Source organism: Ensifer sp. Root423 (assembly GCF_001426275.1).
Lineage (GTDB): Bacteria > Pseudomonadota > Alphaproteobacteria > Rhizobiales > Rhizobiaceae > Ensifer > Ensifer adhaerens.
Genome location: NZ_LMEG01000012.1, coordinates 224770 through 282440 on the forward strand (window position 1 = coordinate 224770; position 57671 = coordinate 282440).

Genomic DNA, 57671 nt, shown 5'->3' on the forward strand with positions numbered 1-57671 from the left:
CGGAGAAGCTCGACTTGCCGGACGTAAAGACGACGCCCTTGACCGCTGCGTCGGCCGTGGTCTGGTCGACGATGGCGTTGAGCTCTTCCATCACCTCCTGAGTGAAGACGTTCATCGACTTCTCAGGCATGTCCCAGGTGACGAGCGCGATGCCGTCAGCGTCGGTCTCGATCTTGAAATTGGTGTAATTCGTCATGGTTCTCCCCCTCAGTAGAGAATGGGTTCGATCTGCAGCGAGACGTTCGATCCGCCGCTGTAACGTTGCTTGCTGGTGTTGGTGGCGATCAGCCGGCCGTCGCGCTCGACGCGAATGGTGAAGCCCGCGTCGACAGCCTTGTCGAGTTCGGGCTTCGGCACCTGCAGCACGAAGGGCACGCGGGTGGCCTTGCCGTCGCTGACGACCGAAGTCTCGGCGATCAGTTTGGCGGCCACGTCCATCACGCCCTGCTCTTCGAGCCGGATCGTGACGGTGCCGGCCGGAACCGGGCCGCTCGCGACATTGGAGATCGCACCGGTGAGCGTGAAGCTGTCGCCGCCTTCCTCCTCGTCGGAGACGCAGCCCGCGGCTGCAAGCAGCCCCAGGCCCATCACTCCGACAAGGGTGCGGCGCATCACGTCCATGGTCAGACCCTTTCGATGATCGTGGCCGTGCCCATGCCGGCGCCGATGCAGAGCGTGACGAGCGCGGTGTTGAGATCGCGGCGCTCCAGTTCGTCGAGCACGGTGCCGAGGATCATCGCGCCGGTTGCGCCGAGCGGATGGCCCATGGCGATCGCGCCGCCGTTGACGTTGATCTTGTCGTGCGGGATGTCGAAGGCCTGCATGTAGCGCAGCACGACGGCCGCGAAGGCTTCGTTGAGCTCGAAGAGGTCGATGTCCGACAGCTTCATGTCGGCGCGCTTCAGAAGCTTTTCGGTGACGTCGACCGGGCCGGTCAGCATCAGTGCCGGGTCGGAGCCGATGTTGGCGAAGGCGCGGATGCGGGCGCGGGGCTTCAGGCCCATGCTTTCGCCGCCGGCCTTGGAGCCGAGCAACACGGCAGCAGCGCCATCGACGATGCCCGAAGAGTTGCCGGCGTGGTGCACGTAGTTGATCTTCTCAATTTCAGGATGCGCCTGGATGCCGACGGCTTCGAAGCCGCCCATTTCGCCCGGCATCTGGAAGGACGGGTTGAGCGAAGCGAGCGCCTGCATGTCGGTGCCCGGACGCATGTGCTCGTCGCGGTCGAGGATGGTCAGGCCGTTCTGGTCCTTGAAGGGCACGACGGACTTCTTGAAGTAGCCCTGTTCCCAGGCGTGCGCCGCACGCTTCTGGCTTTCGACCGCATAGGCGTCGACGTCGTCGCGGCTAAAACCGTACTTGGTGGCGATCAGGTCGGCCGAAACGCCCTGCGGCATGAAGAAGGCCGGCAAGTTGACCGAGGGGTCCATGAACCAGGCGCCGCCCGACATGCCGAGGCCGACGCGCGACATCGATTCAACGCCGCCGGCAATCACGATGTCGTCGGCGCCTTGGGCGATCTTGGCTGCGCCAAAGTTGACGGCGTCGAGGCCGGAGGCGCAGAAGCGTGAAATCTGCATGCCAGGCGCACGGGTCGAATAACCGGCTTCGAAGGCGGCAGCTTTCGGGATCACCGCGCCTGCGTCCATCACAGGATCGACGCAACCCATGATGATGTCGTCCACGGTCGAGGTGTCGAGGTCGTTGCGGTCACGCACCGCTTCCAGCATCTTGGCTGCCAGGCGAACAGACGGCACTTCGTGCAGCGATCCGTCCTTCTTGCCACGGCCGCGCGGTGTGCGCACGTGGTCGTAAACGAAGACTTTCGTCATGTCTCATCTCCCTTTCGGCAGCACCGTCAGGTGCTGCCCGTCAAAACATTTTAGATCGAACCCGCGGCGGGATTAGAAAGCGGCCGCATCGAGCGCCATCAGCGTGTCGGCGCCGGTTTCGATGCGGGCCTTGCGCAGGGCCGTTTCCGGCAGGATCCTTTCCATGAAGAAGGTCGCGGTGATCAGCTTGTTCTTCAGATAGTCTGCGCGCGCCGTTTCGCCAGAGGCAAGCTTTTCCTCGGCGGTCTTGGCGATCTTCGCCCACATGTAACCAAGGACGACGAGACCGAAGAGGTGCATGTAGTCGGTCGAGCCGGCGCCGGCATTGTCGGGCTTGGCCATCGCGTTCTGCATGAACCACATGGTGGCCGCCTGCAGGTCGTTGAGGCCTTTCTTCAGCGCCTTGGTATAGGCGGCGAGCTTTTCGTTGCTGCGGTTTTCCTCGCAGAAATCGCCGATCTCCTTGAACAGCGCCATGACGGCGCGGCCGCCGTTGAGGCCTAGCTTGCGGCCGACGAGGTCGAGCGCCTGGATGCCGTTGGCGCCTTCATAGATCATCGCTATGCGGGCATCGCGGACATACTGGCTCATGCCGTGTTCTTCGATGTAGCCGTGACCGCCGAACATCTGCTGCGCCATGACGGCATGGTCGAAGCCCTTGTCGGTAAGTACGCCCTTCAGGATCGGCGTCATCAGGCCGAGGACGTCGTCGGCCGTCTGGCGGTCGGCATCATTGTCGGAGCGGTGGGCGATGTCGGACTTGAGCGCGGTCCAGAGCGTGAAGGCGCGGCCGGCTTCGTTGAAGGCCTTGATCGTCATCAGGGTGCGGCGCACGTCCGGATGCACGATGATCGGGTCGGCCTTCTTGTCCGGCGCCTTCGGGCCGGAGAGCGAACGGCCCTGGATGCGGTCGCGCGCATAGTTGGCGGCATTCTGGTAGGCGATTTCAGCAATCGAGAGACCCTGCAGGCCGACGCCGAGGCGCGCCTCGTTCATCATCACGAACATGGCGTTGAGGCCCTTGTTCTCCGTGCCGATGAGATAGCCCTCGGCCTCGTCATAGTTCATGACGCAGGTCGAGTTGCCGTGGATGCCCATCTTGTGTTCGATCGCGCCGCAAGAAACACCGTTGCGTTCGCCCGGCTCGCCGGCGGCATCAAGCTTGAACTTCGGTACGATGAACAGTGAAATGCCCTTCACACCCTCGGGCGCGCCCTCAATGCGGGCGAGCACCAGATGGATGATGTTGTCCGACATGTCGTGTTCGCCGGCAGAGATGAAGATCTTCTGGCCGGAGATCTTGTAGGCGCCGTTGCCGGTGGGCACTGCCTTCGTGCGCAGGAGGCCGAGGTCCGTCCCGCAATGCGGCTCGGTGAGATTCATCGTTCCGGTCCAGGTGCCGGCAACCATCTTCGGCAGGTAGGCCTGCTTCTGCTCGTCCGTGCCATGCACGAGGATCGCGGCGATCGCGCCCTGGGTGAGGCCCGGATACATGGTCAGTGCCATGTTGGCCGACGACATGTATTCGCCGACGGCGGTGTGCAGCGTATAGGGCAGGCCCTGGCCACCGAATTCTTCGGGCACGGCAAGGCCAAGCCAGCCGCCTTCGCGGTAGAGGTCGAAGGCTTCCTTGAAGCCCTTCGGCACGCTGACCGAACCGTCGTCGCGACGCTTGCAGCCTTCCTGGTCGCCGGAAAGGTTGACCGGAAACAGGGCTTCTTCGGCAAGCTTGGCAGCTTCGCCGACGATCGCTTCGATCATGTCGGGCGTCGCATCGGCAAATCCGGGCAGGTTGTTGTAGCGCTCGATGCCGAGCACGTCGTTCAGGATGAAGAGGGTATCGTCGACCGGAGCCTTGTAGATGGGCATTCTTTCCTCGCCTTTGGTGCTTCGGGCTGCCGTCTCTCGTCGTCGACGCCCGGTTGCAGGATGCCGGATGCGCCGCCATCCTCATTGATTCCAGGGCATCGTCTCCCTCCCGTGCTTCCACGGGACAGCGGGATGCTCCAGGGCGGTCTCGCATCGTTGGCCGGATGCTACAAAATTTTGACGTTTGCGTAAACGTCAAAAATTGCGTGTCGTGCAGTTTGGTGGTGTGTCGGGGAGGTCGGCGGCACCGCGGCGCCTCAACTTCGCACGATCCTGCCAAATCGTTAAAAAATCATCCGCAGGTTAACCGCTTGTTTACCACGTTTCGTGAAAGGTGCGTGTTGAGATGGTCAAAGCTGCAACCTGTCCTGGCGTCGCATCGTTGTAGTTTTGCCCGCGTCGGAAGCGCCACAGGGGTGAAGAAAGCAGTTTTCTTCCGTGACGACTTTCGAGATGGCCGACGACAGGGGCGAAGAACAACATGAGCGGATTGCGATCAAATCCTCAGCGCGCAGGCAGCCAGTCCTATAGCGAGCGGCCGTCGCTCGACGCCTTGAACCGCACCATCGAAGGATTGGAGGCGCGGATCGAAGGCCTGATGAGCGGCACGGCCCGCGACCCGGCGCCAAGGCCGCCCGAGCGCCAGCCCGCCCGCGAACCCGTGCGGGAAACGGCCTCGCCCCGCGATGCCGTCGCCGAAATCATGCAGCGCCAGCGCAGCCTCAGCACCTCGCGCGAGCGCCCGACGCTTCGCGACCGGATGCCGCAGCGCGAGCCGGAACGTTATGCCCCCGAACGCCCCGTCTCCGATCGTTACGTCGAAGAGCCGCGCCAGCAACCGCTTCACAGCCAACCTCCGCGGCCCGCCTCCGCGGTCAACGATATCGCCGAAGCGCTTGTCGGTTTGCGCCAGGACCTGAAGCGCGACATCACTGACGGCCTGACGCGCGAGATGAATTCGCTGCGCACCGAAATTCGCGGCATCAAGGCGCAGGCGCAGGATCACAGCTTTGCCGAAGACGTGCGCGGCGACATGCAGCGCCTTGCCGATAGCATCCAGCATCTCGGCCGCCAGGCATCGCCCGCCCAGGCCGATGCGCTGCGCGGCGATTTTGACGACCTGCGCGCGATGATCGACGGTCTCGCGCGCGAAGACAGCATGCGCCGGATGGAAAACCGCTGGAGCGGTGTCGAAGACCGGTTGATCGCCTTTGATCAGAACCGCGACGACGAACTGGTCGCGCTCGCCTATCGCCTGGACGAAATCAAGTTGCAGATCGGCTCGCTCCAGGGAAGCTCCGCCGTCGACGCGCTGGAAGACAAGCTGATCGCCGTCGCCCAGGCGATCGAAATGCTCGGTCGCCAGATCCAGCCGGACGATCGCCGCCTCGTCTCGCAGTTTGCCGATCTCGACAGCCGTCTCGACGAAATCAGCCGCGCCATCGCGGCCAACACTCGCACGACGTCCGGGCTGGATTCCAGCTTTGTCAATCGCCTGGAAAGCCGGCTTGGCGATCTCTCCCGCCAGATCGACAGCCTGTCGCGCCCGAACGACGGTGGGCTCGGTGCGCGCCTCGAAGCCTTGACCGTCCGGGTCGAGGATCTCGCCGGTGAAAAGGCGGCTGCCCGCTTGGAAGAGCGGCTGGACCAGCTGTCGCTGATGATGGAGCGCAGCAGCAGGACCGCGCAGTCAGACCTCAACGATTACCTGTCGGACATTTCCCGCAAGATCGAAGCTCTCGACCAGGGCAGCGTCAACGACGCGCTCGCCGAACGGCTGGACTATCTCGCCCGCCGGATCGACGAGCTTGACACCCATGGCGCCCAGCCCGCTTCCGATCCGCGTTTCGACCGGCTGGAAGATCGCCTGGTCGGTATCGCGCAGCGTCTGGAAGAGACCTACGCCGCGCCGTTCGACGACCGCGCGGCACTTCAGAACCTTGAAGCCCAGATTGCCAACCTGTCGACGCTGGTCAGCCAGCCGCGGGCGGACGTCGCCCAAAGCGCCATGCCCGTCGACTACGAAAGCCGCATGACCGCGCTCGAGGACTATTTCTCGACCAGCGACGAGTACATCGTGGAAGCCGCGCGCCAGGCCGCCGAAGCTGTGATGGAAGCCTATTCCAAGAACGGCCCTTCGCAGGCCTCCGCCGGTGGCGATCTGGCAGCGATCTCGGCGCTTGCCGAAGACTTGAGGACGCTTGAGGACTTGAGCCGCTCCAGCGAAGAGCGGACTGCGCGCACCTTCGAGGCGCTGCACGAAACGCTCGTCCACATTGCCGACAAGCTGGAGCGCATCGAAAACCGCGAGCCGGCAATGGCGGCGCAGCCTGCCATGGCGGTGGTGCGCGAAGCGGCTCAGATGCCGCGCGCCGCACAGCCGGAGTTCCACGACCCCTTCGGTGGCGGCGATCTTGATGATCGCTACGACGACCTGCAGCGCAATGTCCGTGCCCTCCAGGCAGAGGACCAGGCCGTCGCGGTTCAACCCGCCGAACCGGCAACAGCCCTTGCCGACGATGCGCAGATTTCGACCGTCGAGCTCGAAGAAGAGCGCGAGCCGGCTGCCGCCGCCCGCACCGGCCTGCTCGCCGGCCTCACCCGGCGCTTTTCCGGCAAGCGCTCGGAACCGGCGCCGGAACAGGCACGCAAGCTCGTAGAGCCGACCCCGTCGATCGATCCCTCCGAAATGCTCGCGCCGGAAGAAGCGAACCAGCTGCTCGAGCCGGGCTCCGGCGTTCCCGACGTGAAGAAGATCCTGGAACGCGTGCGCGCCGGGCAGATGAACAAGGCAGGCATCCAACCGGCCGATGGCGACAAATCGGACTTCATCGCCGCCGCCCGCCGCGCCGCCCAGCTTGCCGTCGAAGAGACCGACACCCTCAACAAGACCGGCGACAAGGCCGCGACGTCCGGCATCGGCGGCGCCTTCGCCCGCCATCGCCGGCCGATCCTCATGGCCGTCGGCGCCGTTCTTTTGGCGATCATGTCTTACCCGCTGGTCAGCTCGATGCTAAACAAGGACGAGATGCCGGTCGAACCGGTCGCGGTCATCGAGCAGACGGTCACTCCGCAGGCAGCCGAGTTCAAGGCCGCCGACGACCACCTGGTGCAGGGCACGACCGTCGCGGCGCAGGAAGCACCGGTTACCGCGTCTGAGACGGCCGTTGCGACACCGCTCGATTCCGTCGAAACGCCCGTGAAGCCTCCCGAGGCCTCGATCGCGGTGACGGCAACGACCATGCCGACGACCACCTTTGCAACGCCCGAAGACAAGGCGCCGATGCTTGCGCCGGTCGCCGAAACGAAGACGCCGGTCACCGAGTTCCAGCCGGCTCCGGCCGTAGCGACGCCGGTGGCGAACGCTTCGCTCGCCAGCGCGCCGGTCGATGGCGCCGCGATGACCCCGGCGACGACAGCTGCTGCCGCTGTGCCCACCGACGTCGTGTTGCCGGAAGGTTTCGGTCCGGTCGCGCTGGTGACCGCGGCCAAGGGCGGCGACCCGCTCGCCTTCTACGAAATCGCCGTGCGCTTCACCGAGGGCCGTGGTGTTCAGGAAAACATGGCTGAAGCCGCCAAATGGTATCAGCGCGCCGCCGATGCCGGTGTCGTGCCGGCACAGTACCGCCTCGCGACCCTTTACGAGAAGGGCACCGGCGTGACGCGCGACGCGGCGAAGGCGAAGGCGCTTTATATCGCTTCCGCTGGCCAGGGCAACGCCAGCGCCATGCACAACCTCGCGGTGATGCTGGCAAGCGGCCGCGATGGCGCGCCTGACTTCAACGAGGCAACGAAGTGGTTTGCGAAGGCGGCCGAGCTCGGCATCCGCGACAGCCAGTTCAACCTTGCGGTTCTCTATGCCCGTGGCAACGGCGTGCCGCAGGACCTGACGGAATCCTACAAGTGGTTCTCGGCGGCTGCCCGCGAAGGCGATCTCGATGCCGGCGCCAAGCGCGACGAAGTTGCCAAGGCGATGAAGCCGGAGCAGCTCGAAAGCGCCAAGGCCAAGGCGGAAGCCTGGAAGGTTGAACCGGTCGACGCCAAGGCAAACAGCGTCGACGTTCCGGATGCCTGGGTTGGCCCGGCCAACAAGACCGCCAGCGTCGACATGAGCAAGGCGGTCCGCAACATTCAGGCGATCCTCAACAACAACGGCTTTGACGCTGGCAAGGCGGATGGGCAGATGGGCAAGAAGACCGTCGCCGCCATCAAGGCCTTCCAGAAGTCGGTCGGCCAGGAGCCGACGGGCGAAATCACCGAGCAGCTGGTCAAGGAATTGCTGAAACGCAATTCCTGACCCTTGGGTCTTGCGCCGTAATAAAGCCGCAGAGCCGAGCGACACGGGTTGCGGGTGGCGCAGCCATCCGCCATGTGGCTGAAAAGGTTGAAATCTCGGGCTGCTGCATAATTCCTTAATCGGAATCGGGCTAAGGAAGAACCGATGCAGCAATCAAGGTCCGATTCGTGGCCTTGGCACGTCCTGGCGGAAGCGCAACGCTGCAGGAGTGCATGACGGAGGCCGCCTCGCCCTCGGGAGAGGTGCCGGCCCTTCGAATATTCCCTCAATCGTGGTGATTTGATTGCCACACTGACTGGTTCGCCCGCATCGCGGGCCGTTGGCATATCGAGGTCCCGGCGTGTCGATTTATCTGCCCATCGCAGAGTTGTCGGTGAACATACTCATCATTCTCGGTATGGGCGCCGCAGTCGGCTTTCTGTCCGGCATGTTCGGCGTCGGTGGCGGGTTCCTGATCACCCCGCTCCTGATCTTCTACAATATTCCTCCCGTCGTAGCGGTAGCGACCGGTGCCAACCAGGTGGTGGCCTCGTCGATTTCGGGGGCGATCACGCATTTCCGGCGTGGCACGATAGACATCAAGCTCGGCACGGTGCTCTTATGCGGTGGTCTTGCCGGCGCGACCGTCGGCGTCTGGCTGTTCTCGCTGCTGCGTCGCCTCGGCCAGCTCGACCTGGTGATCTCGCTGCTTTACGTCGTGCTGCTCGGCACCGTTGGCGGCCTGATGCTTTGGGAGAGCGTCGTCGCCATGCGCAAGGCGGCCAAGAACCAGCAGACGACCTTGCGTCGCCCTGGCCAGCACAACTGGGTGCATGGCCTGCCCTTGAAGATGCGCTTCAAGAAATCGAAGATCTACCTGAGCGTCATCCCGGTTGTCGCCCTCGGCTTCTGCATCGGCATCCTGACCTCGGTCATGGGTGTCGGCGGCGGCTTCATCATGGTGCCGGCGATGATCTATCTCCTGCGCATCCCGACTAACGTCGTCGTCGGCACGTCGCTGTTCCAGATCATCTTCGTTTCGGCCTACACGGTCATCGTCCAGGCTTCGACCAACTACACCGTCGATATCGTGCTCGCCTTCGTACTGATGATCGCCGGTGTCATCGGTGCCCAATACGGCGTACGCGTCGGCCAGAAGCTGCGCGGCGAACAGCTGCGCGCATTGCTGGCCTTGCTTGTTCTTGCCGTCGGCATCCGTCTGGCAATCGAGCTCATCATTCCGCCGAAGGACGTCTATTCGGTCGTATCCGCGGGGTTCGGTTTCTGATGATCCGCCTCGCCCGCACAGCTCTCGCTCTCCTTGTTCTGGCTTTCGCCGCCCCGGCGCAGGCAGCCATCCAGGACGAGAATGCCGACTTCACCGAGAAGCTGGAGATCGGCATCTCCACCGACGAGATCGCCATCACTTCCGATTTCCGCGGCGCCGACCTGACGATCTTCGGCGCCGTCGACGGCTTCGATCAGGGCCTGCTGGCCCAGGGGCGCTACAACATCGTCGTCAGCCTCGAAGGGCCCAAGGACAACGCGACGGTGCGTAAGAAGGAGCGCGTCTTCGGCATCTGGGTGAACACCAGCTCCATGACCTTCGAGCTAGTGCCTGAATCCTATTCGCTGTCGTCGACGCGCGATATCGAGACGATCGCGCCGCCCGGCGAGATGGGCAACATGGGCATCGGCGTCGACCACATGCGGCTGGTGCCGCTCGGCTTCGTGGGTGACGGCAGCAATCTCGGCGAATTCCGCAACGCCTTCCGCCGCATCCGCGAGACCAGCGGCGTCTACGAGCGCGATCCCGGCGGCGTGCAGTTCATCAGCTCCAGCCTCTTCAAGGCCTCGGTGCGCTTGCCGGCCAACGTGCCGAACGGCGTGCATGTGGTTCGCGCCTATCTCTTCCGTGACGGCGTCTTCGTCGCCGCCAAGGCGCTGCCGCTGCGTGTCGTCAAGACCGGCCTGGAACAGTTCATCACCCAGGCGGCACACCAGCAGCCGCTGCTCTATGGCCTCATGGCCGTGCTGCTCGCCGTCATCACCGGCTGGGGCGCCAGCGTGATCTTCCGCAAGGAATAGTGACGGGCGATCTTCGCCGACGTTTCCTTTTGCGCGCCGGAGCGCTATGGAAAGGCATGCCGAATGCGTTTCATCAGCGCATGCCATGGCAAATAAAAAACAGAGGAAGCTCGATGAAACCGATTTTTGTCCAGTTGCAGTGCGCTCCCGGCAAGACCTACGAGGTTGCCGACGAGATCTACCGCAAGGAGATCGTTTCGGAGATGTATTCGACGAGCGGCGATTACGACCTGATCATCAAGGTCTATATCGAAGAAGGCCAGGACATCGGCAAGTTCATCAACGACAACATTGCCACGGTGCCGGGCATCTCGCGCTCGCTGACGACGCTGACCTTCAACGCCTTCTGATTACCGGCGGATCCCCGGCGCGGGAGAGCCGCGCCGTTTTCCCCGCCCTCTTCAGGCGATGAGATTGGCAAAGCGAACCGAATAGATCCGGTCGCGCCCGAGCATATGGGCGACAAGCTTGCTGCGGTCGAAGAGGCCGGTCATCGCCCGGTGCCTGAGATCGAGCCCGCCAGTGGTGACCCCGAAAGCCGGCATCAGCATGCGCGTGCCATCGGTCGCAAAGCAAGCGCGGCGCACCGCTCTTTCCCGTCTTACCACCGTTGCAGCCGGATGCAGGTGCCCGGCGATCTCGCCGACGGCATCGCCGCGCTTCGGCTCGTGCCGGAAGGTCAGGCCCGCATGGCCGAGTTCGTCCATCGAGGCGCCCGGCAGGCCGAAAGCGCCGTCCGGGTCGTGGTTGCCGTTGATCCAGACCCATTCGCGCCCATGCGCCATGGCGGCAACCATGTGCCGGAAATCATCGGGCATTGCCGCCGAACCGACGCGGTCATCGAAGTTGTCGCCGAGGCTGATGACGAACTTCGGGTCGTGCCGCGCGATCGCCGCTTCAAGCACACGCAGCGTCGCCAGCGTATCGTAAGGCGGCAAAAGCATGCCACGGCGGGCAAAGGCGGAGCCTTTCTCCAGATGCAGGTCGGAGACGACCAGCGTGCCCGTCTCCGGCAGGTAGAGGCTACCGAGCGGATCGCAGATCGCGATGACGCCGTTGACGATTGTCTGCGCATGGAGGAGGGGGGCAGTCGTCTGAGCCGAGAGGGCGTGGGCGAGGCGGTGCATGGTCACGGTCTCGCACATTGTGTTGCGAGGATAGTACCCCCCTCTGGCCGGCAGGCCAGAGGGGGGTAACCCGCCGATATCGACAGACTGCTCATTCTCGAAACCATTTTCCTATCAATCCACATCCAGACCGCCCATCGCCTCGTGGATCAGGTCGTCGGCGGCTTCCGACAGCAGGAAGTCCTGCGCTTCGCCCTGGACCATTTCCTTGCCGATCTCCAGCATGACGGGCACCGCCAGCGGCGAGATCCGGTCGAGCCGTCGATGCGTGATGTGGCCCTTGATTCGCTTCAGCATATCCCCGAGGCGGGCGATGTCCAAAAGCCCCGTCGCCGCATCGTTGCGGGTCGCTTCGAGCAGCAGGTGATCCGGCTCGTGCGCGTGCAATACGTCGTAAATGAGGTCTGCCGAGACCGTCACCTGCCGGCCGGTCTTTTCCTTGCCGGGATGGCGCTGGTCGATGAGGCCGGCGATGACGGCGCAGTTGCGGAAGGTCCGTTTGAGCAGGAAGGATTCGTTGAGCCAGGCTTCGAGGTCGTCGCCGAGCATGTCCTCGTCGAAGAGATCGGCAAGCGCGCCGCGCCTGAGCTCGAAGGTGGCCCCGAGGTCGTCGAGCGCCCAGACCGCCAGCGAGTAATCGGTGGCGACGAAACCGAGCGGTTTCAGCCCGGCGCGATCGAGCCGGCGGGTAAGCAGCATGCCGAGCGTCTGGTGCGCCAACCGCCCTTCGAAGGCATAGATGACCATGTAATGGCGGCTGCCGCGCGGAAAGGTCTCGATCAGAAGCTCGTCCTCGCGCGGCAGCATCGAGACGTCCTTCTGCAAGGACAGCCAGTCGCGCACCTGTTCCGGCAGCGCTGCCCGGCGCGCCGGATCGGCAAGCATCCTGCGGACCTGCTCGGCGAGATAGGTCGACAGCGGAAACTTGCCGCCAGCATAGCTCGGCACCTTGGGATCGAAGGTAAAGGCCTGGCTGACCAGGCACTCGTTTTCGCGGATGCCCTCGAAACGCAGCACCTTGCCGGAGAACATGAAGGTGTCGCCCTGCGAGAGCATTTCGAGAAAGTACTCTTCGACCTTGCCGAGCGGCATGCCGCCGCGGCCAAGCGAGCCGCGGGCGTTGCGCTTGACCAAACGCACGTTCAGCATCGGCGATTCGACGATGGTTCCGACGTTCAGCCGGTACTGTTGCGCCACCAGCGGATTGGAGACGCGATAGAGCCCGTCCTTGGTCTTGCGGATGCGGGCATAGCGCTCGTAGGTCTTCAGCGCATAGCCGCCGGTCGCAACGAAATCGATGACGCGCTCGAAGGTCTCCCAGGCGAGCGTCGCATAAGGCGAGGCGGTGGTGATTTCATCGAACAATGCGAGCGGATCGAAAGGCGCGGCGCAAGCCATGCCGAGCACGTGCTGGGCGAGCACGTCGAGAGCGCCCTTGCCGACGGGTGGCGTGTCCTGCGCGCCGATATAGTTGGCGTCGAGTGCGGCCTGGCATTCCATCACCTCGAAGCGGTTGGCCGGCACCAGGATCGCCTTCGACGGTTCGTCCATGCGGTGGTTGGCGCGGCCGATGCGCTGGGCAAGGCGACTCGCGCCCTTCGGTGCGCCCACATGCACGACGAGATCGACATCGCCCCAGTCGATGCCGAGGTCGAGCGTCGAGGTCGCAACGACCGCCCGAAGGCGGTTCTCCGCCATCGCCGCCTCGACTTTGCGGCGCTGGGCGACGTCGAGCGAACCGTGATGCAGCGCGATCGGCAGGTTGTCGTCGTTGATCGTCCAGAGCTCCTGGAAGAGCAGCTCCGCCTGGCTGCGGGTGTTGACGAAGAGCAGGGTTGTGCCGTGCTCCTTGATCGCTTCGTAGACATCGGCGATGGCGTAGCGTGCCGAGTGCCCGGCCCAGGGCACATGCTCCTCGGTCTTCAGAATGGAGATCTGCGGCTTGGCCCCGCCCTGGACCTGGACGAGACCGGCATGGTTGTGCGCGTCCGGCTCTTGCGGCGCCAGCCAACGCTGCAGATCCATCGGGTCGGCGACCGTTGCCGAGAGGCCGATCGTCTGCAGGCCGGGCGCCAGCCGGCGCAGCCGCGCCAGACCGAGGGAGAGAAGATGGCCGCGTTTGGAGGTGACGAGCGAATGCAGCTCGTCAAAGACGACGTAGCGCAGGTCCTTGAAGAAGCGTTGCGCCTCGCCGTTGGCGAGCAGCAGCGCGAGTTGCTCCGGCGTCGTCAGCAGAATGTCGGGCGGATTGAGTTTTTGTCGCTGACGCTTGGCGGTCGGCGTATCGCCGGTACGGTTTTCGACGCGCACAGGCAGTCCCATTTCGCCGACCGGTTTCATCAGGTTGCGCTCGATATCGACGGCGAGCGCCTTCAGAGGCGAGATGTAGAGCGTGTGGATGCCGACGAAGGCTGCGCCCGGCGGGATCTTGCCGCGCCGGGTGAGATCGACCAGCGAAGGCAGGAAGCCGGCGAGCGTCTTGCCGGCGCCGGTCGGAGCGATCAGCAGCGTGCTTTCCCCGGCCTCGGCGCGGGCGAGCAGCTCCAGCTGGTGCGCACGCGGCCGCCAGCCCTTCTCGCCGAACCAGCGCAGAAAGGGAGCGGGCAGGGTCAGGGCATCGCCCTGCGGCTCTCTGGAATCGATCCTGTTCACGGAGAACAAAGGTAGATCAAATCCGCCAAAAGAGAAGCCTGTCCGATGGGTGCAATCACAGGCATTGACTCTCCGTCTAATCATAGATAAAAATTATCCACGATTAAGGAGCCGCCCATGAAACTCGGTGACGGGGTCGAGCAGGCCATTCACAGCGTGACGATGCTGAGCTGTCTTCAGCCCGGCAGCACCCTGTCGGCGGCCGCTCTTGCCGAGTTCCATGGCGTCTCTACGAGCTATCTCTTGAAGCACCTGCAGGCGATGTCCGGTGCCGGACTGCTGGAGGCAGTTCCGGGTCCTAAGGGCGGTTACCGGCTCGCGAAGACGCCGGAGAAGATTACCTTGCTCGATATCGTACTTGCGGTCGAAGGCCCGGAGCCGGCGTTCCGGTGCAACGAGATCCGGCTGCGCGGTCCCAATCCCTATGCCTGCAAGCCGACCGCGCCCTGCACCATCAATGTCGCGATGCTGAAGGCCGAGCAGGCCTACCGCACCGAACTCAGGCGCGTGACCATCGCCAGCATCCTGGATGACCTCAACGCCAAGGATGACGGCAGCGTATGGGCGCGAACCGAAGCCTTTCTGGCGATCAACGAGCGCAAATCGTCCGCCAGCGCCTGACCCCCATCAACCCGTTAAGCCCAAGGAGAAGACCATGCAGCCGCGTTTCAACTTCGTTCAAGCCGCTCCCGATGCCTACAAGGCCGCGGCCGCCTTCGACAGCTACATCGTCAAGGAATCCGGCCTGGAGCCGCGCCTGATCCACCTGATCAAGCTGCGCGCCTCGCAGATCAACGGCTGCGCCTATTGCATCGACATGCATGTGAAAGAGGCGCGCCACACCGGTATGAGCGAGCAGTGGATTCACCTGATCTGCGCCTGGCGGGAATCGCCGATCTATGACGCGCGTGAGCGCGCCGTGCTCGCGTGGACGGAATCGCTGACCAACCTTGCCCAGACCGGCGCACCCGACGCGGATTTCGAGCCGCTGCGCGCGCACTTCAGCGAGGCTGAAATCACCAAGATCACCATGGCGATCGGCGTCATCAATGTCTGGAACCGTGTCGCTGTCGGCCTGCGCTCGCAGCATCCGGTCGATCAGCCGGTCAAGGCCGCCTGATATCGCGTGAGGAGCTTCCAGCTAGCCCCGAGGTCCGCTTCGGGGCTAGCTGCTCTGCATCCTAGAGCATCCGCGTTCAGATGAACGCACGGCGCTCTAGAGCGCGATGTAACGATCTGCGCGGTGGTTGATGGCCACGAACAGGTTCAAGACGACAGCACCGAGCACCGACCAGGCAACGACGGTGGGCGAAGTCACGCCGAAGGCGAAGACAAGCACGACCATGTCGATCGCAAGCTGCACGAGGCCGGCGCGAATGCCGAAGCGCTCCTGCAGATAGATGCCGAGAATACCGACGCCGCCGAGGCTGGCGCGGTGGCGGTAGAGCGCAAGCAGGCCGTAGCCGAGCAGAAGTCCGCCGAGCAGGGCCGCCCAGGCCGGCTGGATCGTGCCGATCTGGAAGAGGCGCGACTGGATGTCTGTCAGCAACGAGGTCACGCCGATGGCGATGAAGGTTTTGACCGTGAAGGCCGGGCCAAGTCGCTTCAGCGAAAGATAGAAGAACGGCAGGTTGAGCAGGAAGAAGGCGAGGCCGAAATTGATGCCGAAGGCATAGTGCAAGAGGAAGGCGACGCCCGCCGTGCTGCCGGTCAAAAGGCCGGCGCTTGCGAGGAAATAGAGGCCGAGCGCCGCAATCAGGCTGCCGGTAAAGATGCCCTGCAGGTCCTCGACGGCGGAGTGCCGGGTGGGACTGGTGTTCCAGAGACCGAAAACGCTGCTGATCTGGGCCATGGCAAATCCTCGATTGCGATGGCTTGAGCAATGCTGCAATGCACAACAACAATCAAGAAAAATATGTCAGTTATGCTGACCTATTTTTGCGACTCTGCCTTGCGTTTTATGCAGGCTTGCGCGCCAGGAACAGGATGCCGAAGACTGGCTCTCCCGCATCCATGCGGATGACCGTGTGCTCCATGGCCACAAGCTCCAGTCCATGCGTTGCGCAGAGGCCGCGGACATAGGTCTCGCTGTGAGCGTAGCGCAGCGACGGCCGCAGCAGGAACTCCTCCCCATCGCCGGCGTCTTCTACCGAGAACGCAAAATGGCCCTGAGGGGTGAGCAGGCGCGTGGTGATGTCGAAGACACTGTCGAGATTGCCGAGATACATGAGCACGTCGGCGGCGCTGACGAGATCGGCTCGGGCGGTGGCGAAGTTGCCGAAGATGCCGGAAACCTCCGGCGAAAGAGAGAGATCGGCGCGGGCCAGCCGATCGTAGGTGGATTTCGCCTCGGCCTTGGCGAGCATGTTGATGGAGATGTCGAAACCTTCGAGGAACTGTGCCTGATCCCGGATGCGCTCGCCGAAGAGGCCGGTGCCGCACCCGAGATCCGTCACATGCTCGAAGATGAGGCCTCCCGTGTGGCTTTGCCCGATATGGCTTTGAATGAGCGCCGCGAGCTTCTGCGGCACGGTATAACCGAGTTTCTCCACCAGGGCCTTGTCGAAGCGATCGGCATAGTCGTCGAAGAGGCGCTCGACATAGAGGCTCGGGGGCTGTTCGGGCATGGCCGCAGCGCCAAGCAGAGCCAGTTTGAGGCCGGCGCCGAAGATATCCTGGGGGCTGAGCGCCAGCGTTTTCCTCAGCGCTTCGATCGCCGCCTCTTTCCGGCCAGATTTTTCTTCATAGTCCGCGAGCCGAAACCAGCCGGCTGCCCAGTTGGGTGCCTGTTCCAGCGCTTGCGCCATGAGTTCGGCCGCACTTGCGGGCTCGCCGCCCTCGGCAAGCATTTTTGCGTAGTCGGCGCGGCGGTCGGCGATCAGGTCGCCGGAGGAGAGCTGGTTGAGCGTCATCAATGTGAGATGTTGGTTGCGATTAGCGCTTCTGACGCCGGATGCCGCAAAATACAAGCGGAATCTGGCGCGATCGGAAGCGCGGGCCGTGCCCGCCGGGGCCGGTGACTTGCGACGTTGCCGATCGCGGCTTATGTGAAGACAAACAGGAGAAGTTCGCTGATGTCGGACGGAATGAACAGATTCTTGGGTGACTCGCCGCTGCGTGTGCTGGTCAAGCTCATCGTGGTGTCGATCCTCGTCGGCTTCGTGATGAGGATGTTCGGCTGGTATCCGACCGATATCTACTTCGCCGTCCGCAACTTCCTGCTCGACCTCTGGTACACCGGCTTTGCAGCGCTTGGTCGGGTCGGCGACTATCTGCTGCTCGGCGCCGTGATCGTTGTGCCGGCCTTCGTCATCCTGCGCGTCCTGAACTTTCGGCGTTGACGATGCAGGACCGCCTTCTTCTGATCGAACGCCGCGGGCTGCTGCGTGCGACCGCCATCCTCTCGCTCGGCGCACTTGCCGGCTGCACGACGTCCAAGGTGCTGATGCCCGAAAGCGGCACCGGCAGCGACCAGACCGCAGCGAGCCTCGGTTATGTCAACAAGCTGCGCAAGGGCAAGGGCCTGACCGAGCTCGTCGCCGACCATGCGGCGTCCGTCGCTGCGATGAACCAGGCGGCGCGCATGGCCAAGGCCGGCAAGATGCAGCACCTGATCGGCTGGAACGACAGTTTCTACGACCGCATGAAGGGCCAGGGCGTGACGCTTCCGGCCGCCGAAAACATCGCCGTGGGCCAGGACGATGCCGAACGCGCCTATGACGCCTGGTACAGGTCGCCCAAGCATCTCGAAAACATGCTCGGCAATTACCGTGGCCTGGGCGTTGCCGTCGCGCAGAACGCAGCCTCCGGCAACCGTCCGTTCTGGGCGATGGTACTTTCGGGCTGATAGCGTCCACATTCGTATGGAACTGCGCCCCTCATCCCCCTGCCCGGACAATCTCCCCGCAGGCGGGGAGACGGAGGCTTGCCGCGCCCTTCCAATTCACTGTGACTGATATCCGGACTTTCCTTCGGTCGATGCCGGGGGTGACGTTGCGTTCGCCACGTCCCCTCTCCCCGCTTGCGGGGGAGAGGGCTAGGGTGAACGGCTCTTGCCGCATTGGGACGTTTTCGCCGAGCTGCACGACGCGCTTGCATCCCCCCATGCTCATTCCCTAAAACGGTCATCTCTCACCTACCACGCCCGGACCGTTCGATGACCGCCTCTTCCGCCTCGCCGAGCGACGCTGCCGGCCCGTTCCATGTCACCCATCGGCTGATCCTGGCGATCGCGCTGCCGATGACGCTCGGCTTTCTGACGACGCCTTTGCTTGGCCTCGTCGATACTGCCGTTGTCGGCCGCATGGGGCAGGCAACCTTGCTGGCGGGCCTTGCCGTCGGCGCCATCCTGTTCGACCTGATCTTCACCAGCTTCAACTTCCTGCGGGCAGCGACCACGGGCCTGGTTGCCCAGGCCTATGGCCGCGGCGACCGGCGCGAGCAGCAGGCGGTGTTCTGGCGCTCGCTGATCATCGCGCTCGTTTGCGGCACGATCAGCCTGCTCGTTTCGCCGGTGCTTTTGTCCGGCGGCCTCTGGCTGATGGGACCGGAGCCTGAAGTGGCTGATGTCACCAGCACCTACTTTCTCTGTCGCATCCTTTCGGCACCGGCGGCGCTTGCCAACTACGCCATCCTTGGCTTCGTGCTCGGCCGCGGCGAAGGCACCATCGGGTTGATGCTGCAGACGCTGATCAACGGCATCAACATCGTGCTGTCGATCCTGCTCGGCCTGGTGTTCGGCTGGGGTGTTATGGGGGTGGCGCTGGCGACCGTTACCGGCGAGGTGATCGGGTCTCTCGCCGGATTTGCCATCGTCTATGGCCGTTTCGACAGAAAGGATGCGCCAAGCTGGGCCGAGATCTTCGATCGCGAGCGGCTGAAGCCGCTTTTCGGCCTCAACCGCGACATCATGATCCGCTCGTTCCTGCTTCTGGCCGCCTTCACGCTGATGACCCGCATCGGCACCGCCTTCGGGCCTGTGACGCTTGCCGCCAATGCGGTGCTAATGACGATCTTCCTCGTTGCCGGCTACTATCTCGACGGCCTTGCCAATGCGGCGGAACAGCTCATCGGCCGCTCGATCGGCGCCGGTTACCGCCCGGCCTTCGACCGTGCGCTGCGGCTGACGGCGGCCTGGTCGCTGGGGCTTGCACTGGTGACGACCGTTGCCTTCCTGCTGTTCGGCGGCAGGCTCATCGATCTTCTGACGACGGCCCCGGATGTTCGCGCGGCGGCTTACGAATATCTGCCCTGGGCCGCAGTGACGGCGATGACCGGCGCGCTCGCCTTCCTGATGGACGGCGTCTTCATCGGCGCCACATGGTCGCGCGAGATGCGCAACATGATGCTGGCGGCCTTTGTCGGTTATGCCGCAGCGCTCGCCGTGCTGGTCCCCGCCTTCGGCAATCATGGCCTGTGGGCGGGGCTCAACCTGTTCCTGTTAATGCGCGGGCTGTTCCTCTTGTCGCGGATCCCGATGAAGGCGCGTCAGACGTTCCTGCCGGCCCAGTAGTCGAGACGGCTGTCGCGGATATCGCGGATCGAGGTGAGACGCTCGCGCTCACAGAGATCCGAGAGGCCACGTACGATGCGGTCCGGCAGGGCAGGGCCCTCATAGACCATGCAGGAATAGAGCTGAACCAGATCGGCGCCGGCGCGGATCTTTTCGGCCGCGGTTTCGGCCGAGCTGACACCGCCAACGCCGATGATCGGCAGCTTCGGGCCGACACGCTTGCGCATGCGGGCAAGCACCGCCGTCGACTTTTCAAACAGTGGCTTGCCCGAGAGGCCACCGGACTCCTTCGCTTGGGCCTGATCCTTGAGGCCGTCGCGCGAAAGCGTCGTGTTGGAGACGATCAGGCCGTCGAGATTGTGTGCCAGCACTTCGGCAGCGATATCGTCCATGCCTTCTTCGGTGAGATCGGGCGCGATCTTCAGGAAGACGGGAACACGGCGATTGCTGCGCAGCGCCTCTTCGTCGCGCGCGGCAAGCACCGCCGACAACAGGGCGGCGAGACTTTCGCGCGCCTGCAGGTCGCGCAGACCCGGCGTGTTCGGCGAGGAGATGTTGGCGGTGAAATAGCGGGCGACCGAGTAGAACGTATGGATGCCGCTGACATAGTCGGCGATGCGGTCGGCGCTGTCCTTGTTGGCGCCGATATTGACGCCGATCAGCGCATCGCGCGAACAGGCCTTCAGCCGCGCCAGCGCTGCGCCATGGCCTTCATTGTTGAAGCCGAGGCGATTGATCACCGCTTCGTCCTCGACCAGGCGGAAAATGCGCGGCTTGTCGTTGCCTGCCTGCGGCTTCGGCGTGACGGTGCCGATCTCGGTGAAACCGAAGCCGATCTTCAGCAGTGCTTCCGGCACCTCTGCATTCTTGTCGTAGCCGGCCGCCATGCCGATCGGGTTCGGAAAAACGATGCCAGCGACTGTCTGCGCAAGCCGCTTGTCGGCCTTGGCGGGACAGTTCGGCACGAGCCCGGTCTTCAGCGCCTTGATCGAAAGGCCGTGCGCGGCCTCCGGATCGAAGAGGAAAAGGCCGCGGCGGGCAAGGCTGGTCAGCGGGTTCATGCATCAAGTTCCGGGAAGATATGCGCGCCGTCGGCGCCGAGCGGCAGGGGCTTTTCCCAGAGAACGGCCGACAGGAAGAGGGGGGCATAGAGATGTGGGAAGAGGGCGCCGCCGCGCGAGGGTTCATAGACCAGCTCTTCGCCAAGTGCGTCGCCGTCGACGGCGACCAGAAGCAGGCCTTCCTGTCCCTCGAAGTAGCGCGCTGCCGTCTCGACCACCTGTTCACCGGTCGAAAAATGGACGTAACCGTCGGCGAGATCGACCGGCGCGCCGTCGAAGCGCCCGCTGCGCTTGGCTTCCTGCCACAGCAATGCCGGAACGATTTTGTAGATGATGGAACTCATGGTGCCCGTCTGTCCCCGTAATCTTCTGTCGTGGCCTTGCCGTAAATATCGGCGATTGTCCATCGCAGAAGGACGACGATTCGCGCATAATCGGCGGTGAAGACCGATTTCGCTCTTCTCGTTCGCGCACATGTGATGTTCCGACAAGGATCGTAACGGAGAAGATGTCATGAAAAACGCTGCTGCCATACTTCTGTTCGGTACCGGATTGGCTCTGGCCGGCGGCGCCAGCGCGCAGGATCCGTCTCCCGGACGCTACAGCATGCAGAAGTCCGACACCGGTATCGCCCGGCTCGATACCCAGACCGGCGAGGTATCGCTCTGCCAGGAGAAGGACGGCCAGTTGGTGTGCCGCATGGCCGCCGACGAGCGGGCCGCTTTTGAACAGGAGTTGGACCTCCTGACGAAGCGGGTCGATGCCTTGGAAAAGGCGGCCAAAGCCGGTGAAAGTGTCGCAAAACAGGACCTTCCGGCTGAGGAAGAGATTGACCGGGCAATGGGCATCATGGAAAGAATGATGCGTAGGTTCATGGATATCGTGAAGGATCTCGAAGGCAGCGACCCCGCTCAGGAGCCGCAGAAGACCTGAGTTTCCGGATCGGCCATGCGGGATGCGGATCGGCGCGTGGGGGCGTGCAGATTTCAGCCCGGGCTCTTGGGAGGGAGCAGCATGACACCGGACATGACCATCATCATCGCGGACGACCATCCGCTGTTTCGGGGCGCAATGCGCCAGGCACTGAGCGGCGTGGACGGCGCGCCCGCCATCGTCGAAGCCGGCGATTTCGCAGCCGCGCGCAAGGCGGCGGCCGACAACCCTGACGCCGATCTCATGCTGCTCGACCTGACCATGCCCGGCGTCAGCGGGCTTTCCGGCCTGATTGCACTTCGCGCCGAATTTCCGAGCCTGCCGGTCATGGTGGTTTCCGCCCATGACGACCCGGCGACGATCCATCGCGCGCTCGATCTCGGCGCGTCCGGCTTTCTTTCGAAATCGGCCGGCATCGAGGAAATCCGCGAGGGGATCGAGAAGGTGATGGCCGGCGAGGTCTTCGTTCCCGCGGGCTACGATCAGGCCCAGGAATACGAACCCGAGGTCGCCGATCTGCTCCAGCGCCTGCAGACCTTGACGCCGCAACAGTCCCGCGTGCTCAGTATGCTCGGCGAGGGCCTGCTCAACAAGCAGATCGCCTACGAACTCGGCGTCTCCGAGGCGACGATCAAGGCGCATGTCTCGGCGATCCTGCTAAAGCTCAATGTCGACAGCCGCACCCAGGCGGTCATCCAGCTTTCGAAGATCGGCACCGTCGCCGCCGCCTGATGCGGCCGGCCTTGGCTTTGTGATTTCTCTCGTCCCAGGCGGCCCCACAACGTGGGAGCCGTTCATTCCGCAGCCGTTCGTGCCGCCGTCGAAAGTTGCGTCAGCCAGGCGCGCATCGCCGCCGGGCGCACCGGCTTGTTCTGGATCGCGATGCCGTCGCGTTCGGCCGCGGCGCGCACTTCCGGCGAGCGGTCAGCCGTCACGAGCAGCGCCGGCGTCGCTTCGCCGGTCGATGCCCGAATGCGGGCGACCGCCTCGATGCCGGTCCCGTCGTCGAGGTGATAATCGGCGATGACGGCGTGTGGCTTCTCGCCGGGCTCCACGCCGAATTCGGAACAGGCAGAAAGCGATTCCGCCGTACTGACGATACAGCCCCAACCTGACAGCAGCACCCGCATACCCTCGAGGATCCGCGGTTCGTTGTCGATGCAGAGCACCCGCAGGCCGTTCAGCGCCTCGCTTGCCTTGCTCTGCGGCACCGGACGGACAGCGACCCGTTCGCCGGCGCTGGCATCAAGCGGCAGGGTCACCTTGAAGCCCGTGCCCTTGCCGGGAGTCGATTGCAGGCTGACGGGATGGTTGAGCACGCGCGAGATGCGGTCGACGATCGAAAGGCCGAGCCCAAGACCGGACGCCGTGCGGGCGCCTTCGTCGAGCCGGGCGAATTCCTTGAAGACGGTGCGGAACTTCGACTGGGGAATGCCGATGCCGGAATCGAGCACTTCGATCGTCGCCATGGCGCCATGTCTGCGCACCCCGACGAGCACCTTGCCGGCCAGGGTGTATTTGATCGCGTTGGAGACCAGGTTCTGGACGACGCGGCGCAGCAGGTTCGGATCGCTGCGCACGACGAGCGATGTCGGCATGATAATGAGTTCGAGATCCTTGGCCCGCGCCATCGGGGCGAAATCGGTCTCGATCCTTCTGAGCAGCTCGTTGAGCGGAACGGACTGTATCCGCGCCTTCATGGCGCCGGTGTCGAGGCGCGATATGTCGAGCACGGCACCGAGGATGGCCTCGACCGATTCCAGCGAGGAATCGATGTTTTCGACCAGCGTGCTGTTGTCGGACTCGCCGAGCCGCTCGACGAGCGACGAGGAATAGAGGCGGGCGGCGTTCAGCGGCTGCAGGATATCGTGGCCGGCGGCGGCGAAGAACCGGGTCTTGCCGATATTGGCCTCTTCCGCGGCCGCGCGCGCCTCGGCGAGCTCCCGGTTCACCCGGGTCAATTCGCCGGTGCGCTCGGCCACGCGCAGTTCCAGTGTCTCGTTCGCCTGCTTCAGCGCCATGTCGGCGGCGACGCGCTGGGTGATGTCGGTATAGGTGGTGACGATGCCTTTGTCGGGCATGGCGTTGGTGCGCACTTCGATGATGCGCTCGCCGTTGCCCAGTTCGAGCAGGAAGGGTTTGTCGAGCGTCAGGAAGTTGGCGATCAGCCCCTTTTCCTGATCCTTGCGAATATCGCCGCGCTTGGTGAGGATCGAGACGATATCGGCCAGCGGGAAGCCGACCTGGCCGGCTGCCTCCGGCAGGTCGAGAAGCTGGCGGAAGCGCCGGTTCCAGATGATCAGGTTGTTGGCATTGTCGAAGACGGCGATGCCCTGGTCCATCTGCGAGAGCGCAGTCTGCAGCATATCCTGATTGTATTGCAGCGCCTCACTCGCCTGGTCGAGCAGCCAGGCCGTTTCGGACGATGTGTCGTCGCCGCGCTGCAGCGCCAGGGAAAGCACCAGCCGGGCGGAGGACGAGCCGATGGCGCTGCCGAGCAGTTGCTCGGAGAAATGCACCACGGCCATGTCGGCTGGCGCATTGTCGTCCAGCCAGCGGCCGGTCTGGCGCTCGTACGTATGGAACGAGCGCTGCATGCGCTCAGCACCCATGTAACGGGCGATCGTCGCCTTGAGGTCGCGCACCGTGACCTTGGTCTTGCGGCCGCGAAAGGCGCCTTCGGTTCGCGACCGCCGGGTGATGAACACGCCGGCCTGGAAGCGTTCGATCGGCTTCGGTGTGCGGGTCAGCGATCCGAGGATATAGGTGGCGCAGTTGACGAGCAGGCTGAGTGCCGTCGCGTTCACCAGCGGATCGGCGTTGGGGCCGGAGAAGAGGTCGGTGAACGGCAACAGGAAGCTTAAGACCGTCGTCGCCACATGGGAATTGTCGGGTCCGCCGAGGCTCGGCAGGAAGAGCAGATAGGCCCAGACGAGGAAGCCCGAGACCATGCCGGTGATCGCGCCGCGGGCATTGGCCTGTCGCCAGATGAGGCCGCCGAGCAGCGCCGGCGCCATCTGCGAGATGGCGACGAAAGACAGAAGGCCGAGCGAGGCGAGGCCGGCGCTGATATCGGCGGAGCGGTAGTAGCCATAGCCGAGCAACAACACCACGAAGATCGCTGAACGGCGGATGTTGAGCAGCGTTCCCGCGAGGTTTTCCTGCAAGCCGCCGCGCTGGCTGAGGTTGCGGCGCAGGAACACCGGCATGACGATATCGTTGGAGATCATGATCGACAGCGCCACGGATGCGACGATCACCATCGCGGTCGCTGCCGAAAAACCGCCGATGAAGGTGATCAGCGTCAGCACCGGCAGGCCGTTGGCGAGCGGCAAGGTCAGCAGGTAGAGATCCGCGTCGCCGGAACCGGAAAAGGTGAGGATGCCGGCTATCGCGATCGGCAGCACGAAGAGATTGATGCCGATCAGGTAGAGCGGAAAGAGGATGCCGGCGGTGCGAAGCTCGCCTTCGGTGCGGTTTTCGACGACCGTCACGTGGAACTGCCTGGGCAGCATGATGATCGCGAAAGCCGACGTGACGATCAACAGCACCCAACGGGCGATAGGGGTCTCGTAGGAGAGCGCCGACTGCACGGCGGGGCTCTCTGCAGCCAGCGACCACAGGTGAGCCGGTCCGTTGAAGATGACGAAGACGATGTAGAAGCCGGCGGTGACGAGCGCCACCAGCTTGACCAGCGATTCCATCGCGATCGCAAGGATCAGCCCGTCCTGGTGCTCCGTTGCGTCCGTATGGCGCGTGCCGAAGACGATGGCGAAGCAGGCGAGAAACAATGTGACGAGCAGGGGAAGATCGACGTAGCTCTGCCCGGCGCCGATGCCGTAGTCGCTGGTGTTGATCATCGCTGCGACCGAGCTCGAAATCGCCTTCAGCTGCAGCGCGATATAGGGAATGGCGCCGACCAGCGAGATCAGCGCGACGATGGCGGCCACCGCCGGGTTCTTGCCGTAGCGGGCGGCGATGAAGTCGGCGACGGAGGTCAGCTTCTCGGTTTTGGCAAGGCGGATGATCTTGCGGATCAGCGGCATGCCGAGCGTGAACATCAGGATCGGGCCGATATAGATGCCGGTGAACTCGAGTCCGCGTTCGGCAGCAAGGCCGATGCCGCCGAAATAGGTCCAGGACGTGCAATAGATGGCAAGGCTCAGCGCATAGACGAGCGGTCTGCCCTTCAGCGCAGCGCTGTTCCTCCTGGCCCGCCGGTCGCCATAGCTAGCCACTGCAAACAGCAGCAGCAGATAGGCGAAGGCCGAGGCAAAGATGACCGAACCCGAAAGCATGCCTCATTCCTCCAGGGCGGAGCATAGGACAAGTCCGCCGGGTTGAGAATTGCCTGCCGCATGAGTCTTAAGTTCAAGGCTCGACACGAGAAATCGGTGTACAGCACAGGCTGCCTTCCCGTTCCTGCTCCATCCGCTGCCAATTGACCAAAGGCAAAGAAAGGTTTTCTCGCTGCCCGCTTTGGTTTAGTTTCCGTAAACGCTTGCAGCGCGGGACAGCGCCGCCGGCCGTTTTCAAACGGGGATAATACGGAGAGATTTATGCTGAATGAGTTCAAGGAGTTTATTGCCCGCGGGAACGTGATGGATCTCGCGGTCGGTGTCATCATCGGCGCCGCCTTCAACAAGATCGTAACGTCGGTCGTCGAGGATCTGGTGATGCCAATCGTCGGTGCGCTGACCGGCGGCGGTTTCGATTTCTCCAATTATTTCCTGCCGCTCTCGGCGAACGTGACGGCGACGTCTCTCGCCGCCGCCCGTCAACAGGGTGCCGTCTTTGCCTATGGCAACTTCATCACCGTGCTCATCAACTTCCTGATCCTTGCCTGGATCATCTTCCTGATGATCAAGGCGGTGAATCGCATGCGCGCTTCGATGGAGAAGAAGAAGGACGAAGCACCGGCCGCACCCCCGCCGGAAGACATTCTGCTTCTCGGTGAAATCCGCGACCTGCTGAAGCAGCGCGCGTGATTTTCCTCGCGGCCCTGGCTTCGCCGGGGCCGCGAAACATCACAAAAATCGATAAACCGGTCAGATAAAGTCGCGTGATCGCCTTGGCGAAAGCGGCTAGAAGCAACGGGCAAGCTGGAGCGGTCCATGTCGCTCTAGTCCATTGGAATCTTTCACGATGATCTAAAGGCCGCGGCCTTTAACGTCGTGCATCCGGAGCCCGCCGATGACCATCCTCAGCACCATCAGTCCCCGTGCGCTTTCGGCACCTGAAAGCGGCATCGTCGAGGTGGTGAACTATGCACGCGGGCGCGATGGCCTGATCCCGCTGTGGGTCGGAGAAGGCGACCTGCCGACGCCTGCCTTCATCAGCGACGTTGCGCGCGATGCGCTTGCCGGCGGCGAGACCTTCTACACCTGGCAGCGCGGTATCCCGCCGCTGCGCGAGGCACTGTCGCGCTACTATCAAAGGCGCTTTCAGAAGTCGCTTTCGCCCGAGAATTTCTACGTCGTCGGCTCCGGCATGCAGGCGATCAAGCTCTCGATCGAGGCGATCGCCTCGCCCGGCGACGAGATGGTGCTTCTGACGCCGGCGTGGCCGAACTTTGCCGCCGCCGCCGATCTCTCCGGCGTTCGCCCGGTCTCGGTGGAGCTTCGTTTCGAACACGGCAAATGGCAACTCGATCTCGATCGGCTGCAGGCGGTGATCGGTCCGAAGACCAAGGCGCTGTTCATCAACACGCCGTCGAACCCGACCGGCTGGACCGCGACCCGCGAGGAGTTGGCCGCGATCCTGACGCTGGCGCGCAGGCAGGGGCTCTGGATCATCGCCGATGAGATCTACGCGCTCTATTATTATGGCGGCGCCCGCGCGCCGTCCTTCCTCGACGTGATGGAGGAAGGCGACCGCATCCTCTTCGTCAATTCGTTCTCGAAGAACTGGTCGATGACCGGGTGGCGTGTCGGCTGGATCGTGGCTCCACCCGCGATCGGCCAGGTTCTCGAAAACCTGGTGCAGTACTCGACCTCGGGTGTCGCCCAGTTCATGCAGCGCGGTGCCGTCGTGGCGCTCGACGAGGGCGACGCCTTTGTTGATGCCAATGTCGCCAAGGCGGCGGAGAACCGGGACGTCTTCTGCGACGCGTTGATCGCCACCAACCGGGTGGAAACGCTCAAACCCGACGGCGCGCTCTATGCGTTCCTGAAGATCGACGGCGTCACGGATTCGCGCGCGGCAGCGATCGACATCGTCGACAAGACCGGCGTTGGCCTGGCGCCGGGAACGGCGTTCGGCGACGGCGGCTCGCTGTTCATGCGCGCCTGCTTCCTGCGTGATCCGGGCCACGTGAAGGAAGCGGCGGACCGTCTCCAGGGTTACATTCTCGGGCGCTGACGGCCGTAGATTGAAAGAGCGAGGCGGCGACGTTATTCGTCGCCGGTTTCGCCAAGCAGCTTCTGCTCATGAGCGATCGCGTGGCCGATCAGCCGCGCCCAGATGTCTTCGTAAAAATCAGGATCGAGGTTGACGCGCGCAGCGTTCTTGCGGGCATTCTCGCGCACTTCCATCACCCGCGCCGGAATGTCGGCCTTCAGTTTCAGCGGCGCCTTGATCTCGGCCGCGCGGTCAATATAGCCCCAGCGCTCGGCAAACAGCGCCATCAGCGCCTGGTCGAGACGGTCGATCTCGGCACGCACGTCGGCCATGGTTTCGCATTGCGCGGGGGTTTTCTGCATCTGTCTCGTCCAATTGCCTGGATGCGGCCAAGCGCGGGCCCAGGATGTTCGAGCGTCCCTCGGCTCTCAGCAAGCGGGGCGCTTCTGCGGCGCACTGCTAACAAACGGCGAGCTATCTTGGAAGGGGCAACAGGGTCGCAGCCGGCGACCCTTGAGGTGGTCACCTCAGCAGGCGATCGCTTTGCAGGGGAGGAGGGTGCGGTCCTGTCTCCGTCTGCGGCGATCGCCTGCTGACGTGTTAAGGGAAGTTAGCTGGCCAAGCTTGAGCGAGGCTTTTTAGAACGGGATGAGGAAAAGTGTCTGCGGTTTTCCGCCCGCATCCCGCTCCAATGGATCGACTACGTTCCGATCATCAGCTTGATCGCAAGGCCGACGAGGGTGACGGCCGCCACCCCCGCGCACCAGAGGCCAACGAACCAGAGAAGCTTGCGGCCGGTTCCTGTTTCGCTGGTCAATGGTAGCCCTCCTCCGGATCGACCTTGCCGCGGAAGACCCAGTAGGAATAGGCGGTGTAGGCGAGAATGATCGGCACCAGCACCAAAGCGCCGGCAAGCAGGAAGGAGAGGCTTTCCTCAGGCGCGGCCGCGTCCCAGATCGTCAGCGAAGGCGGCACCATATAGGGGTAGAAACTGATGCCGATGCCGGCATAGCCGAGCACGAAGAGGCCCAGTGCGGCGATGAACGGCCGGCTGTCGTGGCGCTTGCGGATACCCGTGATCAGCGCATAAAGGCAGCCGAGAACGAGCGCCGGCACGACGACGCTGAAGATCGCCGTCGGATAGCCGAACCAGCGGTCCAGATACTGCGGCTCCAGGAACGGCGTCCACAGGCTGACGATGCCCATGGCGGCGACGGTGGCGAAGGAGCATTTGAGCGCGAGGTCGCGGGCCCGGTCGGCAAGGTCGCCATGGGTCTTCATCACAAGCCAGGTGGCGCCGAGCAGCGCATAGCCGACGACGACGGCGATGCCGGTCATGATCGAGAACGGCGTCAACCAATCCCACCAGCCGCCGACATAGGCACGGTTCTCGACCGGAATGCCCTGGACGAGCGCGCCGAGCGTGATCCCTTGCGCGAAGGCGGCCAGCATCGAGCCGCCGGAGAAGGCCCAGTTCCAGAGATATTCGGCCCGCCGCGTGCGCCAGCGATATTCGAAGGCGACGCCGCGGAAGATGAGGCCGATCACCATGGCGATGATGGGCGCGTAAAGTGCGGGCAGGATGGTCGCGTAGGCCAGCGGAAACACCGCCATCAGGCCGCCGCCGCCAAGAACCAGCCAGGTCTCGTTGCCGTCCCAGACCGGGGCGACGGAATTCATCATCACGTCACGGTCGTGCTTCTCCGGGAAGAACGGGAAGAGGATGCCGACACCGAGGTCGAAGCCGTCGAGAATGACATAGGCGAGCACCGCAAAGGCGATGATGCCAGCCCAGATGAACGGCAGATCAAACTCCATGATGGCCTCCCTTGGTGTTTGCATGGCTGCTATGGATGGCGGGGCCCGGCATGATGCCGGAACTGCGCAATGGTCCTTCGCCGAGCTCCGGCATCGGATCCCGCGGCAATCGCGCCATCAGCCGGAGGATGTAGAAGGTGCCGGCGCCGAAGACGAAGAAATAGACGATGATGAAGGCGATCAGCGAGGCGGCGACCGCGGGTGCCGCGATCGGCGCCACTGAGTTTGCCGTCAGCAGATGGCCGTAGACGGTATAGGGCTGACGGCCGACTTCGGTCGTGACCCAGCCCGCGAGCACGGCGACGAAGCCGGCGGGCCCCATGGCGATCGCGGCACGGTGCAGCCAGACATTGCTGTCGAGCGTGCCGCGATAGCGACACCAGAGCGACCAGAGCCCGATGCCGAGCATGGCGAAGCCGAGGCCGACCATCACCCGGAATGACCAGAACACGATACCAACAGGCGGGTGAAGTTCTTCCGGGATCGTATCGAGACCGGCAAGCGGCGCGTTCAGATCATGCTTCAGGATGAGGCTCGAAAGCTTCGGGATCTCGATCGCGTAATCGACGCGCTTTTCAGGCGAGTTCGGAATGCCGAAGAGGATGAGCGGCGCGCCGTCCGGATGGCTCTGGTAGTGCCCCTCCATCGCCATCACCTTGGCCGGCTGGTGCTCCAGCGTGTTGAGACCATGCATGTCGCCGGCGAAGATCTGGATCGGCGCGACAATCGCCGCCATCCACATAGCCATCGAAAACATCTTTTGCGCCCGCCGCGGCGCCGTCTTGCGGATGAGGTGCCAGGCGCCGCAGGCGCCGACGACGAAGGCGGTCGTGAGATAGGCCGCCAGCACCATGTGGGTGAGGCGATAGGGGAAGGAGGGGTTGAAGACGATCGCCCACCAGTCGACCGGGACGAACTGGCCCGCCTCGTTCATTGCGAAACCGGCCGGCGTCTGCATCCACGAGTTCGCCGAAAGGATCCAAGTGGCCGAGATCAGCGTGCCGACGGCGACCATGACGGTTGCCAAGAAATGCAGCTTCGGCCCGACGCGGTTGAGGCCGAACAGCATGACACCGAGGAAGCCCGCTTCGAGGAAGAAGGCGGTCAGCACCTCGTAGCCCATCAGCGGCCCGATGATCGGCCCGGCCTTGTCGGAAAAGACGCTCCAGTTGGTGCCGAACTGATAGGACATGACGATGCCGGAAACGACGCCCATGCCGAAGGCGACGGCAAAGATCGTCTTCCAGAAATTGAAGAGTTCGAGATAGACCCCGTCCTTCTTCCACAGCCACAACCCTTCGAGCACCGCGAGGTAACTCGCAAGCCCGATGGAAAAGGCGGGGAAGATGATGTGGAAGGAAACGGTAAAGGCGAACTGGAAGCGAGCGAGCAGGGTCGCATCGAAACTCTCAAACACGGGCGCAATCCTTTCAGACACGCGGATGCGACGCCTCACGGAAGCGTAGGCCGCAATGCTCTGGCTGCTGCATCATTTGTCCGGTGACCGATCGTCGATCAGGGAACCTGTCTTGGCCTCTGGCCGAGGCAAATCCTGGGGTTGCACCGGCTTTTCAGCATGCACTTGAATCTGCGCCAAATTTGCCAAACGTCAATGACAGCGCGTCCGCCACGTTGTCACACTGCGGCAATGTTGCGCTGCGGCATATTGGCGAAAGGTGAGCGGGATATCAGCGGCGCGCGAGATAGGCCTCGGCCAACTCCGTCCAGAAAGCCGCGCCGATCGGCAGCAGGTCGTCGTTGAAGTTGTAGCCGGGGTGATGCAGCGGCCTGTCGTCGTCGCTGACCTTCGAGCCGAGGAAGAAGTAGGTCCCCGGCCGCTCCTTCAGCATATAGGCGAAATCCTCGCTGCCCATGAAGGGGCGGGCGAGATCGACCACCTTGTCGGCGCCGGCGAAGCGGACCGCGAGATCGCGGACGAAGTCCGTCTCGGCCTTGTGGTTGATCGTCGCATCGTAGCTGCGCTGGTAGTCGACGGTCGCGCGCATGCCGAAGCTCGTCGCCTGCGCCTCGGCGATCATGCGGATGCGGCGTTCGAGTTCGTCGCGCACATCGGGCTCGAATGAGCGGATACCGACGACGATCTCGGCGCGTTCGGGAATGATGTTGCTGGCCGAGCCCGCATGGAAGGCGCCGACGGTGACCACAGTCGGATCCATCGGATGGATGTTGCGCGAGACGATCGATTGCAGCGCCATGACGATCGAGGCGCCGCAGACGATGGGATCTGCTGTTTCCTGCGGCTCCGCCCCATGCCCGCCGCGTCCATGCACGGTGATGCGCGCCTCGTCGACGGCGGCCATGATCGGGCCTTCTCTAAGGGCGAACTGGCCGAAAGGCAGACCCGGCTCGTTGTGAAGCGCGAAGACGGCGTCGCAGGGAAACTGATCGAACAGGCCCTCGTCCATCATGATCTTGGCGCCGCCGAAATTCTCCTCGGCCGGCTGGAAGATCAGGTGGATCGTGCCGTCGAAATTGCGCCGCTCGGCAAGCGCGCGGGCAGCACCCAGCAGCATCGTCGTGTGGCCATCGTGGCCGCAGGCATGCATGAGGCCCGAGGTCTTGCTGGCATAGTCCAGCCCGGTTTCTTCCAGGATCGGCAGCGCATCGATGTCGGCGCGGATGCCGATCGAGCGCTTGCCGTTGCCGTTCCTGAGCGTGCCGACGACACCGGTTTTCGCAAGCCCCGTCGTCACCTCATAGCCGAGACTTTCGAGGTGCTTGGCGATGAAGGCGGAAGTACGCGTCTCCTCCAGTCCGAGTTCCGGATGCGCATGCAGGTCGTGGCGAATGGCGACGAGTTCCGGCATGGCGTTGGTGATCGAGGGGGAAAGCTTCATGTCAGGCACCGCGGGTTGGTATGCGATTTTCGAAGGTGCGGAAAGCCACCACCAGAATACCGGTGAGGCACATGTAGATGAGCGCGAGCAAAAGCAGCGGCTCGTAGGTGAGGAAGGTTTCCTGCCGCACCTTGGAGATGACCGCATAGACGTCGACGACAGTCACGGTCGCGACAAGTGGCGTCGATTTCAGCTGCAGCACCGTTTCGCCATTGAGCGTCGGCAGAGCCCGATGGATGGCGCGCGGCAGCCAGATGCGGCGGAACATCGTCCAGCGGCCCATGCCATAGGCCTTCGCCGCCTCAAGCTCGCCGTTCGGAACGCCGGCAAAAGCGCCGCGCATGACTTCGCCCTCATAGGCCGCAAACGAAATGGTCAACGCCGCCACGCCATAGGGCCACGCTTCGCGCAGGTAAGGCCAGAGGAAGGACTGGCGGATCGCCGGAAACTGCGGGAACAGCGAGCCGAGACCGTAATAGAGCAGCCAGAGCTGCAACAGCAGCGGCGTGCCGCGGATCACGGTACAAAACACCTTGGCCGGCAGTTTCAGGAACCAGGGGCCGGTGACCTGCACGAGGCCGATCGGCACCGCCAGCAGGAAGCCGAGGATGGCGGTGCTGAACAGCATCATCAGGCTGACGAGGATGCCCCAGCCAAGCCGTGGCAGGTAGCGCGGCAGCCAGTCCCAGCGCATGAAGACGGCGACGGCGACGACGAAGGCGGCAAAGACCAGCATCATGAGGATGCGGTGCGGCAGGAAGAAGCTCTTCGCCGTCGGCAGGTCTTCGGGCGTAAACGCAACGGCGTGGGTGGTTTCGTCGGTCATCGGCTCTCCGCAAAACCGCGTCGGGCATGGCGTTCGAGCATGCCGATGAAGACGTTGGAGATGAGCGTCAGCGCCAGGTAGAGCGCGCCAGCCGCCAGGAAGAACAGGAGATAGGCCTTGGTCGTGCCGGCCGCCTGGCGGGTGACCAGCGTCAACTCGCTGAAGCCGACGACCGCGAGAAGGGCCGTGTCCTTGGTGGCGATCAGCCAGAGATTGGAGAGGCCGGGAATGGCATAGGGCAACATCGCCGGCAGGGTGATGCGGCGCAGAACCATGGCCGGCGACATGCCATAGGCGCGCGCCGCCTCGATCTGCCCGGCGGGCACCGCCTTGATCGCGCCGCGCAACACTTCGGTCGAATAGGCACCCTGGACGACGCCGATGACGAAGATGCCGGCCATCAGGCCGCTGATGTCGACCGGGCCAACCGAAAACAACGCCAGAACCTGATTGAGCAGGTCGGTGCCGGCATAATAGAGCAAGAGGATCAGCACCAACTCGGGCACTGCACGCACGACCGTGGTGTAGCATTCGAGCAGATCGCGCAGGACTGGGCCGCCATAGAGCTTGCCGAATGCACCGCCGATGCCGAGCGCCAGGCCGAGCGTGAAGCCGCCGACGGCGATCTGGATGGAATTGAAAAAGCCTTGCAGCAATACGCCACCCCAGCCGGGTGCTGAAAGCGAGAGCAGGCCCCAATTGATGAGGGAATCCGCAGCCATGCGTCGTCGAGCTCCGATGGCGCCGGCCGGCGATCGCTGCAGCGCTGCGGTCTTTGTCAGACGCGACAAGCGCTGCGACGGTTCGATCGCCGGCCGATCGCGCCTTATCCGCCGTAGATGTCGAAGTCGAAGTACTTCTTCGAGAACGTATCGTAGGTGCCGTTGTCGCGGATCGCCTTGATGGCGGCGTTGATCTTGTCCTTGAGCTCGGTTTCGCCCTTGCGCAGGCCGACGCCGACACCCGGGCCGATCACGGCGACGTCTTCGGCAACGTCGCCCTTGTATTCACAGCATTCCTTGCCCTGGTCGGTCGCCAGAAACGCCTTGAGCGCGATGGCATCCGCCTGCACCGCATCGAGGCGGCCGGCGGCGAGGTCGTTGTTGGCCTCGTCCTGCGTCTGGTATTCCTTGACCTCGACGCCCGCCGGCGCGAAGTGCTTTGCGGCATAGGCCTGGTGGACCGTCGAGACCTGGACGCCGAGCGTCTTGCCCTTCAGCCCTTCCGGCGAGGAGTTCATCTCGACGCCCTTGGTGCCGATGATGCCGGTCGGGGTGTTGTAGTACTTGTCGGAGAAATCGATGGTCTTCAGGCGCTCGTCGGTGATCGACATCGAACTGATGATCATGTCGATCTTCTTCGACGTCAGTGCCGGAATGATGCCGTCCCAGGCAACCGGCGTCAGCACGCATTCGAGCTTGGCCTCGGCGCACATTGCGTTCATGAACTCGACTTCCCAGCCTTCCCATTTGCCGCTGGCGTCAGGCGCTGTGAACGGCGGATAGGGCTCCGCTGCGACGCCGACCTTCAGCGCTTCCGCCGACGCCGCGACGCCGCCGCTCACGGCGATCGCCGCCGCAACGGCCAGGACTTTCAATGCCTTCTTCATGCTGTTCCCCTTTTTGGTTGTTTAGCATTCAGGAATTCAGTGAATGGAACTGATGAACTTCTTGAGCCTTTCCGATTTCGGTGCGCCGAAGATGGCCTCAGGCGGGCCCTGTTCTTCGATCACGCCGTTGTGGAGGAAGACGATGTGGTTGGCGACGTCGCGCGCAAACTTCATCTCGTGGGTGACGAGGATCATCGTGCGCTTTTCGCGCGCGAGGTCCCCGATGACAGTGAGAACTTCGCCGACGAGTTCGGGATCGAGTGCCGAGGTCGGCTCGTCGAAGAGCATGACGAGCGGCTGGATGGCAAGCGCCCGGGCGATCGCGGCGCGTTGCTGCTGGCCGCCGGAAAGGAAGGCCGGGTAGGCGTCGCGTTTCTCGTAGAGGCCGACGCGTTTCAGCAGGGTTTCGGCGGTGGCGACCGCTTCCGCCTTCGGCTTGCCGAGCACATGGATCGGCGCTTCGATGACGTTTTCAAGGATGGTCATGTGCTGCCAGAGATTGAAGCTCTGGAACACCATGCCGAGCTGGCTGCGGATGCGCTGGACCTGTTTGCGGTCCTCCGGCACCAGGCCGCCGCGACCGTCGGATTTCATCCGGATCTTTTCGCCATGCACGCTGACGCTACCGGCGGAGGGGAGTTCGAGGAGGTTGATGCAGCGAAGGAAAGTGGATTTGCCGGAACCGCTGCCGCCGATGATGGCGATCACGTCGCCCTGCTTCGCTGTGAGCGAAACTCCCTTCAGCACTTCCAATGGCCCGAAACGCTTGTGCAGGTCAGTGACCGCGATTGCCTGGGCCGCATCCGTCATCGGCGCGCCGCTCCCATGGCTCTGCGAGCTTTTTCTGTCAGCATCGAAACAGTTCCCCTGTCGTCTTCCGTGCGGCATCTTTGGCCTGTCACGGGTTTTTGTTGGCCGGCATGGTTGCACTTGTGCCGCTATTGTTCAAGCGTATAATAATAGACGTCGTCGATTTTTTGACGCCCGCCGATCGTTCGATTTCCCGAAGGAGCCGCCCATGCCGCCGTTCTGGCCGAAGCCTTTGCCGACCGCGCCTGAACAGCATTTTGGGCCGGTTCGAGAGCAGAGTGCCGCATGAACAGACGCAGTTTTCACCGCGCGCCGGAAGGCGAGCGCCGCCAGGAATTGATCGAAGCGACGCTCGACTGCATCTCGGAATTCGGGCTGAAGGGCGCAACCGTTCGGCAGATCGCAATCCGCGCCGGCGTGACCGCCGGGCTGGTGCGCCACTACTTCGAATCGAAGGACCAGATGGTTGCCGAGGCCTATCGCGCCGTCATCGCCTCGCTCACCGAAAAGGCGAGCAAGGTCGAGGGCGATCCGGAAACCCGGCTCCGGGATTTCATCGCGATCAACCTCACCGAGCCGGTGGCAGACAGCCGCAGCATCTCGCTCTGGGCCGCCTTCATCAGCCAGGTCCGGGTCGATTCGGTGCTGTCGGAGATCCACCGCGAAGGCTATCTCGCCTTTCGCAATTCGCTGCAGGAACTGCTTGCCGATTTCCTTGCGACCAAAGGCAAGCCGGCCGACGCCGAAACTTGCCGGGCCTTCGCCATCGCCATCAACGGGTTGGTCGACGGCCTCTGGGTCGAGGGCTGCCTTGCCGGCGATCTCTTTCGCGAAGGCGAGCTCGTCGCCATCGCCATGTCTTCGGTCGAAGCGCTGCTCGGCACGAAGATCGGAACTGCAAAACAATGAAAACGGGAGAAAGCACCATGCGCTACGCGTCCATCACCGAACGTCTTGCCGATCTTGGTTCGGGCAAATGGTCGCTGCATATCCGTGCCCGCCAATTGAAGGCGAGTGGTGCCGACATCATCGAACTGACGATCGGCGAACCGGATCTTCCGCCGGACCGCGCCCTGCTCGATGAATGCCAGCGCGCGATGAATGCGGGGCGCTATCGCTACTCCAACGGCCGCGGTGAACCGACGGTCGTGGCGGCCGTCGCGGAGAAATACCGTCGTCGCCGTGCCGATGTGACGAACGAGAACGTGCTCTGCTTCCCCGGCACGCAGACGGCGCTCTTCGCCGTGATTCTCGGGTTGGCGGAGGCCGGCGATGCCGTTCTCGTCGGCGATCCGCTCTATGCGACCTATGAAGGCGTGATCCGCTCGACCGGCGCGCATCCGGTGCTGGTGCCGCTGAAGCCGGAATTCGGCTTCCACATGCAGGCCGAAGATCTGGAAAAAGCGATCACGCCGGAGAGCCGCGTGCTGCTGCTGAATACGCCACACAATCCGACCGGTGCCGTGCTGACGGCGGAAGAAATTGCCGCGATCGGCGAGGTCGCGCGCCGTCACGATCTCTGGATCGTCTGCGACGAGGTCTATGAGGAGCTGGTGTTCGACGCCGTCTTTGCCTCGCCCTTCGACAATCCGGATTTCGCCGAACGCACGATCGTCGTCTCGTCGATCTCCAAATCGCACGCCGCGCCCGGCTTCCGCAGCGGCTGGGCGGTCGGCCCGGTCGAGTTCACCGAGCGGCTGCTGCCGGTCTCCGAAACGATGCTTTTCGGCACGCAGCCCTTCATCGCGGACATGACCGCCTATGCCCTGACGCATGACATCGATACGGCGCGCCGGATGCGCTTGTCCTATAAGTCGCGCGCCGCGCAGATCGTCGCCGGCCTTGCCGCGGCGCCCGGCATCGAGGTGTTCGCGCCGGAAGCCGGCATGTTCATCTTGATTGATGTTTCCGGAACCGGTCTCGACGGCGATGCGTTTGCTTGGGCGCTGCTTGAAGAAGAGGGGGTTGCCGTCATGCCCGGATCGTCCTTTGGCGATGAAGCACAGAACTATCTGCGCGTCAGCCTGACCGTGCCCGATGGTGCCATCGACGAGGCCTGCCGCCGCATCTCCGCACTTGCCGAGCGGGCCAGCCTGCGCAAGGAGCGCTGCGCATGACCATGGAAAGAACGGTTGGAGAAGTCCTGGTCGACCTGCTCGAGGCCAATGGCGTCGAGGTGGTTTTCGGCATTCCCGGCGTGCATACGGTCGAGCTCTACCGGGGCCTCGCTGCATCGAAGATCCGCCACGTGACGCCACGGCATGAACAGGGCGCCGGCTTCATGGCCGACGGCTATGCCCGCGTCAGCGGCAAGCCGGGCGTTGCCCTCGTCATCACCGGGCCCGGCCTCACGAACACCATCACGGCGATGGCGCAGGCGCGCCAGGATTCGATCCCGATGCTGGTGATTTCAGGCGTCAATCGCCGCGATTCGCTCGGCCATGGGCGCGGCCTGCTGCACGAGCTGCCCGACCAGCACGGCATGATGAAGACGCTGGCGCTCTATTCGCACACGCTCCTCAATCCGGAAGACCTGCCTTTCGTCGTCGACCGCGCCTTCTCGGTGCTCGTCTCCGGTCGGCCGGGACCGGTGCATATCGAGATCCCGACCGACGTGATGTCGGCGAAGATCACGCCGCAGGCGCTGCGGCCGGCAACGGCCACCCGACCGCGCTCCGACAGCGAGACGCTGCAGCGCGCGGCGATCCTCTGCGCCGACGCCTCGCGCCCGGTCATCATCTGCGGCGGCGGCGCCCTGACGGCGGAGGCGGAAGTTGCGGAGCTTGCCGAAAAGATCGGTGCGCCCGTCGTCACCACTGTCAATGCTCGCGGCATGTTCTCGGGCAGTCCCTTGAGGGTTCCTGCGAGCCCCAGCCTGAAGGCGGTGCGGTCGCTGCTGAAGGAGGCCGACCTGGTGCTGGCGCTCGGCACCGAAATGGGCCAGACCGACTACGACATGTATGCCGATGGCGGCTTTCCGGCCCTGCGCAACCTGATCCGCACCGACATCGATGCGGCGCAGCTCGCGCGCGGGCCGCATGCGGCGCTCTCCATCCTCTCCGGCGCCAAGGCGGCGACGGCGGGCATCCTCGCCTTTCTCCCCGGTCATGCTGCGAAGGATGGAGCGGGACGGGCCGAAACGGCGCGGAGGGCGGCGCTGAAGGAACTGACGCCGAAGATGCGGGCCGAGATCGGCATCATCGACACCATCTACAAGTCTCTGCCGGATTGCACCGTCGTCGGCGACTCGACCCAGGCCGTCTATGCCGGCAACCTCTACTGTGATGCACCGCGGCAGCGTAGCTGGTTCAATTCGGCGACCGGTTACGGTTCTCTGGGCTATGCGCCGCCAGCAGCCGTCGGTGCAGCCGTCGCCGATCCGTCTCGGCCGGTCGTCTGTCTCGTCGGCGACGGTGGCTTCCAGTTTTCGCTCGCTGAAATCGGGTCTGCCGTCGATGCGCAGGCGCAGGTCATCTTCCTCGTCTGGAACAATGACGGCTACCAGGAAATCGAAAGCTACATGGTCGATGCCGGCGTTACGCCGGAGGGCGTCAAGCCTTCGGCGCCGGACTTCCTGATGGCGGCGAAGGCCTATGGCGTCGAGGGACGGCGGCTTGCTTCCGTCGCCGATCTCTCACAGGCGCTCGCCGAGGCGGCGAAGCGCAAGGGACCGTCGCTTATCGAGATCCACGAGCGGCGAACGAGCGGCATCACGGCCTGAGCAACGACAACCACGAAACGGGCCGGATTTGACTTTTCCGGCCCGGAATGGTGTTAAAGGCGCCCATGCTCGATTCCGGCCACGTTCTCTAGGTAAGGTCGGGCATTCGGGCTCAATTTTCGTCTCGCTGGCGTGCAATCGCCAGGGAAAGGGACCGCGTCCTCGATGGACCGCATGGGTGGTGGCAGCAAGAACATACAGGCCGGCCGGCTTCTCGCTGTGCTGTGGCTGTTCTGCGCCTCCTTCGCAATGCAGGTCATCTCGGTCGGACAGAGCATCCCGTCCCGTTCGGCCTCCGGTGCCCAGGCCGGCAACGTCACCGACACCGGTTCGACTGACCGTCCCGCCGCCCGGCAACTCTCGCGGGCGACACCGCTTTCAGACCTTCGGTTTACGGCCGAGCGCAAGGACGCCAAGTCCGCGGCCGATGATGGCTTGCCGGCGCTCTTGCCGGCATCGCTCGAACTCGAACTTCCCCGTTCGTCGGACGGGCGGATTTTCCGCGAGTTCGCTGCGTATCTTGGCGGGGCCTCGAACCCTGGCCCCCATATTCGCGCGCCTCCCGGCGCCTGATCCACAACGCGGATTTTGGCTGGCTGGCGGCTTCGGCTGCAGCTCTGCCCTTTATGAAACAAGCCCTGACGACGCGCCCCGTGCCCGCGCAGGCTCTTCTGGAACCACAACATGCGTACATCGAAATGGGCGATTCTCGTCTATGTCGTCGTGATCATCTTCGGATGTATCGCGGCGCTTCCGAACGTGCTGACGCCGGCACAACGTGAACAATTTGCAGGCTGGCTGCCGGTCAAGCCGGTAACCCTCGGCCTCGACCTCAAGGGCGGCTCGCACCTCGTGCTCGAAGTCGATGCTGCCGGCCTTCGCAAAGCTCGGCTCGAAACCCTGCTTGACGATACGCGCCGGGCGCTCCGCGCCGAGCGCATCTCGGCCTCCTCGGCCCGCATCGCCGGCGATACCGTTACCGTGAAGATCGAAGATCCGGCCGACCGCGAAAAGGTTCTGCCGAAGCTGAAAGAGCTGGCGGCCCCTGTCGGCACGCTTGGTTTCGGCGGCGCGGCTTCCGATATCGAGGTGACCGAGAACGGCGACAGCATCAACATCGCGATGACAGAGGCCGGCCTTGCCGACCGCACCACCAAGGCCGTCGAACAGAGCCTCGAGATCATCCGCCAGCGCGTCGACACCGTCGGCGTTGCCGAGCCGCTGATCCAGCGTGTCGGTTCCGACCGCATTCTCGTCCAGCTTCCGGGCCTCGAGGATCCGACGGCACTGCGCCAGCTCTTGGGCTCGACCGCGCAGATGAGCTTCCACATGGTGGACCAGACCGTGGATCCCAACCAGCCGGCGCCGCGCGGCGTCGACATTCTGCCGGGCGCCCACGACAACAACAAATATGCGGTCGAAAGCCGCGTCGCGATTTCGGGCGAGCGCCTGGCCGATGCCAAGGCCGGCTTCGACCAGCGCACCAACGAACCGATCGTGTCCTTCACCTTCGACACGCTCGGTGCCCGCCAGTTCGCGGAAATCACCCAGGCTGCCGTCGGCCGGCCCTTCGCGATCGTTCTTGACGGCAAGGTCCTGACGGCTCCTGTTATCCGCGAGCCGATCATCGGCGGCAACGGCCAGATCAGCGGCAACTTCACCGCACAGGAAGCGACCGTTCTGTCGGCGCTGCTGCGCTCCGGCGCGCTTCCGGCACCGCTCACCGTTATCGAGGAACGCTCCGTCGGCCCGAACCTCGGTTCCGACTCGATCCGCATGGGCATCTACACCGGTCTTGCCGGCTTCGCGCTCGTCGTCACCCTCATGGTCGTGCTCTACGGCGCCTGGGGCATGATCGCCAATGTCGGCCTGGTGCTGCACACGATCCTGACCATCGCGCTTCTCGCCATGCTCGGCTCGACGCTGACCTTGCCGGGTATAGCCGGTATCATTCTCGGCATCGGCATGGCGGTGGACGCCAACATCCTGATCAACGCGCGTATCCGTGAAGAAACGGAAGCGGGTGCCGGCGCGATGAAGGCGCTCGATATCGGCTTCAACAAGGCCTACGCGACCATCATCGATAGTAACGTCACGACGCTTTCGGGCACCGTGCTCTTGTTCGCCTTCGGCTCCGGCCCGGTCAAGGGATTTGCCGTCACCATGATGCTCGGCATCATCATCTCGATGTTCACCTCGATCACCGTCGTTCGCCTGATGATGCGTGAGGTCGTCGTCCGCCGGAAGATGAAGAAGCTCGAGATCCCGTCGCTGTTCGGCAAGGTTCCGAAGCTTCCGTCCTTCTCCTTCATGAAGGGCCGCTTCGTCGCCATCGGCATGTCCGCCTTCCTGTCGGTCAGCTCGGTGGTGCTGTTCTTCACGCCCGGCCTCAACTACGGCATCGACTTCGTCGGCGGTATCCAGGTCGAAACCACCTCGAAGAACACGCTCGACCTTCCGACGCTTCGCCACAATCTCGAAGCGCTCAACATCGGCGAAGTGGCGCTGCAGGAATTCGGCCAGGACAAATCGGTCCTGATCCGCGTCCAGCGCCAGCCGGGCGGCGAGCAGGAACAGACGGCAGCGCTCAACCGCATCAAGGATGCCGTCGTCCAGACGATCCCGGATGCGAGCTTCGAGCGCACCGAAGTCGTCGGCCCGACCGTCAGCACCGAGCTTGCCCGTTCGGGCTTCCTCGCTGTCGGTCTCGCGATGGTGGCGATCCTGCTTTACATCTGGTTCCGCTTCGAATGGCACTTCGCCGTCGGCGCGATCGCGGTCCTCTTGCTCGACATCACCAAGACGATCGGCTTCTTTGCGTTGACAGGCATCGACTTCAACCTGACGGCCATCGCCGCGCTCCTGACGATGATCGGCTACTCGGTCAACGACAAGGTCGTGGTTTATGACCGCATGCGCGAGAACCTCAGGAAGTACAAGTCGATGCCGTTCTCGGATCTCATCGACATGAGCATCAACCAGGTGATCGCGCGATGCATCTTCACCTCGATGGCGACGGCCTTCTCGCTGGTGCCGATGGCGATCTGGGGCGGCGATGCCGTCAAGAGCTTCGCCTGGCCGATGATCTTCGGCGTGATCGTGGCAACGACCTCGTCGATCTATATCGGCGGCCCGATCCTGCTGTTCCTCAATCGCTGGTGGAAGGATCGCGAAGCATCCCGCGGTGGCACAACCACGCCGCAGGCGGGCACGCCTGCTGCCTGACATCCGGCACTGGAACACAAAACGTGAAGGGGCGGCCCGACGGGCCGCCCCTTTTTTGTCCGAATGTGCTGTCTTTATCCACCCGTGCCTTGCAGACTGATTCTTCGCTTCCTAAATAGCGTAGGTCTCCGGCTCCGGAACGGGTGGATGGATTTTGCGTACATCGCCCCTTGAATTTAAAGGGTGAAGAAATTTTTTCTGCGTCTTCATCTTTTTAATTGACGGAATTGGTAGATTATTCTAGTTTGCCACTACGTGAACGCGGGGAGTCCGCCTCACGGTTGTTCATCGAACGCTCCGGCATTGCTGATGCCGGGCCAGCCAAAGGAGTGTGACATGTCCGAAACCGTCTCGACCGCCGCCTTCTTCGGCACGCGTCTCCTTTGTCGCGCAACAGAGAAAAAATGGCTCATTCGCAATCTTTGCCGAATGTGACCTTCGAACCCCTCGAACTTTATCTTTTGCCGAAATTGAAAGTTTCCGCGCCGACAGCGTGGATGGAGCGTTATTTGTATGAGCAAGCAGGTTATCGAATTTGGCGGCGAAGCCGTCGGCGTTGTTGTCCCGGATGAAGATCGCTTCAAGTTCCTGGCGGTGAAGTATCACGTCTGGGACCTGGACGCGAAGCGCTTCGGCTCGGCCGATGAAGCGCGCGCCGCAATCCGGCAGCTGTTGGCCCACCAGGCCGTCCAGGCCAAGCGGCAGAACCACAGCGCCGCTGCCTGAAGCCGCACTTGAAGCGGATGAGAAAAGCCGGTTTCGGCTTTTCTCCCGCATCCACCGCGAAGACATCCGCAAATCTTGCCGCATCGGCCGCACGCAATTGCCCGCGACATCGGTCAATTCCCCACTATAATTATATGTTGGCAGTACGTTTCTTGTGCTATGCCAATATATATTTGCATTTGCGCGGATGATTCCCGTTTTCTGGGGTGCCGCCGCAGGGAAAGCGTGCCGGAATGCTGACGAAGAAGGGAAAGTACGGACTGAAGGCCTTGGTCGATCTTGCTCGGCTGGAGCCGGGGGAAACTGCCTTCATTACCGAGATCGCGCAGCGCAACAATATCCCGAAGAAGTTCCTGGACACGATCCTGCTTGAGCTGCGCAACGCCGGCATGCTGCGCTCGAAAAAGGGGCCTGGCGGCGGCTACTCGCTCTCGCGGCCCGCTTCGGAAATCCGTATCGGTCACGTGATCCGCACGCTGGACGGGCCGCTTGCGCCGATCCGCTGTGCGAGCCGCACGGCCTACGAGGTCTGCGAAGATTGTAACGATCCCGAGACCTGTCAGGTGCGGGTGTCGATGACGACGGTCCGTGATGCCGTTGCCGCCATTCTTGATTCGATGACGCTCGAAGAATTCGCGGCCGACAAGTCGATGCCGCTGGAAATGGAAGAAAAGCGCGCCGGCTGACGAAAACGCCGCGGTTCACGCCAGTTTTCCCCCGAACTCTGCTTCCAAGACTTGGTTTGCCAAGAAAAAGCGCTTATCTGCCGTCAATGGTCTGGCGGGCAAATTCGTGCCTGTTGCTTAAGTCTTCGCAGAATTGGGGTCATCATGGGTTTGAGACATGCATCGGCGGATGATCGCACTGCACTTGCGGCTTTGGAGTCGATCGGCCGGACGCTGACGACCGCGATGGCCGGCATCAAGGCGCTGGCGGACCAATTTGGCGCTGACGAAGTTTTTGCGCGCAGCGTCGTCGAAGCCGTCGAACTGATCGGCGAAAGCCAGGGGCGCGTCGTCGTCTCCGGCGTCGGCAAGAGCGGCCATATCGGCCGCAAGATTGCAGCCACGCTGGCATCGACCGGAACATCCGCCTACTTCGTGCACCCGACCGAAGCGAGCCATGGCGACCTCGGCATGGTCACCTCGCAGGACGTGCTGATCCTGCTCTCCTGGTCGGGCGAGACGGCCGAGCTTGCCAACATGCTCACCTATGCCAAGCGCTTCAACGTGCCGATCGTCTCGATCTGCGCCAACCGCGACAGCGTGCTTGCCCGCAACTCGGAAGTGCCGATCGTCTTGCCGAAGGTTCAGGAAGCCTGTCCGCACGGCCTCGCGCCGACGACCTCGGCCATGCTGCAACTCGCCATCGGCGACGCGCTCGCCATCGCGCTTTTGGAGCGGCGCGGCTTTTCGGCCGAGGATTTCAAGACTTTTCATCCGGGCGGCAAGCTCGGCGCGCAGTTGCGGCTTGTTCGCGAGCTGGCGCATGACGGCGCCCAGATGCCGCTTCTCAGCGTCGGACGCCCGATGAGCGAGGCGCTGATCGAGATGTCGTCCAAGGGTTTCGGTGTCGTCGGCATCATCGACGATGGCGGCAAGCTGGCCGGCGTGATCACCGACGGCGACCTGCGTCGTCACATGTCCGGCGACCTGCTGCTGCAACCGGTCGAGGCGGTGATGTCGCGCAATCCGCGCGTGATCCGCGGCGACGTGCTTGCAAGCGGCGCCATGGAATTCATGCAGCAGCATAAGGTGACCGTGCTCTTCGTCGTCGACGACGGCGGGGCGCCGGTCAGCATCCTGCATATTCATGATCTGCTGCGCGCTGGCGTCGTCTGAGACTGCCAAGGCGGCCCTCCGCCTGGCGAAAGCAGCCTACCCCTTCACCACGGCGGGCCAGTCGCTCGTCGTGCCCGGCTGCACCGGCCGTTCCAGATAGGTGGAAAGCACCACATAGCTGCGCGTCGCCTTGACGCCGGGCGTGTCGTAGAGCCGCGCCAGAAGCCCTTCGAGCGCATGCGTGCTTTCTGTGCGCACCTTGAGCAGCATGCAGGTGTCGCCGGCGACCGAGTGGATCTCTTCCACTTCAGGGCATTCCTCGATCGCAAGCAGCGCCTGCGTCTTGCCCCAGCCGGTCGTGTCGACATGGACGAAGGCAAGCAGCGTCTTTCCGACCGCGTCCGGATCGATGAGCGCCGACACGCGGCGGATCGCGCCCGAACGCCGGAGCCGCTTCACCCGTTCATGGGCCGCCGGCGGCGAAAGTCCGACGCGTTCGCCAAGCTCGGCATAGCTCGTGGTCGCGTCCTCGACGAGGACGCCTAATAGTTTTCGGTCCATCGCGTCGAGGTCGCGCTCCGGCGGACGCTTCCGCCGAACGTCATCTGTATTTTGATCCATACCGAGAATTCCTCTTGTTGCTGAATTTCATTCTGCAAAAATGGAGGAATGACGAACATCAATCAACAAATTTCGCCAGATTCGATCGACAGGACCTCGATCGACAGGGCGCGCATCCCGCCCTTCGCCTATGTCCTGACCGTCTGCATCGGCGTCATCGGCTCCAACTCGCTGGCGCTCGGACCAATCGCGCCGGAGGTGGCGCGGAGCCTCGGCACGGATGTTCCATCGGTAATGGTCGCTTCGGCCGCCTTCGGACTGGGCACGGCCGTCAGCGCCATCTTCCTTGGCCGCTTCATCGACCGGTACGGCCCCCATCGCATTCTGGCTGCCGCGCTGTTGCTTCTGGCCGCCGGGCTCACCGGTAGCGCGCTTGCGCCCATGCTGGCGTTCCTGGTCGCCGCCCAACTCGTTGTCGGCGTCGCCACCGGCATTGCGCTTCCGTCGATCTACACGCTGGCCTCAGTGATCGCGCCGGCCGGACGGGAGAGCGAGACGATCGGCCTGGTGCTGACCGGCTGGACGCTCAGCATGGTGGCCGGCGTGCCGCTATCGGCAGCGATTGCTGACTTCGGAGGATGGCGCGCCGTTTACTTCGTCGTTGCCGTAGCCACACTGGTTGCTTGCGCTGCCGTCAGGCTCGCGCCGGTGCGGGAAGGACTGGCCGGCAAGACGACGTCGCCGCTCGCGGCGCTTGGCGTGCGTGGCGCCGGACCGCTGTTGATCGCCTGTGCCGCCTTCATGGCCGCCTTCTACGGCGTTTATGCCTATATCGGCGAACACCTGCACGCAGCGCTCGGGTTGCCCCTCAGCGCCAATGGCCTCGTGGCCGTTTCCTACGGCTTCGGCTTCGGTGCGGCGGCACTACTCGACCGGCTGATCGACCGCTTCGGCGCTGGCAGGTTGCTGCCTCTGATTTTTCTCGTCGTCGCCGGCGTCTATGCGGCGATGGCCGCCGTGAGTAGCTCCTACACGGCCATGCTGGTCGTCGTCTTTTTCTGGGGCCTTGCCAACCATTTCGGTCTCAACGTGCTGATCATGCGGCTGACGGGGCTCGATCCCACAAGGCGTGGCGCGATCATGGGGCTGAACAGCGGCGTCACCTATCTGTCGCTCTTTTTGGGAACGCTTGGTTTCGGCGTGGTTTATGGCGGGGCCGGTTTTTCCGCGCTGCCCTTGGCCGCGACCGGCCTGATGCTGGTCGCCGCCATCGCCGCAGCGCTCGCGCCGCGCTAGGTCCCCGCGATGTGAAAACGGCTACCCTTGGCGGGAAGCGGAAGGCGCGCGTTTCGCAGGCTTTTGGCGCGGCGCGGGGTCAATAAAGGCGCCAGGTTCGTTGAGGCTGCTTTCGTTCAGCCGCCGGGCAATCGCTTCCGCGCCGGCATCGGTTCCGGCGCGGGAATAAAGGTTGCCGCGCACCTGGATCGACGCGGCAAGCAGGCGGAACATTGCGACACTAAGTTCAGGCTCCGGCGCCTGGGGCGCCTGCCAGAAACCGTCGAGTGGCTGCTGGTCGGTCAGACCGGCAATATCGAAGACGGCAGTGCCGAGCACTTTGACCGGCCGCCCTTGCTTCAGGGCGTGCAATCCGGCCGTCGAATTCACCGTGACCATGCCGGCGCTCGCCTCGCCAAGCGTATCGAGATTTCCGCCGTCCAGGTAGAAGACGCGCCCTCTCAAGCCAAGCGCCGCTGCTCGCTGCTCGATGAAGCTGCGCCACGGGACCAGGTCGTTGTCGAGCGGATGCACCTTGAAGACCAGGCGTGCATTCGGCGCGGCAAAGGCGCCGAACGAGGTCAGGACGTCAGCGATTGCATCCTTCTGGCTGTGGAAGGGCGAATGCGCCCTGAGCTGAAAGTCGGTTTCGAGCTGAAGCGGATAGACGAAGTAGGGGGCATCGTCCGAAAGGAGCTGCGCAACGGTCGCCACCGCTTCCGCGTTGCGCCGCTTCTCGGAGAGCAGCCGGCGCACCCAGCCCGCGTATTCGGCGAGCGGATGGAAAATCCCGTGACGGCGGTAGTGCGGAAACAGGAACCAGAAAAAGACGTTCGGCAGATTGTAGAGCAGATCGTAGCTCGCATCGGCGAGGAACGTCTGGCTGTAGCGCTTGCGCCAGTCCGGCTCCGGCAGGTTTGACGCTGCCGAAAGGATCTGACCGGCGTCGTTCGGAAAATGGGAGTTCGACGACATGCCGTTGCGCTCGAGCGTCAGCCAGTCCGGCCGCAGATAGCCCATTTCGATAATGGCGACACTGACGCCGGCGCGATGGGCGACGGCAGTCGCTGCCTGGTGATAAGGCCGCTCTTCGCCAAGCAGCAGCATGTCGGTGACGCCGTGGGTGGCGATGAATGTCTCGAGATAGCCAGGCCAGGCGGCCGCCGTACCGCGATAGTTGAAGCCGCCCTTGCGGCGCCAGAAGATCTGGTCGCCGACGTTCAGATTGATCCTCAGGCAGCGGTGGCCGAGGGCTTCGAGCCGGTCGGCGATCTTGCGGAAGATCGGCGAGGAGGGGCCCTGCAGGAACAGGAAGACCCGCTGTCTCGGCCGTGCGGCCCCACCGGCCGATGTCGTCGAAGCGTTCTCCATCCGCAGACCGCCGCTAGCGCAGCGTATCCTTTCTCAGGTTCGCGTGGTTGAGAAGCGCCTCAATCAGGTTCCAGGCCTCGACGCTGCTCGGTTCGGCCGGCTTATGGGACGACCGCTTCGCCTTGGCGAGCGGCACGATCAGATAGTCGGTGCGCGGATCCGGGAAGGGGTCGGCGAAGGATTTGAGCAGCGGTGCGTGATCGCCGTAGAACACGAGCCAGACCGGACGGTCGAGCTTGTCGAGGTGTTCGCTCAATGTGTTGAGCGCCGCATCGGACTGCTCGAGGATGGCCAGATAGATGTCGACGGGATTGGTGAGGTCGCCGACGCGGCCCGGCTCCCATGGACCGTGATTGGCCATGGATGCGACGAAGATGAAGCCGCTTTCGTCTTCGGGCAGCTTCTCGCTTGCGTCGATCACCTTCGCCGCGAGCTTCTCGTCGGAGACGTAGGGTCCGTCTCGCTCTGGGCGATGGTCGAAACCGTCGAGCATCGTCAGCTTGGAGAAGCCGAGCTGCGGCATCGCCTTGTGCCTGAGGAAGAAGGTCCGGTCATAAGGATGGATGAAGTGGGTATTCCAGCCGGCACGCTTCAACTTTCCGGGCCAGACGACGTCGGCATAGTGCGATGCGCGCAGATAGGGATAGCTGGCGTCGACATGAATATCGTCGGGCACCAGGCCGCTGATCACGGCGAATTCGGTGCGCAGCGTATAGCCGCCTTCGAACACGCTGCTGAGCCGGCCCCACTGAACCGCCTCGCGCCGCAGCCGGTCGAGCGTCGGCAGTTTCAGCGTATCGACGCCGAAGTGCCGCATGTCGATGAAGGATTCCGATTGCCAGACGACGATCAGCGGCGAGCCGTCGTCACCGATCAGATCCTGCACGGCGGCCCGGACGATCTTGGAGAGATCCGCGACGATCTTTTCGCGACGCACACCGAGCCAGATGATGAAACGGAAGACGACCGAGCCGAAGGTACCGAAGCGCACCGTGTTCATCTTGACGTCGAGGACCTTGAGCAGCCGCTGTACCAGCGCGGCCGTCGGGCGGTTCACCGGGCCGTAGAAGAGCAGGAGCCAGGGACCATAGGCGATGCCGAGCATCACGAGGATCCAGAAGGCCTTCCCCCGGTCCGGCAGAATCGCCGGCTCGAAGTACATGTAGAGGCCGGAAACGCCAAAGACGTAGAGGAAGGCGACGGTCCAGAAGACGACGTTCAGTGAGCTCGCATAGAAGATCGTCTTGTACTTGAACACGTCGACGACCAGCGCGATGTCGGAAAAGATCAGCGGTTCACGGATGAACTTGAACTTGGCGCGGGAAATGCCGGTGAAGATGATGAAGAAGCTCATCGTGCCCGCCGCCGCATAGAGCGGACGCCAGGATCCGGCGAAGAAACCGGCAAAGACCAGAGCGATGACAGGTAGGCGGGCAAGCACGTCGATCACGTCCTGCGTGCGTCCGAAAGGCGAAGGATTGGCGCGCCGCTCCCGCTTCGGCAGGGCGAAACGGTCGGTGAAGAAGATCACCGCGCAGGACAGCAGATAACAACTAAGCGTCAGTGTTATCGGATAGTCGTGCAGCTGAAAGGGAAGCAACGCCAAGCGGAAACCTTCATGTCTTCATGCCGGCCGATGCCGCTTTATGCGGCACAGCGTCCGCCCGACACTTAGATCTTATCGATGCTAGGTACAAGCACCGTCAGGTCCGGTGCTCGGACACTCCACGATTATGCGTCGCCGTGTTGCCGCACCGCACAATCGCCCGGTCGAACCACCAGTTGAGCAGGGGACGAACGGCGGGAGCGAAGCGTCCAAGTAGAAACAATGTCGTGCCGAAATAGACTTCGAACCGGCCGCGGTCGGTTCCCTTGACGATCCGCTTGGCCACCGCTTCGGCCGGCCAGGGCCGGACCGTGCCCATGATCGTGGCCGCTTCCGGCGGTCGCGCCGCCAGCTCGCGCTGAAACTGCGGCGTTTCCGTATCCGGCGGAAAACAGACGGAGACACTGACGCCGTGCGGACGGGCTTCTGAACGCAGCGCCTGGGCGAAGCCGTGCACGGCGAACTTGGAGGCGCAATAGGCCGAATAACCATAGATGCCGAGTAGCCCTGCGCCGGACGAGATCATCATAATCCGGCCCCGCCGGCGCCGCTTCATGCTGTCATAGACCGCCCGGACCGCATGCACCGTGCCGGAGAAGTTGGTGTCCATCTGCTGCCGGAACGAGGCGCTGTCGAGCTCCTCGAACCGGCCGGGTTCGACGATGCCGGCCGATGCCACCAGGATGTCGCAGGGGCCGAAGGCCTGTTCGCACCGACGAATGGCCGCTTCGACGTCGCTTTCCACCGCGACGTCGGCGGCCTCGATCCGGATGCTGTCGGCGTTCGCCCCACTGGATGCGATAAGTTTTGCCTGCGCGCCTTCCAGGAGGCCACGGGAGCGGGCAATCAGCGAGAGGCGCGCCCCGCGCGCCGCGTAGATCGATGCGACCGCAAATCCGATACCGCTCGAGCCACCGGTAATGATCACATGCGCCATGCTGGTATTCCGCTCCAGAGTTCGGGAGAGTGCGAAGCGGCTCTGCTTCCGCGACCACCTGACCCGGCAGCAAATGCGATCGGGTCAGCGCGCCGAGAGCGCTTTCATCATCTGGTCGATGTCGATGCCGCCAAGGCCGAAGTTGCGTTCGGTAAGGTCGGCCAGACGCTCGGCCGTGAGTGTTACCGTGCGCCGGATCTGCTCTTCCGTGTGGTCGCTGGTGATGAAGAAGCGCAGCCGAGCCAGGCCTTCCGGGACCGCCGGGTGGATGATCGGCAGCGCATTGACCCCTTCGGCAAGCAGGTCGTTCGACAGCTGCACCGCACGCAGGGAATCGCCAACCAGAACCGGAACCACGGAAAATCCGCTGCTGAGGCCGGTGTCGAGCCCCGCTTCCTTGGCAAGCTTGAGGAAGAGCGCGCCGTTGCGGCGCAGCGCCGCCGTGCGCGTCGGCTCCCGTTCCAGCACCTCCAGGCTTGTGGTTGCCGCGGCCGCCAGAACCGGCGCAAGGCCGACGCTGTAGACGAAGCCGCCGGCCGATGCCTTCAGCACCTCGACCAGCGCTTCGCTGCCGGCGATGTAGCCGCCGCAGCTCGACGTGGTCTTGGAGAGCGTGCCCATCCAGATGTCGATCTCGCGGGGATCGACGCCGAAATGCTCTGCAAGCCCGCGGCCGGTCTTGCCGAGAACGCCGAGCGAATGCGCTTCGTCGACCATCAGCCAGAAGCCATATTCGGCCCGGAGCTTCAGAAGCGCCGGCAGGTCGGCGACGTCGCCGTCCATCGAGTAGATGCCCTCGACGATGACCATGATGCGGCGATAGTCGCCGGCGACCGTGCGCAGCACGTGTTCGAGGTCGGCGACGTCATTGTGCTTGAACAGGCGTCGTGTCGCGCCCGAGAGCTTGACGCCGGCAAGGGCGCTGTTGTGGATGAACTCGTCGTGGACGACGAGGTCCTTCGGTCCCATCAGGCAGCTGATGGCGGCGACATTGGTGAGATAGCCGCTGACGAAACAGACGGCGGCATCGACGCCATAGAAGTCGGCGATCTTCTCTTCCAGCGCCACATGCACCGGACGCTCGCCGGCGACGAGGCGGCTCGCCGAGGCGGAAATGCCGAAGGTGCCGATGGTATCGCGTGCCCGCGCAAGCACCTCCGCATGGCGATTGAGGCCAAGATAGTCATAGGAGGCGAAGTTGATCAGCTTGCGGCCATCGATGACGGTGGTCGCGCCGGCGGCCGTCTGATGGGCACGATAGAACGGATTGGCGATGCCGAGCTGTTCGCTTGCAAACTTCTGCGTCATCACCTGCTTGTATTCCGGCAGGTCTTCGAAACGGGCCTGCTGCCGGCGCGCCGGCGGCGGCATCTCCCGCTCCGAGCGCGCCATGCGGTTGCGCTCGGAGGATTGATGCGTGTTTCTCATCCGGTCCAGCAGGTTCTCTTTGAGGCTGCTGGTCATCTTGGATGCGCCTGGACCGTTTCCGTTCGTGCTCATTGGCCTTGTGCTTTTTCCTTCGCCGTTCCGACGTGCCGCTGCGCAAGTTCGCTGACAATCTTGTCGTCGGCGGGCTCGGCATCGTCGCTCTGGTCGCGCTTGCTCACCTTCTCATAGAGCTTGCGGGCGACATCGCCAACCGTCGTGTTGTCGGCGACGCCGCTGAGCGGCATGTCGAAGCCGGTGTTCTGCTGGAAGCTCATGCCGAGTTCGACGGCCATGAGGCTGTCGAGCCCGATTTCCTTCAGAACCTTGCTGCGCGTGACCGTATCCTTCGATACGCGCAGGATTGCGGCGATTTCGCCGGCGACGAGGTCGAAGAGAATGTCTTCGGCTTCCTGCGGCGACTTGCCCTCGATCATCACGACGAGGTCCATCTTGGTGCCTTCGCCGCCCGTCGCATGCTGGTCGGCGCTGCGCAGGATGACTTCGAAGAGCGCGTTCTTGGCGACAGGCAGATTGCGTGCCGCCGACCAGTCGATCTCCGAGATCATCACGGTTGCCGCATCGACGGTGCCTGGATCGAAGGCCAGGTGGCTCTCGACCATGTCGAGTGCCGTCTGCGCCTTCAGCGCGGTCTTGCCGATGCGCTTGGCGAGGATGTCGTTCACATCCGTGTTCTGGACCAGATAGCCCCTGTCGGCGATGGCGCCGAACCCGACGGCGAGACCCGCAAGGCCGCGTGCGCGACGGGCGCGGGCGAGACCTTCGAGATAGCCGTTGGCTGCGACGTAATTCGCCTGTCCGGGGTTGCCGACGAGTGTCGTCGCCGATGAGAACAGGATGAAGTTGTCGATCTTGTCGTTGCTGGTCAGTTGATCGAGAACCGCGGCACCCTTGGCCTTGGTGTCGATGACCGGCCGGTTTCGCTCGCGGTTGAGGTTGCTGATCAGCGCGTCGTCGAGCACCATCGCGGCATGGACGATCGAGCGCAGCGGTGCCACGGCGCGCAACGTCTTGAGCAGGCGCTCCGTCGCTGCCGGATCGGTGACGTCGCAGGCATGAACCGTGGCGGATACGCCAGCCTTCGTCCAAGCTTCGATCATTGCCGTCGTTTCGGCGTCCGCCAGGCCGCGGCGTGAGCAGAGCGCGACCTTCGTCGCACCCTTTTCGACGAGCCAGTTGGCGGCAGCCAGGCCGAAACCGCCGATGCCGCCGACGACGAGATGCATGCCGTTCGGATCGACCTTCATGCCGCCATGCGGACGCTTGGCAACGCGATGCGTGCCGGCGACCGGAGGAAGCACGACGATTTTGCCGATATGCCCGGCATTCTGCATCAGTCGGAAGGCGTTGCCGATCTCGTCGAAGTCGAAGGCGCGATAGGGAAGCGGCGTCAGCTTGCCGTCTTCGAACAGCGCACCGATCTCGGTGAAGATCCGCTTGGTCAGCTTCGGCTGATTGACCAGCAACTGGTCGGCGTCGATGCCGAAATAGCTGACATTGCGGCGGAACGGCCGAAGGCCGATCTTGCTGTCGGCGTAATAGTCGCGCTTGCCAAGCTCAAGGAAGCGGCCAAAGGGCTTCACCAGCGCCAGGCTCTGCTCCATGGCCTCGGCGAACAGCGAGTTGAGCACGAGATCGACGCCTTCACCGCCCGTCACGGCGCGAACGTCGTTGACGAAATCGAGCGAACGGGAATCGAAGACGTGATCGGCACCCAGCATCGACAGGAAGCGACGCTTCTCGCGCGATCCTGCCGTGGCGATGATCCTGGCGCCCTTCAGCTTTGCGACCTGCAGCGCGGCAAGGCCGACGCCGCCGGCGGCGCCATGGATGAGGATCGTTTCGTCAGGCTGGATCCGTCCAAGCTCGACCATCGCGTAATAGGCAGTCAGGAACGCGACCGGAACCGTCGCCGCGGCGACGGGGCTGACCGATTGCGGCAACCTGGCGACGCCGGCGCGCGAAACGACCGCGTGGGTCGAGAAGGCGGAGGATGCAATCGCCATGACGGCATCGCCCACGGCGAGGTCATCGACGCCGTCGCCGACCGCGACCACGTGGCCGGAAAGCTCCATGCCGATCGTCGCGCCTGCGAAGCCGTCTTCGAGCGCCTCTTCCGGCAGAAGGCCCATCGCCCACATTACGTCGCGGAAGTTGAGGCCGGTGGCTGCGACCGCGACGACGACTTCACCCGGGCCTGCCGAGGGGATGTCGCTTTCTTCCCAGACGATGCTGCCCACCTGAGAGCTGACGCGCTGGCGGATGGTTGCAGCCTTGAAGTCAGCCGTTGCCGCGTGCCCATTGTCGACTGGGCCAGGCACGGCGCGGATCTCCGAAAGCGCAGCGCCAGCTTCGCCTTCGAGCAGCCATTCGCGGTTTACTCCCATCGCGCCAAGCAGCGGCAATGCCGCAGCCATCTGAGCATCCGTCGTCGGCGAACCGTCGATGTCGAGCGAGTGGACGTCGAGGAACTCGTATTCGTTCTGAAGCACGCGTGCGAAAGCCCAGAGGCCGGCATTGACGCCGTCGCTTGCGACCGCCTCGCCGACCGTCCGGCTGGCGATCGGTGCGCCGCCGGGCGCGACAAGCAGGAGACGGGGCCGTTTGTCCTCCGCTGGCTCCGCACCGCCGATATGCTGGCGCAATGCTTCGGCAAACGTGCCGAGCGCGAGGATCTGTGTTTGTAGAGAGGCGGAATCGTCGGTGCGCGACGCGGCCGCCGGCAAGGCAAGGAAGACTGCCCGAAGCGGTTGGCCCCCCAGCGTCTCGAAGGCTGGCAGGAGCGCGGCCTTGTCCGCAGCCGCATCGCCGGTCAGGCTGACACGAATGGCTGAATCAGAGGGCTCGCGCTGCTCGCGCCCCGCGATCTCCAGCAGGAGGTGGGGGACGGATGCCGGCACCGCCGCGTCTGCGGCAGCAGTTGCTGCGCCACGCGCTTCGAGCAGGATGACGTTGCCGCTTGCACATTCGCGGTCGGCAATGTCGGTGTCCCGCAGGTCGAGATCGTCGAGGCATTTCTGCCAGTGCGGCGCCGCCGCGAGGTTGCCGATCGGAAACTCCGCCGTCTGGCTGCGCGCGAACCAGCCCTCGGACAGGCCAAGCGCGAAGTCGTTGAACAGCGATGGCGCGCTGACCGCGGCAATCAGCCCACCCGTAGGGCGCAGTGCCGTGCGCAACGCTGTGCGAACCGCCACATCGTCCTCGATCAGGCCGTAGAACGCGTCGGACGCGCTGACAGCAAGATCGAAGGCCGCAAGCGTCGCGAGTTCGCCCTTCTTGAGGATGTGTACATGGGCGTCGTTTTCGAAGGCCAGCTCAAGGCCGCGCTGGGCGTTATCGCGTGCTTCGAACACGGTGAGGCTTGCACCATGCTTTTCGGCAAGAGTGGCCAGACGCTTAGTGAAACCGGCGGATACGCTGCCGAGTTCGACGATGCGCAGGCGCGCTCCGGCGGACTGTGCCGACAGCGCCGTTTCGACAGCCTCCAGCACGAAGGCCATGCGCTGGCGGCTTGCCTCCGAATGAACCGCCTGATGGTCGATCGTGGCGTCGCTGATGAAGCTCGATCCCGAGGCCGCTTCGTCGCCCGCATGCAAGGCATCGATGCGGGCAAGGGCTTCCGCATAGGCGTTGTTGATCAGCACGGCCTCGACGGCGCGGTCAGGCCGCTCGCCGTAAAGTTCGCTCAGAATTTCAGGCACGCTCGGCAGGTTGAATTCCTGCGCGACGGTCCACACACCATCCTTGTGCTCACAGAGCCCGGCATCTTCGAGCACGTAGAGGCAGCTCGTCAGAAAACACTGGAAGGCGAAATCGCCAGGCAGATTGCCGCCCTGGATCGTGGAACGCCCCTTACCGAGCTTGAGGGCGATCTCCTGGCAGGCGCGGTAGATCGCGGCATTGAAGAGCAGCGTCGCATTGTCGACACCAGCCTCGCCGGCGGCCGGCATTGCGATCGATACCGGCGCAAGGCTGTTGCGCAGAAGGCTTGGCAGGGCGGCTTCCGATTGTACTGCCTCGTAGTGGAAGGACAGCGCATCGAGCGTCTTGTGCTTGCGCAGATAGGTGCGGCGGAAACGGCAATCCTCGAAATGCGCGATCGGCTCGCCCGACTGGCCGAAGAAGTGGAACTTCGCCTTGATCGAATTGGTGCTGACGCGTTCAATTTCGATCATCGCGCGCGCGATCGGCAGGCCGCCATTGACGACACGAACCGAACCGAAGCGGACGGGAATATAGGGTGCGCCGCTCTTGTCGCCAGTGAATCGGTCGAAGAGCGCCACCAGCCCGTGGAAGGTCGCATCGACCGAGATCGGGTTCAGGGCATAGCTGACCAGCGGGTGTCCGGTGGCTTCGGCCGTCTTCAGCTCGACATCGACCAGGCGGTCGCCATAGGCAACCGCTTTTGCGAGCAGCTGGAAGCGAGGACCGTAGTCGAGGCCGAATTGCCGCGCCGTCTCATAGGCGCGACCCGGTGCCACCGTTGCCGTCTTGGCGAGGCCTGCGAGCGACGGATAGGCGCGGTCCCCGGCCGGCAGCGGCTTGCGGCAGCGGGCAACCGCGTGCACGGCCCAGTCGTCTTCCGACAGCCGTTCACGCGAGCGGATTTCGAGGTCGCCGGTCTCTGGCGAAAGGACGGTCGACAGCTCCATGATTTTTGTGTCGCTGAGTTCCAGCGGCCGGACGATTTCGAGATTGGTGATCTCGACTTCTTCGCTGCCATAGAACTGCTGTGCCGCAGCAACGGCGATCTCGATGAAGCCGCTGCCCGGCAGGATCGCCTTGCCGTCCACCACGTGTTCGGCAAGATCCGGGAAGAGATGGGCGTCGATATGGTTTTTCCAGCTGCCGCTGTTCGGATCGCTGCGCCAGCCGGTCAGGCGGTATGGTCTGGCAATCCGGCCGAACAGGTCGGTGGCATCAGTTGTTGCCGCCGGGCGCAGTTCGACGGGCTCGAAGGGCAGGCTTGGCAGGGCGATCGATGCATTGCGCTTGCCGAATACCCGGGTCGTATCCACGACGGCGCCGTGCGCAACGGCACGTGCCATCGCGGCCGAGATCGGATCCTGGCCGCTTTCGGCGACGTCTCTGAGCAGCGTGGGCACCACCATGCAGGGGGCTGCTGCCTGCTTGATCGTCTCCTTGACGTAGGACGACAGGATCGGGCGCGGCGAAATCTCGATGAACAGGCGGCAGCCCATTTCGATCGCGGCTTCCGCAGCCGCCTGGAAGCGGACCGGCTCGCGAACGTTCTTCCACCAGTATTCCGGATCGAGCTGCGTGCCCTCGAGCGCGGCACCCGTGACCGTCGAAAGGTAGGCGAGTTCGGTGCGGCGCGGTGCGATATCGGGGATGTCCGAGAGGAAGGCATCCTTCGCCCGATCGATGATCGGATGATGGAACGGATAGTTG

The 57671-nt window shown here is 63.7% G+C and carries 47 protein-coding genes (2 of these 47 only partly in view); 22 read left to right on the plus strand and 25 right to left on the minus strand.

The window, feature by feature from the left end:
• The 4 genes from ASD01_RS13720 to ASD01_RS13735 form a co-directional block, all read right to left on the minus strand.
• On the minus strand, positions 1–196 hold the start of the coding sequence (locus tag ASD01_RS13720; protein ID WP_034797136.1) for an FAD-dependent oxidoreductase. The gene continues 2021 nt to the left of window position 1, outside the view; only the first 196 of its 2217 coding nucleotides appear in the window; it begins with the start codon at positions 194–196; its stop codon lies off the left edge, out of view.
• Positions 197–207: 11 nt separating this feature from the next.
• On the minus strand, positions 208–621 hold the full coding sequence (locus ASD01_RS13725) for a YbaY family lipoprotein (protein WP_034797135.1): 414 nt from the start codon (positions 619–621) through the stop codon (positions 208–210).
• A gap of 2 nt (positions 622–623) precedes the next feature.
• Entirely contained in the window at positions 624–1832 is a 1209-nt protein-coding gene (locus tag ASD01_RS13730; RefSeq protein WP_034797134.1) for an acetyl-CoA C-acetyltransferase, read from the minus strand.
• 72 nt (positions 1833–1904) lie between these two features.
• On the minus strand, positions 1905–3701 hold the full coding sequence (locus tag ASD01_RS13735) for an acyl-CoA dehydrogenase C-terminal domain-containing protein (RefSeq protein ID WP_034797133.1): 1797 nt from the start codon (positions 3699–3701) through the stop codon (positions 1905–1907).
• 481 nt (positions 3702–4182) lie between these two features.
• Here ASD01_RS13735 and ASD01_RS13740 point away from each other — a divergent pair, with 481 nt between their 5' ends.
• The 4 genes from ASD01_RS13740 (at position 4183) to ASD01_RS13755 (ending at position 10415) form a co-directional block, all read left to right on the plus strand.
• A complete protein-coding gene (locus ASD01_RS13740) occupies positions 4183–7998 on the plus strand; it encodes a peptidoglycan-binding protein (RefSeq protein ID WP_034797132.1) in 3816 nt (1271 codons plus the stop codon).
• Positions 7999–8338: 340 nt separating this feature from the next.
• Positions 8339–9265, plus strand: a complete 927-nt coding sequence (locus ASD01_RS13745; RefSeq protein WP_034797131.1) for a sulfite exporter TauE/SafE family protein — start codon at positions 8339–8341, stop codon at positions 9263–9265.
• The gene (locus ASD01_RS13750) at positions 9265–10065 is read left to right on the plus strand and encodes a TIGR02186 family protein (RefSeq protein ID WP_060522335.1); all 801 of its coding nucleotides are present in this window, start codon (positions 9265–9267) and stop codon (positions 10063–10065) included. Before ASD01_RS13745 ends, ASD01_RS13750 begins: the two co-directional genes overlap by 1 nt.
• A 113-nt stretch (positions 10066–10178) precedes the next feature.
• Complete coding sequence (locus ASD01_RS13755) at positions 10179–10415, plus strand: Lrp/AsnC ligand binding domain-containing protein (protein ID WP_034797129.1); 237 nt, start codon at positions 10179–10181, stop codon at positions 10413–10415.
• Positions 10416–10466: 51 nt separating this feature from the next.
• On the opposite strand, the gene pdeM is transcribed toward ASD01_RS13755, so the two are convergent.
• Together pdeM and ASD01_RS13765 are read right to left on the minus strand one after the other, a co-directional pair.
• Positions 10467–11192 (minus strand): ligase-associated DNA damage response endonuclease PdeM, encoded by a 726-nt coding sequence (pdeM, locus tag ASD01_RS13760; RefSeq protein WP_034797601.1) that lies wholly within the window; start codon positions 11190–11192, stop codon positions 10467–10469.
• Between the two features lie 114 nt (positions 11193–11306).
• Positions 11307–13853, minus strand: a complete 2547-nt coding sequence (locus ASD01_RS13765) for a ligase-associated DNA damage response DEXH box helicase (protein WP_034797128.1) — start codon at positions 13851–13853, stop codon at positions 11307–11309.
• Positions 13854–13961: 108 nt separating this feature from the next.
• Between ASD01_RS13765 and ASD01_RS13770 the strand changes: the two genes are divergently transcribed.
• Positions 13962–14465, plus strand: a complete 504-nt coding sequence (locus ASD01_RS13770; protein ID WP_034797127.1) for an Rrf2 family transcriptional regulator — start codon at positions 13962–13964, stop codon at positions 14463–14465.
• A gap of 34 nt (positions 14466–14499) precedes the next feature.
• Positions 14500–14964, plus strand: a complete 465-nt coding sequence (locus ASD01_RS13775) for a carboxymuconolactone decarboxylase family protein (protein ID WP_034797125.1) — start codon at positions 14500–14502, stop codon at positions 14962–14964.
• Between the two features lie 96 nt (positions 14965–15060).
• Here ASD01_RS13775 and ASD01_RS13780 read toward each other — a convergent pair whose 3' ends face one another.
• Positions 15061–15696: a YitT family protein gene (locus tag ASD01_RS13780; protein WP_060644095.1), complete on the minus strand. Its 636-nt coding sequence runs from the start codon at positions 15694–15696 to the stop codon at positions 15061–15063.
• 106 nt (positions 15697–15802) lie between these two features.
• Complete coding sequence (locus ASD01_RS13785) at positions 15803–16756, minus strand: methyltransferase (protein WP_060529513.1); 954 nt, start codon at positions 16754–16756, stop codon at positions 15803–15805.
• 162 nt (positions 16757–16918) lie between these two features.
• On the opposite strand from ASD01_RS13785, the gene ASD01_RS13790 reads away from it, so the two are divergent.
• The 3 genes from ASD01_RS13790 to ASD01_RS13800 all read left to right on the plus strand — a co-directional run bounded on the left by ASD01_RS13790 (position 16919) and on the right by ASD01_RS13800 (position 19356).
• Positions 16919–17185 carry a DUF6460 domain-containing protein gene (locus ASD01_RS13790; protein ID WP_034797119.1) on the plus strand — a complete coding sequence of 89 codons (267 nt, stop codon included), beginning with the start codon at positions 16919–16921 and terminating at the stop codon, positions 17183–17185.
• 2 nt (positions 17186–17187) lie between these two features.
• Positions 17188–17691: a CAP domain-containing protein gene (locus ASD01_RS13795; RefSeq protein ID WP_034797109.1), complete on the plus strand. Its 504-nt coding sequence runs from the start codon at positions 17188–17190 to the stop codon at positions 17689–17691.
• 309 nt (positions 17692–18000) lie between these two features.
• Complete coding sequence (locus ASD01_RS13800) at positions 18001–19356, plus strand: MATE family efflux transporter (protein WP_034797107.1); 1356 nt, start codon at positions 18001–18003, stop codon at positions 19354–19356.
• Here ASD01_RS13800 and ASD01_RS13805 read toward each other — a convergent pair.
• Both ASD01_RS13805 and ASD01_RS13810 read right to left on the minus strand, forming a co-directional pair.
• Complete coding sequence (locus ASD01_RS13805) at positions 19332–20417, minus strand: quinone-dependent dihydroorotate dehydrogenase (RefSeq protein WP_034797105.1); 1086 nt, start codon at positions 20415–20417, stop codon at positions 19332–19334. The genes ASD01_RS13800 and ASD01_RS13805 overlap by 25 nt on opposite strands.
• Positions 20414–20761, minus strand: a complete 348-nt coding sequence (locus ASD01_RS13810) for a DUF952 domain-containing protein (protein WP_034797103.1) — start codon at positions 20759–20761, stop codon at positions 20414–20416. The genes ASD01_RS13805 and ASD01_RS13810 overlap by 4 nt, the downstream gene beginning before the upstream one ends.
• A 169-nt stretch (positions 20762–20930) precedes the next feature.
• Here ASD01_RS13810 and ASD01_RS13815 point away from each other — a divergent pair, with 169 nt between their 5' ends.
• Together ASD01_RS13815 and ASD01_RS13820 are read left to right on the plus strand one after the other, a co-directional pair.
• Positions 20931–21350, plus strand: a complete 420-nt coding sequence (locus ASD01_RS13815) for a hypothetical protein (RefSeq protein WP_034797089.1) — start codon at positions 20931–20933, stop codon at positions 21348–21350.
• A gap of 81 nt (positions 21351–21431) precedes the next feature.
• Entirely contained in the window at positions 21432–22082 is a 651-nt protein-coding gene (locus ASD01_RS13820) for a response regulator (RefSeq protein WP_034797087.1), read from the plus strand.
• Positions 22083–22144: 62 nt separating this feature from the next.
• On the opposite strand, the gene ASD01_RS13825 is transcribed toward ASD01_RS13820, so the two are convergent.
• Complete coding sequence (locus ASD01_RS13825; protein WP_034797084.1) at positions 22145–25648, minus strand: PAS domain-containing hybrid sensor histidine kinase/response regulator; 3504 nt, start codon at positions 25646–25648, stop codon at positions 22145–22147.
• Between the two features lie 261 nt (positions 25649–25909).
• Between ASD01_RS13825 and mscL the strand changes: the two genes are divergently transcribed.
• Together mscL and ASD01_RS13835 are read left to right on the plus strand one after the other, a co-directional pair.
• Positions 25910–26338, plus strand: coding sequence for a large conductance mechanosensitive channel protein MscL (gene mscL / locus ASD01_RS13830; protein ID WP_034797082.1), 429 nt, complete (start codon positions 25910–25912; stop codon positions 26336–26338).
• Positions 26339–26543: 205 nt separating this feature from the next.
• Complete coding sequence (locus tag ASD01_RS13835) at positions 26544–27710, plus strand: pyridoxal phosphate-dependent aminotransferase (protein WP_034797080.1); 1167 nt, start codon at positions 26544–26546, stop codon at positions 27708–27710.
• A gap of 32 nt (positions 27711–27742) precedes the next feature.
• On the opposite strand, the gene ASD01_RS13840 is transcribed toward ASD01_RS13835, so the two are convergent.
• The 8 genes from ASD01_RS13840 to ASD01_RS13875 all read right to left on the minus strand — a co-directional run bounded on the left by ASD01_RS13840 (position 27743) and on the right by ASD01_RS13875 (position 35610).
• Positions 27743–28051, minus strand: a complete 309-nt coding sequence (locus ASD01_RS13840; RefSeq protein WP_034797078.1) for a chorismate mutase family protein — start codon at positions 28049–28051, stop codon at positions 27743–27745.
• A 451-nt stretch (positions 28052–28502) separates the two neighbouring features.
• Positions 28503–29507, minus strand: coding sequence for a cytochrome d ubiquinol oxidase subunit II (cydB, locus tag ASD01_RS13845; RefSeq protein ID WP_034797073.1), 1005 nt, complete (start codon positions 29505–29507; stop codon positions 28503–28505).
• Positions 29497–30924: a cytochrome ubiquinol oxidase subunit I gene (locus ASD01_RS13850; protein WP_051659369.1), complete on the minus strand. Its 1428-nt coding sequence runs from the start codon at positions 30922–30924 to the stop codon at positions 29497–29499. Before ASD01_RS13850 ends, cydB begins: the two co-directional genes overlap by 11 nt.
• Before the next feature lie 271 nt (positions 30925–31195).
• Positions 31196–32365 carry a M20 aminoacylase family protein gene (locus ASD01_RS13855; RefSeq protein ID WP_034797071.1) on the minus strand — a complete coding sequence of 390 codons (1170 nt, stop codon included), beginning with the start codon at positions 32363–32365 and terminating at the stop codon, positions 31196–31198.
• Position 32366: 1 nt separating this feature from the next.
• Positions 32367–33191 carry an ABC transporter permease gene (locus tag ASD01_RS13860; RefSeq protein WP_034797068.1) on the minus strand — a complete coding sequence of 275 codons (825 nt, stop codon included), beginning with the start codon at positions 33189–33191 and terminating at the stop codon, positions 32367–32369.
• Positions 33188–33913 (minus strand): ABC transporter permease, encoded by a 726-nt coding sequence (locus ASD01_RS13865; RefSeq protein WP_034797065.1) that lies wholly within the window; start codon positions 33911–33913, stop codon positions 33188–33190. The genes ASD01_RS13860 and ASD01_RS13865 overlap by 4 nt, the downstream gene beginning before the upstream one ends.
• A 104-nt stretch (positions 33914–34017) precedes the next feature.
• Entirely contained in the window at positions 34018–34800 is a 783-nt protein-coding gene (locus ASD01_RS13870; RefSeq protein ID WP_034797062.1) for a transporter substrate-binding domain-containing protein, read from the minus strand.
• 36 nt (positions 34801–34836) lie between these two features.
• On the minus strand, positions 34837–35610 hold the full coding sequence (locus ASD01_RS13875; protein ID WP_034797059.1) for an ABC transporter ATP-binding protein: 774 nt from the start codon (positions 35608–35610) through the stop codon (positions 34837–34839).
• Between the two features lie 285 nt (positions 35611–35895).
• On the opposite strand from ASD01_RS13875, the gene ASD01_RS13880 reads away from it, so the two are divergent.
• From ASD01_RS13880 to ASD01_RS13915, 8 genes are all read left to right on the plus strand, one after another.
• A complete protein-coding gene (locus tag ASD01_RS13880; protein ID WP_034797056.1) occupies positions 35896–36519 on the plus strand; it encodes a TetR/AcrR family transcriptional regulator in 624 nt (207 codons plus the stop codon).
• Positions 36520–36536: 17 nt separating this feature from the next.
• Positions 36537–37727 (plus strand): pyridoxal phosphate-dependent aminotransferase, encoded by a 1191-nt coding sequence (locus ASD01_RS13885; protein WP_034797053.1) that lies wholly within the window; start codon positions 36537–36539, stop codon positions 37725–37727.
• Complete coding sequence (locus ASD01_RS13890) at positions 37724–39331, plus strand: 5-guanidino-2-oxopentanoate decarboxylase (protein WP_034797049.1); 1608 nt, start codon at positions 37724–37726, stop codon at positions 39329–39331. The genes ASD01_RS13885 and ASD01_RS13890 overlap by 4 nt, the downstream gene beginning before the upstream one ends.
• Before the next feature lie 165 nt (positions 39332–39496).
• On the plus strand, positions 39497–39904 hold the full coding sequence (locus ASD01_RS36735) for a hypothetical protein (RefSeq protein ID WP_034797046.1): 408 nt from the start codon (positions 39497–39499) through the stop codon (positions 39902–39904).
• 111 nt (positions 39905–40015) lie between these two features.
• Positions 40016–42556 (plus strand): protein translocase subunit SecD, encoded by a 2541-nt coding sequence (secD, locus tag ASD01_RS13900; RefSeq protein ID WP_034797042.1) that lies wholly within the window; start codon positions 40016–40018, stop codon positions 42554–42556.
• Between the two features lie 513 nt (positions 42557–43069).
• Positions 43070–43282 carry a hypothetical protein gene (locus ASD01_RS13905; protein WP_034797039.1) on the plus strand — a complete coding sequence of 71 codons (213 nt, stop codon included), beginning with the start codon at positions 43070–43072 and terminating at the stop codon, positions 43280–43282.
• 233 nt (positions 43283–43515) lie between these two features.
• Positions 43516–43968 carry an RrF2 family transcriptional regulator gene (locus tag ASD01_RS13910; protein WP_034797035.1) on the plus strand — a complete coding sequence of 151 codons (453 nt, stop codon included), beginning with the start codon at positions 43516–43518 and terminating at the stop codon, positions 43966–43968.
• A 144-nt stretch (positions 43969–44112) separates the two neighbouring features.
• Positions 44113–45123 carry a KpsF/GutQ family sugar-phosphate isomerase gene (locus ASD01_RS13915; RefSeq protein WP_034797034.1) on the plus strand — a complete coding sequence of 337 codons (1011 nt, stop codon included), beginning with the start codon at positions 44113–44115 and terminating at the stop codon, positions 45121–45123.
• 36 nt (positions 45124–45159) lie between these two features.
• Here ASD01_RS13915 and ASD01_RS13920 read toward each other — a convergent pair whose 3' ends face one another.
• Positions 45160–45684 (minus strand): Lrp/AsnC family transcriptional regulator, encoded by a 525-nt coding sequence (locus tag ASD01_RS13920; RefSeq protein ID WP_034797032.1) that lies wholly within the window; start codon positions 45682–45684, stop codon positions 45160–45162.
• 48 nt (positions 45685–45732) lie between these two features.
• Here ASD01_RS13920 and ASD01_RS13925 point away from each other — a divergent pair, with 48 nt between their 5' ends.
• Complete coding sequence (locus ASD01_RS13925) at positions 45733–46920, plus strand: MFS transporter (protein WP_034797030.1); 1188 nt, start codon at positions 45733–45735, stop codon at positions 46918–46920.
• A gap of 21 nt (positions 46921–46941) precedes the next feature.
• On the opposite strand, the gene ASD01_RS13930 is transcribed toward ASD01_RS13925, so the two are convergent.
• From ASD01_RS13930 to ASD01_RS13950, 5 genes are all read right to left on the minus strand, one after another.
• Positions 46942–48270, minus strand: a complete 1329-nt coding sequence (locus ASD01_RS13930; RefSeq protein ID WP_034797028.1) for a capsule biosynthesis protein — start codon at positions 48268–48270, stop codon at positions 46942–46944.
• Between the two features lie 13 nt (positions 48271–48283).
• Positions 48284–49876, minus strand: a complete 1593-nt coding sequence (locus ASD01_RS13935) for an LTA synthase family protein (protein ID WP_034797021.1) — start codon at positions 49874–49876, stop codon at positions 48284–48286.
• Between the two features lie 97 nt (positions 49877–49973).
• Entirely contained in the window at positions 49974–50813 is an 840-nt protein-coding gene (locus ASD01_RS13940) for an SDR family oxidoreductase (protein ID WP_051659368.1), read from the minus strand.
• A gap of 84 nt (positions 50814–50897) precedes the next feature.
• Positions 50898–52313 (minus strand): aminotransferase class I/II-fold pyridoxal phosphate-dependent enzyme, encoded by a 1416-nt coding sequence (locus tag ASD01_RS13945; RefSeq protein ID WP_034797019.1) that lies wholly within the window; start codon positions 52311–52313, stop codon positions 50898–50900.
• Positions 52310–57671, minus strand: partial view of a type I polyketide synthase gene (locus tag ASD01_RS13950; protein ID WP_060529515.1) — the 3' portion only. It continues 2150 nt past the right edge of the window; the window shows 5362 of its 7512 coding nt (coding positions 2151–7512); its start codon lies beyond the right edge, outside the window; its stop codon occupies positions 52310–52312. Before ASD01_RS13950 ends, ASD01_RS13945 begins: the two co-directional genes overlap by 4 nt.

Coding starts and splice junctions, on each gene's coding strand:
- ASD01_RS13725 (WP_034797135.1), bottom strand. CDS start 621: ATGGACGTGATGCGCCGCACCCTTGTCGGAGTGATGGGCCTGGGGCTG.
- ASD01_RS13730 (WP_034797134.1), bottom strand. CDS start 1,832: ATGACGAAAGTCTTCGTTTACGACCACGTGCGCACACCGCGCGGCCGT.
- ASD01_RS13735 (WP_034797133.1), bottom strand. CDS start 3,701: ATGCCCATCTACAAGGCTCCGGTCGACGATACCCTCTTCATCCTGAAC.
- ASD01_RS13740 (WP_034797132.1), top strand. CDS start 4,183: ATGAGCGGATTGCGATCAAATCCTCAGCGCGCAGGCAGCCAGTCCTAT.
- ASD01_RS13750 (WP_060522335.1), top strand. CDS start 9,265: ATGATCCGCCTCGCCCGCACAGCTCTCGCTCTCCTTGTTCTGGCTTTC.
- ASD01_RS13755 (WP_034797129.1), top strand. CDS start 10,179: ATGAAACCGATTTTTGTCCAGTTGCAGTGCGCTCCCGGCAAGACCTAC.
- pdeM (WP_034797601.1), bottom strand. CDS start 11,192: ATGCACCGCCTCGCCCACGCCCTCTCGGCTCAGACGACTGCCCCCCTC.
- ASD01_RS13770 (WP_034797127.1), top strand. CDS start 13,962: ATGAAACTCGGTGACGGGGTCGAGCAGGCCATTCACAGCGTGACGATG.
- ASD01_RS13775 (WP_034797125.1), top strand. CDS start 14,500: ATGCAGCCGCGTTTCAACTTCGTTCAAGCCGCTCCCGATGCCTACAAG.
- ASD01_RS13780 (WP_060644095.1), bottom strand. CDS start 15,696: ATGGCCCAGATCAGCAGCGTTTTCGGTCTCTGGAACACCAGTCCCACC.
- ASD01_RS13785 (WP_060529513.1), bottom strand. CDS start 16,756: ATGACGCTCAACCAGCTCTCCTCCGGCGACCTGATCGCCGACCGCCGC.
- ASD01_RS13790 (WP_034797119.1), top strand. CDS start 16,919: ATGTCGGACGGAATGAACAGATTCTTGGGTGACTCGCCGCTGCGTGTG.
- ASD01_RS13795 (WP_034797109.1), top strand. CDS start 17,188: ATGCAGGACCGCCTTCTTCTGATCGAACGCCGCGGGCTGCTGCGTGCG.
- ASD01_RS13800 (WP_034797107.1), top strand. CDS start 18,001: ATGACCGCCTCTTCCGCCTCGCCGAGCGACGCTGCCGGCCCGTTCCAT.
- ASD01_RS13805 (WP_034797105.1), bottom strand. CDS start 20,417: ATGAACCCGCTGACCAGCCTTGCCCGCCGCGGCCTTTTCCTCTTCGAT.
- ASD01_RS13810 (WP_034797103.1), bottom strand. CDS start 20,761: ATGAGTTCCATCATCTACAAAATCGTTCCGGCATTGCTGTGGCAGGAA.
- ASD01_RS13815 (WP_034797089.1), top strand. CDS start 20,931: ATGAAAAACGCTGCTGCCATACTTCTGTTCGGTACCGGATTGGCTCTG.
- ASD01_RS13820 (WP_034797087.1), top strand. CDS start 21,432: ATGACACCGGACATGACCATCATCATCGCGGACGACCATCCGCTGTTT.
- ASD01_RS13825 (WP_034797084.1), bottom strand. CDS start 25,648: ATGCTTTCGGGTTCGGTCATCTTTGCCTCGGCCTTCGCCTATCTGCTG.
- mscL (WP_034797082.1), top strand. CDS start 25,910: ATGCTGAATGAGTTCAAGGAGTTTATTGCCCGCGGGAACGTGATGGAT.
- ASD01_RS13835 (WP_034797080.1), top strand. CDS start 26,544: ATGACCATCCTCAGCACCATCAGTCCCCGTGCGCTTTCGGCACCTGAA.
- ASD01_RS13840 (WP_034797078.1), bottom strand. CDS start 28,051: ATGCAGAAAACCCCCGCGCAATGCGAAACCATGGCCGACGTGCGTGCC.
- cydB (WP_034797073.1), bottom strand. CDS start 29,507: ATGGAGTTTGATCTGCCGTTCATCTGGGCTGGCATCATCGCCTTTGCG.
- ASD01_RS13855 (WP_034797071.1), bottom strand. CDS start 32,365: ATGAAGCTTTCCCCCTCGATCACCAACGCCATGCCGGAACTCGTCGCC.
- ASD01_RS13860 (WP_034797068.1), bottom strand. CDS start 33,191: ATGACCGACGAAACCACCCACGCCGTTGCGTTTACGCCCGAAGACCTG.
- ASD01_RS13865 (WP_034797065.1), bottom strand. CDS start 33,913: ATGGCTGCGGATTCCCTCATCAATTGGGGCCTGCTCTCGCTTTCAGCA.
- ASD01_RS13870 (WP_034797062.1), bottom strand. CDS start 34,800: ATGAAGAAGGCATTGAAAGTCCTGGCCGTTGCGGCGGCGATCGCCGTG.
- ASD01_RS13875 (WP_034797059.1), bottom strand. CDS start 35,610: ATGACGGATGCGGCCCAGGCAATCGCGGTCACTGACCTGCACAAGCGT.
- ASD01_RS13880 (WP_034797056.1), top strand. CDS start 35,896: ATGAACAGACGCAGTTTTCACCGCGCGCCGGAAGGCGAGCGCCGCCAG.
- ASD01_RS13885 (WP_034797053.1), top strand. CDS start 36,537: ATGCGCTACGCGTCCATCACCGAACGTCTTGCCGATCTTGGTTCGGGC.
- ASD01_RS13890 (WP_034797049.1), top strand. CDS start 37,724: ATGACCATGGAAAGAACGGTTGGAGAAGTCCTGGTCGACCTGCTCGAG.
- ASD01_RS36735 (WP_034797046.1), top strand. CDS start 39,497: ATGGACCGCATGGGTGGTGGCAGCAAGAACATACAGGCCGGCCGGCTT.
- secD (WP_034797042.1), top strand. CDS start 40,016: ATGCGTACATCGAAATGGGCGATTCTCGTCTATGTCGTCGTGATCATC.
- ASD01_RS13905 (WP_034797039.1), top strand. CDS start 43,070: ATGAGCAAGCAGGTTATCGAATTTGGCGGCGAAGCCGTCGGCGTTGTT.
- ASD01_RS13910 (WP_034797035.1), top strand. CDS start 43,516: ATGCTGACGAAGAAGGGAAAGTACGGACTGAAGGCCTTGGTCGATCTT.
- ASD01_RS13915 (WP_034797034.1), top strand. CDS start 44,113: ATGGGTTTGAGACATGCATCGGCGGATGATCGCACTGCACTTGCGGCT.
- ASD01_RS13920 (WP_034797032.1), bottom strand. CDS start 45,684: ATGGATCAAAATACAGATGACGTTCGGCGGAAGCGTCCGCCGGAGCGC.
- ASD01_RS13925 (WP_034797030.1), top strand. CDS start 45,733: ATGACGAACATCAATCAACAAATTTCGCCAGATTCGATCGACAGGACC.
- ASD01_RS13930 (WP_034797028.1), bottom strand. CDS start 48,270: ATGGAGAACGCTTCGACGACATCGGCCGGTGGGGCCGCACGGCCGAGA.
- ASD01_RS13940 (WP_051659368.1), bottom strand. CDS start 50,813: ATGGCGCATGTGATCATTACCGGTGGCTCGAGCGGTATCGGATTTGCG.
- ASD01_RS13945 (WP_034797019.1), bottom strand. CDS start 52,313: ATGAGCACGAACGGAAACGGTCCAGGCGCATCCAAGATGACCAGCAGC.